The organism is Malacoplasma muris (assembly GCF_046774425.1).
Taxonomy (GTDB): Bacteria; Bacillota_I; Bacilli_A; order Mycoplasmatales; family Mycoplasmoidaceae; genus Malacoplasma; species Malacoplasma muris.
Genome location: NZ_CP177248.1, coordinates 807,400 through 865,070 on the forward strand (window position 1 = coordinate 807,400; position 57,671 = coordinate 865,070).

General features: G+C 23.1%; 49 protein-coding genes and 1 other RNA gene (2 of these 50 only partly in view). 14 read left to right on the forward strand and 36 right to left on the reverse strand.

The features are described from left to right. The 3 genes from ACLFO7_RS03295 to ACLFO7_RS03305 all read right to left on the reverse strand — a co-directional run. A protein-coding gene (locus ACLFO7_RS03295; protein ID WP_412032085.1) for a DUF3713 domain-containing protein crosses the window boundary here: on the reverse strand, window positions 1-1,359 show its 5' end (the start). The gene continues 2,217 nt to the left of window position 1, outside the view; the window shows 1,359 of its 3,576 coding nt (coding positions 1-1,359); the start codon lies at window positions 1,357-1,359; its stop codon lies beyond the left edge, outside the window. A 15-nt stretch (window positions 1,360-1,374) separates the two neighbouring features. Beyond that, a complete protein-coding gene (locus ACLFO7_RS03300; protein ID WP_412032086.1) occupies window positions 1,375-4,860 on the reverse strand; it encodes a DUF3713 domain-containing protein in 3,486 nt (1,161 codons plus the stop codon). Between the two features lie 83 nt (window positions 4,861-4,943). Then, a complete protein-coding gene (locus ACLFO7_RS03305; protein ID WP_412032087.1) occupies window positions 4,944-5,390 on the reverse strand; it encodes an HIT domain-containing protein in 447 nt (148 codons plus the stop codon). Between the two features lie 79 nt (window positions 5,391-5,469). On the opposite strand from ACLFO7_RS03305, the gene ffs reads away from it, so the two are divergent. Next, window positions 5,470-5,556, forward strand: an RNA gene (gene ffs / locus ACLFO7_RS03310) — signal recognition particle sRNA small type. A gap of 128 nt (window positions 5,557-5,684) precedes the next feature. Here the strand turns inward: ffs and ACLFO7_RS03315 are convergent. The 3 genes from ACLFO7_RS03315 to ACLFO7_RS03325 all read right to left on the reverse strand — a co-directional run bounded on the left by ACLFO7_RS03315 (window position 5,685) and on the right by ACLFO7_RS03325 (window position 10,755). Then, a complete protein-coding gene (locus ACLFO7_RS03315; RefSeq protein ID WP_412032088.1) occupies window positions 5,685-6,440 on the reverse strand; it encodes a hypothetical protein in 756 nt (251 codons plus the stop codon). 17 nt (window positions 6,441-6,457) lie between these two features. Next, the gene (locus ACLFO7_RS03320; RefSeq protein WP_412032089.1) at window positions 6,458-7,984 is read right to left on the reverse strand and encodes a hypothetical protein; all 1,527 of its coding nucleotides are present in this window, start codon (window positions 7,982-7,984) and stop codon (window positions 6,458-6,460) included. Between the two features lie 383 nt (window positions 7,985-8,367). Further along, window positions 8,368-10,755: a hypothetical protein gene (locus tag ACLFO7_RS03325; protein WP_412032090.1), complete on the reverse strand. Its 2,388-nt coding sequence runs from the start codon at window positions 10,753-10,755 to the stop codon at window positions 8,368-8,370. A gap of 230 nt (window positions 10,756-10,985) precedes the next feature. Between ACLFO7_RS03325 and plsY the strand changes: the two genes are divergently transcribed. Beyond that, window positions 10,986-11,840 (forward strand): glycerol-3-phosphate 1-O-acyltransferase PlsY, encoded by an 855-nt coding sequence (gene plsY, locus ACLFO7_RS03330; protein WP_412032091.1) that lies wholly within the window; start codon window positions 10,986-10,988, stop codon window positions 11,838-11,840. 10 nt (window positions 11,841-11,850) lie between these two features. Here plsY and ACLFO7_RS03335 read toward each other — a convergent pair whose 3' ends face one another. From ACLFO7_RS03335 to ACLFO7_RS03380, 10 genes are all read right to left on the reverse strand, one after another. Next, window positions 11,851-14,073, reverse strand: a complete 2,223-nt coding sequence (locus ACLFO7_RS03335) for a hypothetical protein (protein WP_412032092.1) — start codon at window positions 14,071-14,073, stop codon at window positions 11,851-11,853. Beyond that, entirely contained in the window at window positions 14,060-16,231 is a 2,172-nt protein-coding gene (locus ACLFO7_RS03340; protein WP_412032093.1) for a hypothetical protein, read from the reverse strand. The genes ACLFO7_RS03335 and ACLFO7_RS03340 overlap by 14 nt, the downstream gene beginning before the upstream one ends. 316 nt (window positions 16,232-16,547) lie before the next feature. Continuing rightward, window positions 16,548-17,099, reverse strand: coding sequence for a hypothetical protein (locus ACLFO7_RS03345; protein ID WP_412032094.1), 552 nt, complete (start codon window positions 17,097-17,099; stop codon window positions 16,548-16,550). Between the two features lie 92 nt (window positions 17,100-17,191). Then, window positions 17,192-17,509 (reverse strand): hypothetical protein, encoded by a 318-nt coding sequence (locus ACLFO7_RS03350; RefSeq protein WP_412032095.1) that lies wholly within the window; start codon window positions 17,507-17,509, stop codon window positions 17,192-17,194. After that, window positions 17,479-17,679: a hypothetical protein gene (locus ACLFO7_RS03355; RefSeq protein ID WP_412032096.1), complete on the reverse strand. Its 201-nt coding sequence runs from the start codon at window positions 17,677-17,679 to the stop codon at window positions 17,479-17,481. Before ACLFO7_RS03355 ends, ACLFO7_RS03350 begins: the two co-directional genes overlap by 31 nt. A gap of 92 nt (window positions 17,680-17,771) precedes the next feature. Then, window positions 17,772-18,248 carry a hypothetical protein gene (locus ACLFO7_RS03360; RefSeq protein ID WP_412032097.1) on the reverse strand — a complete coding sequence of 159 codons (477 nt, stop codon included), beginning with the start codon at window positions 18,246-18,248 and terminating at the stop codon, window positions 17,772-17,774. 93 nt (window positions 18,249-18,341) lie between these two features. After that, window positions 18,342-18,851, reverse strand: coding sequence for a hypothetical protein (locus ACLFO7_RS03365; protein WP_412032098.1), 510 nt, complete (start codon window positions 18,849-18,851; stop codon window positions 18,342-18,344). Between the two features lie 151 nt (window positions 18,852-19,002). Beyond that, window positions 19,003-20,280 (reverse strand): MAG4270 family putative restriction endonuclease, encoded by a 1,278-nt coding sequence (locus ACLFO7_RS03370; protein ID WP_412032099.1) that lies wholly within the window; start codon window positions 20,278-20,280, stop codon window positions 19,003-19,005. A gap of 8 nt (window positions 20,281-20,288) precedes the next feature. Continuing rightward, a complete protein-coding gene (gene dcm / locus ACLFO7_RS03375; RefSeq protein WP_412032100.1) occupies window positions 20,289-21,374 on the reverse strand; it encodes a DNA (cytosine-5-)-methyltransferase in 1,086 nt (361 codons plus the stop codon). 245 nt (window positions 21,375-21,619) lie between these two features. After that, window positions 21,620-22,903, reverse strand: coding sequence for a hypothetical protein (locus tag ACLFO7_RS03380; protein WP_412032101.1), 1,284 nt, complete (start codon window positions 22,901-22,903; stop codon window positions 21,620-21,622). Window positions 22,904-23,154: 251 nt separating this feature from the next. Here ACLFO7_RS03380 and ACLFO7_RS03385 point away from each other — a divergent pair, with 251 nt between their 5' ends. Then, window positions 23,155-24,303, forward strand: coding sequence for a restriction endonuclease subunit S (locus ACLFO7_RS03385; protein ID WP_412032102.1), 1,149 nt, complete (start codon window positions 23,155-23,157; stop codon window positions 24,301-24,303). A gap of 41 nt (window positions 24,304-24,344) precedes the next feature. Here ACLFO7_RS03385 and ACLFO7_RS03390 read toward each other — a convergent pair whose 3' ends face one another. The 6 genes from ACLFO7_RS03390 to ACLFO7_RS03415 form a co-directional block, all read right to left on the reverse strand. After that, window positions 24,345-25,562 carry a restriction endonuclease subunit S gene (locus ACLFO7_RS03390; protein WP_412032103.1) on the reverse strand — a complete coding sequence of 406 codons (1,218 nt, stop codon included), beginning with the start codon at window positions 25,560-25,562 and terminating at the stop codon, window positions 24,345-24,347. Next, window positions 25,546-27,141 carry a DNA/RNA helicase domain-containing protein gene (locus ACLFO7_RS03395; RefSeq protein ID WP_412032104.1) on the reverse strand — a complete coding sequence of 532 codons (1,596 nt, stop codon included), beginning with the start codon at window positions 27,139-27,141 and terminating at the stop codon, window positions 25,546-25,548. The genes ACLFO7_RS03390 and ACLFO7_RS03395 overlap by 17 nt, the downstream gene beginning before the upstream one ends. Continuing rightward, window positions 27,141-28,685, reverse strand: coding sequence for a type I restriction-modification system subunit M (locus ACLFO7_RS03400; protein ID WP_412032105.1), 1,545 nt, complete (start codon window positions 28,683-28,685; stop codon window positions 27,141-27,143). The genes ACLFO7_RS03395 and ACLFO7_RS03400 overlap by 1 nt, the downstream gene beginning before the upstream one ends. A 14-nt stretch (window positions 28,686-28,699) precedes the next feature. Then, window positions 28,700-31,684: a type I restriction endonuclease subunit R gene (locus ACLFO7_RS03405; protein ID WP_412032106.1), complete on the reverse strand. Its 2,985-nt coding sequence runs from the start codon at window positions 31,682-31,684 to the stop codon at window positions 28,700-28,702. A 3-nt stretch (window positions 31,685-31,687) separates the two neighbouring features. Next, entirely contained in the window at window positions 31,688-32,278 is a 591-nt protein-coding gene (locus ACLFO7_RS03410; protein ID WP_412032107.1) for a hypothetical protein, read from the reverse strand. A 138-nt stretch (window positions 32,279-32,416) separates the two neighbouring features. Next, window positions 32,417-33,031 (reverse strand): hypothetical protein, encoded by a 615-nt coding sequence (locus tag ACLFO7_RS03415; protein WP_412032108.1) that lies wholly within the window; start codon window positions 33,029-33,031, stop codon window positions 32,417-32,419. A gap of 223 nt (window positions 33,032-33,254) precedes the next feature. On the opposite strand from ACLFO7_RS03415, the gene ACLFO7_RS03420 reads away from it, so the two are divergent. The 3 genes from ACLFO7_RS03420 (at window position 33,255) to ACLFO7_RS03430 (ending at window position 37,708) form a co-directional block, all read left to right on the forward strand. After that, window positions 33,255-35,648: a DUF31 family putative serine protease gene (locus ACLFO7_RS03420; RefSeq protein WP_412032109.1), complete on the forward strand. Its 2,394-nt coding sequence runs from the start codon at window positions 33,255-33,257 to the stop codon at window positions 35,646-35,648. A 132-nt stretch (window positions 35,649-35,780) separates the two neighbouring features. After that, window positions 35,781-35,906: a hypothetical protein gene (locus tag ACLFO7_RS03425; protein ID WP_412032110.1), complete on the forward strand. Its 126-nt coding sequence runs from the start codon at window positions 35,781-35,783 to the stop codon at window positions 35,904-35,906. Window positions 35,907-36,826: 920 nt separating this feature from the next. Continuing rightward, window positions 36,827-37,708, forward strand: coding sequence for an IS30 family transposase (locus tag ACLFO7_RS03430; RefSeq protein WP_412032033.1), 882 nt, complete (start codon window positions 36,827-36,829; stop codon window positions 37,706-37,708). Window positions 37,709-37,830: 122 nt separating this feature from the next. Here the strand turns inward: ACLFO7_RS03430 and ACLFO7_RS03435 are convergent, their stop codons facing one another. The 7 genes from ACLFO7_RS03435 to tpx all read right to left on the reverse strand — a co-directional run bounded on the left by ACLFO7_RS03435 (window position 37,831) and on the right by tpx (window position 45,005). Further along, window positions 37,831-38,541 carry a hypothetical protein gene (locus tag ACLFO7_RS03435; protein WP_412032111.1) on the reverse strand — a complete coding sequence of 237 codons (711 nt, stop codon included), beginning with the start codon at window positions 38,539-38,541 and terminating at the stop codon, window positions 37,831-37,833. A 116-nt stretch (window positions 38,542-38,657) separates the two neighbouring features. Continuing rightward, the gene (locus ACLFO7_RS03440) at window positions 38,658-39,020 is read right to left on the reverse strand and encodes a hypothetical protein (protein WP_412032112.1); all 363 of its coding nucleotides are present in this window, start codon (window positions 39,018-39,020) and stop codon (window positions 38,658-38,660) included. A 14-nt stretch (window positions 39,021-39,034) separates the two neighbouring features. Continuing rightward, entirely contained in the window at window positions 39,035-39,928 is an 894-nt protein-coding gene (locus ACLFO7_RS03445; protein ID WP_412032113.1) for a GNAT family N-acetyltransferase, read from the reverse strand. Window positions 39,929-40,011: 83 nt separating this feature from the next. Continuing rightward, window positions 40,012-40,677, reverse strand: coding sequence for a hypothetical protein (locus tag ACLFO7_RS03450; protein WP_412032114.1), 666 nt, complete (start codon window positions 40,675-40,677; stop codon window positions 40,012-40,014). An 8-nt stretch (window positions 40,678-40,685) separates the two neighbouring features. Then, the gene (locus ACLFO7_RS03455) at window positions 40,686-43,244 is read right to left on the reverse strand and encodes a glucose PTS transporter subunit IIA (protein ID WP_412032115.1); all 2,559 of its coding nucleotides are present in this window, start codon (window positions 43,242-43,244) and stop codon (window positions 40,686-40,688) included. A 222-nt stretch (window positions 43,245-43,466) separates the two neighbouring features. Continuing rightward, a complete protein-coding gene (locus ACLFO7_RS03460; protein ID WP_412032116.1) occupies window positions 43,467-44,339 on the reverse strand; it encodes a hypothetical protein in 873 nt (290 codons plus the stop codon). A 168-nt stretch (window positions 44,340-44,507) separates the two neighbouring features. Continuing rightward, complete coding sequence (gene tpx / locus ACLFO7_RS03465) at window positions 44,508-45,005, reverse strand: thiol peroxidase (protein WP_412032117.1); 498 nt, start codon at window positions 45,003-45,005, stop codon at window positions 44,508-44,510. Window positions 45,006-45,084: 79 nt separating this feature from the next. On the opposite strand from tpx, the gene ispH reads away from it, so the two are divergent. Genes ispH through ACLFO7_RS03490 form a run of 5 tightly spaced genes read left to right on the forward strand, consistent with a single transcriptional unit; the run spans window position 45,085 to window position 48,621 of the window. Next, window positions 45,085-45,987 (forward strand): 4-hydroxy-3-methylbut-2-enyl diphosphate reductase, encoded by a 903-nt coding sequence (gene ispH, locus ACLFO7_RS03470; protein WP_412032118.1) that lies wholly within the window; start codon window positions 45,085-45,087, stop codon window positions 45,985-45,987. After that, window positions 45,968-46,735: a signal peptidase II gene (gene lspA / locus ACLFO7_RS03475; protein ID WP_412032119.1), complete on the forward strand. Its 768-nt coding sequence runs from the start codon at window positions 45,968-45,970 to the stop codon at window positions 46,733-46,735. The genes ispH and lspA overlap by 20 nt, the downstream gene beginning before the upstream one ends. Next, window positions 46,716-47,627, forward strand: a complete 912-nt coding sequence (locus ACLFO7_RS03480) for an RluA family pseudouridine synthase (RefSeq protein ID WP_412032120.1) — start codon at window positions 46,716-46,718, stop codon at window positions 47,625-47,627. The genes lspA and ACLFO7_RS03480 overlap by 20 nt, the downstream gene beginning before the upstream one ends. Before the next feature lie 6 nt (window positions 47,628-47,633). Next, a complete protein-coding gene (locus ACLFO7_RS03485; RefSeq protein ID WP_412032121.1) occupies window positions 47,634-48,197 on the forward strand; it encodes a hypothetical protein in 564 nt (187 codons plus the stop codon). 1 nt (window position 48,198) lies between these two features. Continuing rightward, window positions 48,199-48,621, forward strand: coding sequence for a GNAT family N-acetyltransferase (locus ACLFO7_RS03490; RefSeq protein WP_412032122.1), 423 nt, complete (start codon window positions 48,199-48,201; stop codon window positions 48,619-48,621). Here the strand turns inward: ACLFO7_RS03490 and ACLFO7_RS03495 are convergent. Continuing rightward, entirely contained in the window at window positions 48,614-49,093 is a 480-nt protein-coding gene (locus ACLFO7_RS03495; RefSeq protein WP_412032123.1) for a YfcE family phosphodiesterase, read from the reverse strand. The genes ACLFO7_RS03490 and ACLFO7_RS03495 overlap by 8 nt on opposite strands. 278 nt (window positions 49,094-49,371) lie before the next feature. On the opposite strand from ACLFO7_RS03495, the gene ACLFO7_RS03500 reads away from it, so the two are divergent. Continuing rightward, window positions 49,372-49,635, forward strand: a complete 264-nt coding sequence (locus ACLFO7_RS03500) for a hypothetical protein (RefSeq protein ID WP_412032124.1) — start codon at window positions 49,372-49,374, stop codon at window positions 49,633-49,635. On the opposite strand, the gene ACLFO7_RS03505 is transcribed toward ACLFO7_RS03500, so the two are convergent. From ACLFO7_RS03505 to ACLFO7_RS03520, 4 genes are all read right to left on the reverse strand, one after another. Further along, the gene (locus ACLFO7_RS03505; RefSeq protein ID WP_412032125.1) at window positions 49,625-50,965 is read right to left on the reverse strand and encodes a phosphoadenosine phosphosulfate reductase family protein; all 1,341 of its coding nucleotides are present in this window, start codon (window positions 50,963-50,965) and stop codon (window positions 49,625-49,627) included. The genes ACLFO7_RS03500 and ACLFO7_RS03505 overlap by 11 nt on opposite strands. A 113-nt stretch (window positions 50,966-51,078) precedes the next feature. Then, window positions 51,079-51,978 carry a PD-(D/E)XK motif protein gene (locus ACLFO7_RS03510; protein ID WP_412032126.1) on the reverse strand — a complete coding sequence of 300 codons (900 nt, stop codon included), beginning with the start codon at window positions 51,976-51,978 and terminating at the stop codon, window positions 51,079-51,081. Beyond that, complete coding sequence (locus ACLFO7_RS03515; protein ID WP_412032127.1) at window positions 51,959-53,419, reverse strand: Z1 domain-containing protein; 1,461 nt, start codon at window positions 53,417-53,419, stop codon at window positions 51,959-51,961. The genes ACLFO7_RS03510 and ACLFO7_RS03515 overlap by 20 nt, the downstream gene beginning before the upstream one ends. Further along, window positions 53,409-55,214 (reverse strand): ATP-binding protein, encoded by a 1,806-nt coding sequence (locus ACLFO7_RS03520; RefSeq protein WP_412032128.1) that lies wholly within the window; start codon window positions 55,212-55,214, stop codon window positions 53,409-53,411. The genes ACLFO7_RS03515 and ACLFO7_RS03520 overlap by 11 nt, the downstream gene beginning before the upstream one ends. A gap of 246 nt (window positions 55,215-55,460) precedes the next feature. Between ACLFO7_RS03520 and ACLFO7_RS03525 the strand changes: the two genes are divergently transcribed. Both ACLFO7_RS03525 and rpsU read left to right on the forward strand, forming a co-directional pair. Next, window positions 55,461-55,994 carry a ribonuclease H-like domain-containing protein gene (locus ACLFO7_RS03525; protein WP_412032129.1) on the forward strand — a complete coding sequence of 178 codons (534 nt, stop codon included), beginning with the start codon at window positions 55,461-55,463 and terminating at the stop codon, window positions 55,992-55,994. A 152-nt stretch (window positions 55,995-56,146) separates the two neighbouring features. Beyond that, entirely contained in the window at window positions 56,147-56,338 is a 192-nt protein-coding gene (gene rpsU / locus ACLFO7_RS03530; RefSeq protein WP_412032130.1) for a 30S ribosomal protein S21, read from the forward strand. Window positions 56,339-56,375: 37 nt separating this feature from the next. Here rpsU and ACLFO7_RS03535 read toward each other — a convergent pair whose 3' ends face one another. Next, complete coding sequence (locus ACLFO7_RS03535) at window positions 56,376-57,149, reverse strand: Nif3-like dinuclear metal center hexameric protein (RefSeq protein WP_412032131.1); 774 nt, start codon at window positions 57,147-57,149, stop codon at window positions 56,376-56,378. Then, window positions 57,136-57,671, reverse strand: the 3' portion of a protein-coding gene (locus tag ACLFO7_RS03540) for a class I SAM-dependent methyltransferase (RefSeq protein ID WP_412032132.1). 112 nt of this gene lie beyond the right edge of the window; the window shows 536 of its 648 coding nt (coding positions 113-648); its start codon lies off the right edge, out of view; the stop codon is at window positions 57,136-57,138. The genes ACLFO7_RS03535 and ACLFO7_RS03540 overlap by 14 nt, the downstream gene beginning before the upstream one ends.

A 57,671-nucleotide genomic window follows, 5' to 3' on the forward strand; every position in this document is an offset into this window, starting at 1 on the left:
TGTTTCATTTAAATCAGTAGCAGTAGTTTTAAAACTTGTATCACTTACAAATTCCTTTGTAATAATATCAAATCCTAAAGTAGAAGCAGTATCTGGTGTAATAGACTTTAATATATTCTTTTTTGCTACAGGGCTTTGTGCTGTAGTTGAGCCATTTTGTGTTACACTACTTAATCCAGATCCATACAAATAACTACTAGCTGCTGCAAATTCTATATAAAGATCATTGTAAATACTTCCATTTTTTGCAAGAATAAATGTTGAATTATCTTCTGTAAAATCTTTGCTAATCTTTTTCAAACCATAAGTTGTATTTATTTCAAAATTATTTTTTGTTTTTGCTTCATTTACAAAATTTTTATATTTAATAGTTGTAGATGTATTGTCATTTGTTGTAGGTTCTTGAAAATATGGAAAACTATAACTTCCAGCAACTGTGCTTGTTGTTTCAGACTCTCCACTATCACCATTGCCTTCTCCTTCAGTAGATGTAGAATTCAATGTTGAAGAAGCAGTAGTAGTTCCTGTATTAGTGCTATCATCTTCTTTTTTAGCTTCTACATTATAGTAATCACCTACTCCATTTGCAGATGATGGTGTACCATACTTTCATAAAACCATATTCACAATAAAAGGATTTTCATTTTGTACTCATTTATCAAAAATAAATCTTTGAAATTTTGCATATTGTACATCTGCATGAGTTATTTGATAACGATTGGAACTAATAGCATACTCATTAAATCCAAATTTATATGTTGGGTTATCACTTAATGCATTAAGAATTGTTTCAGGACTTGGATTATTTTCAACTTTTGTTCCATCTGTACTAACTAATGTAAAATAATCGTCAGCAAATAACTTATTTTGCAATTCAGTTTTTGCTCAATCAATCATTTTCTTTTCTTTTCAACTAGCTTCAGTTCCTCCATTTGGATCTAATTCTTTTTGTTGAAAAACAATTTCTCAATTTTTTTTATTTTCCTTTTTATACTTATCAACTAAATCATTATACTCTTCATTAATAGTTCTTCTTTTTTCATTCAATGAATTTCTATATTGGACTTGATTATCTTGATTAGCGCTATATTCCATTCATTGAAGTGCTAAAGAATCTGCAACTTTGCTCATAAATGATTCATATCCAGAAGAATTCTGCAATGCATTTGTAACAACTTCAGTAAGAGAAAGGTTTGATGTAAAAGCTTTCCCATCTCCTTTTGAAATAGTATTATTAATAATTTTTTGCATTTCTGATGTTGAACATGATGAAAGAAATAATGGTGTAGCAACTAAAGTTGTACCCACTAAACCAAATAATATTTTTTTCTTATTTAAAATTGATTTAATTTTTCCCATAGTATTACCATTATCCTATCATTTTCAATTCTTTACATATGTTGAACCAAGTTCATTGTAAAGTCTTATATCATATACATTTATTTTATTTGATGTTGTTATTTTATCAATTGCACGTTTTTGAATATTAGAATCCATTGCTGCTTTTACAATTAAATTACCAATAACATCATATGTATTTTTATCATCAGTTAACTGAGTTTTAATATAACTATAAAATGTATTAAAGTCAGTTATATTAGAATAATTTAATTGAATTACATATCCACCATGTTTAATTCTGTTATTTTCTGAATCAATTATTGGAAGATAAGATTTAGTATTATTAGTTACTGTTTCTAATCCAACATTTGAATTTCTTGGTTTAAAATAATTATCCTTTATTTGATTTACATCATTTATATTTTTAATGAAATTTTCTTTTTTTAGATCTAAACCTTTTTGGTTTACAACATTTTCTTTTTTAAATGTACCTGTATATTTAAATAAATTATTTGCCAATGTATCTACAGCTGATATAGTAGATAAATTATTTACATAATTAATTAAATTTTCTTTATTATTGTATGAATATAAAACGCCTGTGCCATCAACATTTTGAGATAAAGGATCATTAAAAATTAAATTACCTATTGTAGTTGGAACAGCAGCTGCATTTGCAACTTGTAATCCATAGAATCCAAGTTTACCACCTGAAACTATATAATAATTTTCATTGGTAGTATATGTTGCATTTGCATATGAATTATTAATTAATTCATTTTTTTGAATACTTGTAGATATACCAAAATAATCACTTGAATAACTATTATTTAAATTTTGTTTTATATTTGAAACATTTAATAAATTATCAATTGTTTTAGCAGCTGGTGGATTAGCAGTATTATTTGCATCTTCAATTTCAAAATTATATGAATTTGCTCAAACTAAAAAAGCATTATTAGAAATGGTAATTGTGTCTTTTAAATAGTTTATAAACTCACTATAATCATCTTGTAGTAAATAATCAATTGTCACTAACAAACTATATAACTCATTCATAGATGACATAACATTATTATTAACATATTCAGCATTATAACTTCACAATCTATTTCTATATGTATTTAGTGCACTTACATCAAAATTAGTTGATGTTGAATCTTTTAACATATTATAACTGCTTCATCTACCTGCTTCGCCATCAGTAAAAGATTTGTTATAAAAATAATTACTTAAACCTTGATCTATTCCACTATTTAAATCAGTATTTGTTGAAAAATTTGATTTATACTCACTTGAATATTCATATTTTTTTGGACTACCAGTTGATGAAAGAGTTCTTGAAAAATTATAGTTATATTTTGAACCTAAAGCTTTCTTTAAAATTTGATTTTTAACACTATTTGAAATATCTGAACTATTACCATATGTTAATAGAACTCTATTAACAATTGTGTTATTTGTGTAAAGATATTGACTATATTGAAATCCTTCAAAATCAGATCTTAAAGGCGAAATACTATCTTTAATTTCATTATAATATTTTTCAATAGAAGAATTCATTGTAGTCAATGAACTATCAAGTGATTCAATAAATGATTTATTAGTATCAATTTTTGGTAAAGCAATTGATGTGAAATCAAAATTATATGGATCATCTGTTTTAGGAGAGAACACATAAGGTGTACCTAAGCCGTTTAAATCTGCTGTTTGCCCATAATTTGTAGTACTATAATTTTTTTTATTTGCATATAATTTTTTTTGATATTCTATTTCTTTATTAGAACTTTTTTCTAAAGTATAATATGCAACTAAACTTTTTAAATAATCAGTTACAGTTGAGTTATTAGAACTAAAACTAGAAAAATCAGCAGTTATGTTTAATGTATTATTAGAAATAAAATCAATTAAAACTTGTGAAATGTTGTTATTAAAATATGTAGACATTTCATTTTGTAAATCTATAGAAAAATTAGTATTGAATCCATATATATTATTAAAATAATGATACATCACTATATCAGCAGATTTCTTTTTTAAATTCACAGTATCTGTAGAAGTTTTTAAATATGTTGACCCATCAATTGAAAGAGCATGAACACCAAAAGAATTTCTAATAAACATGAATTCATTTAATTGAGTATCAGTTGGTTTAAAAGCATCAATTACATATAATTTTTTGTCCCTATTTCCACTCAATGGACCACTACTTGTCAAAGTGTTGTTAACATAACTTGTTGATAATTGTAATTGTTTTTCAAAATTACTTATTTCTGCTGTACTTAAAAATTCTGATGTAATATCATCAAAACCTGATGGAACATTAGAAGGAGTAGCTGGAGTAGTTACTAATGCATTTAAATTTTTTTGAAACTTTGTATCATTATTAGTTATTCCACCTTTAGTTGAATCCAATAAAGTTCCATATAAATAAGAAGAAGCAGAAGCAAACTCTGGAACTAAATCAGAATAACTACTTCCATTTTTAACTAATATTAATGTTGATTGGTCTTCAGTAAACTCTAATGGAATTTCTTTTAAACCATATGTAGTATCTGTTATGAAATTAGCAGTTGTTTTAGCTTCTGCTACAAAATAATCAAATTTTTGAACTGTACTTGGTGTATTATTTGTTCCATTATCATTTGCAAAATATGGATAACTATAACTTGCTGAATTAGTTGTTGTAGTTTCATTCCCTTCATCATCAGTTGATGTATTAGTGTCAGAAGCATTAATATATAAACTTGAAACACCTTGTTTTGGAGTCCCATATTTTCATAATGACATATTTACAATATAAGGATTTTCATATTTAACTCAATTATCAAAAATATATTGTTGTATTTCAGAAAAAATTTTTCCTTCAATTGTATCTGTTTTTGCATTTATTGCTTTATCACTAAATTTATATAAATTAGTATTATTAGTAGCCAAAATAGATTTAACAGCATCTTTTGTAGGTGTTTTTATAATTTGATTTGCGCCATCAAAAAGCGCAACATAAAAATTCTCAAATATTTTAGAATTTAAATAACTATTTGCTCAAGAGATCAATTTATCAAATTTGTAACTTTCTACAGTTCCACCACTTTGATCTAAAACATCTTGTTGCATCTTTAAAGCTCAAGCATCTTTATAATCTTTTTTATATTGTTTTACTAAATCATTATAATCTTTATCTATTTTTTCTTTTTGGTTGTTTAAATCATTTTTATAAACATTACCTTTTTTTTGATCTTCTTGTAATTTTTCAATAATACTAATAGAAATTAATCCATTTACATATGCTAATATTTCATTTCTTCCAGTTCTTGATTTAAGAGCGTCAAGAACTATTTGTTGTAAACTTCCAGTTCCAAGTGTGTCATAAAAATTAGACCCATTTCCTTTGGCTAAAGTTTTTTCAACATAAGAACTCAATACATTTGAACATGATGTTAATGTTAAAGAAAAAGCTAAAGAAGTAACAACTAAACCACTACCTAAAAAAAATGATTTTCTCTTTTTAATAATCATATAATCCTCACAACAAATATATTAATTTTCTAAACAAAATATATTCAAATATTACATAAAATTAATTAGATAGAATACTATTGTTATTCAATAATATACTTGCTCTTTTTTAATATGTCAAATGTTTCATTAATATTTCTAATATTTTTAGGTTTCACAATATTTTGCACTTTACCAATATTGAAACCAATACCTTTTTCATATTTTGGTATAACATGCAAATGAAAATGTTTTACTTCTTGTCCAGCTATTGATTGCTCATTACTTAAAAAGTTAAATCCTCATGGCTTCAATGGTGAAAGAATTAATTTTTTAGCAATTTCTTTTGCTAATAAACTAACACCTACCATATATTTATCATTACAAGTTGAAAAATTTTCACAATGTAATTTCGGAATTATCAAAGTATGACCATCAGTTACAGGATCTGCATCTAAGAAAGCTACAGCATAATCGTTTTCAGCTATCATTTTAGCTGGTATTTCTTTGTTTGCAATTTTACAAAAAATACATTCACTGTTTTTAACCATAGAATTTACCTCAAATAAACAATACTACTATTATAAACTTAAATAAGTTATTAATTTATCAAAATTTATATATAATTAATTTGACATTACAACAGTTGTGGCGAACCGTGTCAGGATAGAAATATAGCAGCACTAAGCATAAACAATTGTGTGTGGTGTCTTTTTTTATTCAGCATTTTTAATATAACAAAAAATATGGACACTTGAAGTCCATATTTTATCTTACTAATTTACCAATTGTTTAATATTAAGTGTTTCTATTCAACTTTATAAAGTTTTATTAGTATATTTATACTAGAAATTAACTTCCAATTTTTTCATATTTAAATTAATATCTGATGTTAGTCATCAAAGTCCTAATGTTGTAATTATTGATTTTCTATCGCTTTTAATTGATAATAAATTTAAACCATTACCACCACCTCATTTTTCTCCTTTTGCTAAGTATTGTGAAAATATATTTGAAAATTCTAAAGATTGCTCAAATCAACGATAAGGATAATCAAAGAAATAATAATATGATGTTGGTTTTGGAGTTATAACAAAATCTAAATAATCAACTCCATTATATTTTTTTGTAATTTCTCTATTCAATGTTTTTCTATAAGAATCAACTCCCATTGGCATTTCATCTGGATCAATTACCCCAATAAGATCAAAATTAAATTTTTGATTTGAATCTATAATATTATTTCATGAACCAATATTAATATAAATAAATGGTTCCATTGTACTTCCTATTGATTTAAAAGAATAAGAATTATCTAATTCATAATTTTCATTATAAATAGGTTTACGTGTATCTCTAATTCCAGAAGTATATGTAAATTTAAAAACTAAATATGTTTTATTTAAACTACTTGTTGCCATATATAAATCATCACATGTAATATTAACTTTTCCTAGTGAGTTATTAGCTGCAACTTGTATTGTTTCTCCTTGTATGATATGTTCATGGTTATTAACATATTTTTCACAACAACTAGATAAAACAAGAGGGCCCAAAAAACAAAAAGGTGTTAGTGTTAATAAAAATTTTTTACATTTCATATTTGTCCCTTTTTATATTATTTATTAATTGTTAAAGACACTCCTAAATTAAGATCTATATTCACCAATCCTCAAAGAGCATCAAGTTTTATATGACTAATATCAAATCATGTTTCAAAGTCATTGTGATTATCATTTACCATTAAAAGATTTACAAAAGAATTCGTATAAAATAATAAAACCTTTTGTTTTATCACATATCTTTTGTATCCAGTAACAACAATAGAATGCGGTACACCAAATTGCTCATGAAAAAAATTTCACATTACAGGAGTATTGTTTTTAATTGGTTTAACAAAAAAACTATTAAAATCAATTGAAAAACCAATATTAGTTTGTCTTTGAAAAAAATTTTTTTTGCTTTTAGAATATCTATTCACAACTGTTTTGGTTATAGTTTCCACAAATATAGGTGTTATTATTGAACTTTCATGTGTATAGCCAAATTGTTTTGCAACTTCTCTTATTTTTGAATATAGAAAAGGAATTTCAACTCTATCATATTCTTTTTGTTCATTATTGTTTACTTCAACAAGAGTATTTTTACCTTTATCAACTAGAAATCAGTCTTTATTTATTAAATCATTATATAAAGAATTTTCTTCTTTTTCTGGTATAAAATAATAATTATCAAAAACACTTTGTCATTGTCCAACACCAGTTATACTATGATCACTATCTACTCATACATTTTCAAATTTAATTTGATTAGTTTCATGCATATATTTTAAAGTTAAATATAAAGAAGTAAGCAAACAATTTCCTTCACCACTACCAGTTAAATTATTTCTATAAACAGAAAAATCATCTTGCACAGTATACTCTCAATATCTTAAATAATGATCGTCATAAAAAAAATAGTTTTTTCCATGATGTTTTTCTAAATATTTATATTCATTAATAATATATCCAGGACCAAATGGTTTACCAATTATATGACCTGTTTCTGTTGATGGTTTTTCAGGAGGACCATCACCATTAATTAAAAAAGTTGTATAATTTTGATTTACAGAAACAATATCATTAGGATCAAATTGTTCATTATCATTTGAACCATCTAGTTTTTGTAATCTTTGACTTTTTTCTAATGAATAATTTTCATTAAATTGATTTCATTTATCATTCTCATAATATAAAAATCCAAAATCTCTAGAATATGATATTTCTTTATTTGTGTTTTTTAAATAAGATAATTCTAAATCTAAAGATATATCTAATAATTCTAAATTATCTCCTAGAATTAAATATCCATTAGTACTATTAAAATCTAAATATGAAACTGATTTATTTTCCTCTCCATATAAATTAAAAACATTTTTATATTCAATATAACTTGGGTTGAACTTAGTTGAATAATTATTATTTATTTCTTTTTTAAAAAAATCTAAATTTTCTTCAATATATTTAGCTGACTCAAGATGAGTTGCATTTGATGATAAATTATTATTAGGTGTTAAAAACATGAATGAAGGAACTGCAATAAATGCAGAACTAATTAAAGTTGTAACTCATGCTTTAAACTTTTTTTTACTTCTAAATTTCATTTTCTCCTCGAATTTAAATTATTTTTTATAAGTATTTTTATAGATTAAATTGACAGTAAACAAAACTAAAACAAATAATGTTTAGTTCTGTTGAATGTAAATTTACAATGTTAAAAATGGTTAATAAATTACTATTAACTATATAAAGTAATAATTTTATATAAAAATTTATATTAAGCTAATCAATTAGGATCAGCAAAAAATAAACAATGACATCGTAAACTACTAATTTCACTTTCGATATACACCATATCGCCTCCTAATTAATCTATACTTTTATTATATACAATAAAGAGAAAATAGAAAAATAACTTATATTTTTATACAAATGTATTAATAGTACAAAAAAAAATATGACCTTTAATAGGTCATATTTTAACATTTTAGAAAATAGATGTATTTGAAGTTGTATTTCCATTTATTGCTTGTCCAATTAATAATAGCATTAGTGAAAGTCCTATAAGCACTAATAAGAATCATCATGAAGCTTTATAGAATTTACCTAAAGGTATATTTGAAACAGATAATGCTGACATGAAGATTCCACCAGATGGCATTGAAATATTAACAATACCACTTGCTAATGAGAACGAAGCAATACTACCACTAATTGTTAAACCATTTAGAGCTACAGGATGTCCAAACCCACCAATAGCTGGTCCAATAATTGGGAATACAGCTGAAGCAAATCCTGAAGTACTTGGAATTAAGAATGATAATGCAAAGAATACTAAGAAGAAGATAATTGTTACACCATAAACATTACCAATACCTTGCATCATTCCCGTTAATCCATTAATAATAATTGTATCTAAACCTGTTTTTGATACAGCAAGAGAAATACCTCTTGAAATAGAAATTACAATACCTACACCAATAAAGTCAGCTGCTCCTGCCATGAATTTATTGATGAAATGTAAAGAACCTTTTCATGATAATAAACCAATTACTATTGATGATAAGAAGAATAAGAAACTCATTTCTACTAAGTATCATGTACCTCAAGCACCAATCATTCCTGATCCATCTTTATTAACACCACCAATAAAAGGGAAATAAGTGTTAACTCAATTAGCTGCATTTGAGAAAGCTTCAGTTTTTGCAACATCTGGTCAAGTAATAACTGAAATTATCATTGATACAAAAGTTATAGCAAATAAAGCTAAGATAATTTTTCTTTTAACTGTAAATTCTGGTAAAGAATTTAAATTAAATGAAAATTGTTTTTCATGTTCTTTTCTTAAATCATAAACAGCTGATTTTTCAGGGTGTTTTTTTACTCTTCAACCATATCATGTAACATAAGAACATCCAGCAATCACTAATACAACATAAATTACTGATCTTCATACAATACCAATTGATGGAGATAAAGCATCTCCAGATCAAGAACCTGCATTATTAACAGCTGAAGTTGCTGTATTAACAACAAATGGGTTAAGAATTGAAGCAGCAGTACCAAGACCTGCACCAAGTAATATTACTAAGAATGCTGTATATGTATCAAAACCAGCAGCTAAGAATACTGGAATTAATAATAAGTAGAATGGTATTGTTTCCTCAGCCATACCATAAGTTGCACCACCAACTGAGAATAGTAAGAATAGAATAGGAATTAAAATAATTTCTTTTCCTTGTAATCTTTTAACCATTCTACCTAATCCTGCTTCAAGAGCTCCAGATTCAGTAACAATAGCTAAGAAACCACCCATTATTAATAAGAAGATAATAAGGTCAGCAGCATTAACAAACCCTTCAATTGGAGCAACTAACAAATATAAGAAACCAGCAGAAGATTGTGCATATGTTATTGCAGCTTCACCTACATTTCATTGTTGATTTCCAGTACCTTTAATATTATCTTGTATTAATTTAATAACTTGATTAATATCTGCATTTGCTGACAAATTACTAAGAGCAGTATTTGTAGTTCCTATATTTGTCATAAGTTCAGAATATTTTTCAGGAGTTAAACTTCCCATATCACTTACACTAACACTTCATTTACCATCAGGACCAAGTGTAGCTGTAATGGCAGCAGAAATATCATTTCCACTTGAAACATTAAAACCAAGTTTGTTAGCAGGTGATCCTGTTCATGTAACAAGTCATGACACAACAATAATTACAAATATTATTGCTAATAATATTATGTAAACATGAGGCATTACAAATTTTGGTTTTTTATAACCTAAACTTGTAACTTTTTCATTATTAAAGAAAATCTTTTTTTCAAAGCTTGTAGATACAAAACCAATAATAAACCCTAAAGGTATAAAGGCTGATATCATGGTGATGTATTCTCATTTTTTATCAAATGACTTAATCCTTTTTACAAAAAAGTAAAAAATCACAATTAATGAAATAGCAATAAAACTGATTGCTGAAACAATAGAGGCAAAGATAACATTTGCTGTATACTTATTTGCATCTGCTGCTTTTCAAGTAAATGCAAGAATAAGTAAAACAATACCAAAAGTTCAAGCAATATTTACTCAACTAAGTTTGTTATATCAGCTATATGCTGCAATATTACCAAATACTTTTGATGCCTTTTCTGTTGGTTCAGAAATACTAGCTTCTTTTGCATCAATTGGTTGTTCAATATCCACAGAAGAAGCTCGCACTGAATCTTCAGTTGCCATTTCAACTTCTACAACTTTATCATCTTTAATTGAATCAACTACTTTATTTTTTGTCTTAGCTTTTGATGTAGTTGATTTTTTAGATGAACTAGTCTTAGTAGAAGTTTTTTTTGACTTCTCAGACATATGAATCCTTTCATAAATATTTATGGATATATTATACCCATGGATATTATAAAATATTTTTACACTTTTATATAACATATAGATAACTTTTAATTAATATTTGCTTTTCAAAAAGAAACACAAAAATAAAAAAATTATTCAGTTCCTTTAAATTAATCTACTCCATATAAGAAAATTTATATTTTATAATTTATAATTTTATTTAAGAGTGGTTTTAAAGAGAACAATATATGGGTGGAAAATTATTTGGATTATCATTGCTTATAATTTGTATAGGATATGTTTTGGGTAACATACTTTTTGGTTTACTTGTTTCAAAAATAAAACATGTAGATTTAAGAACTATTGGTTCTGGTAATGTTGGTGCCACAAACACTTCAAGAGCATTAGGAAAAAAAATTGGAATATTGGTTTTATTATGTGACATGTTAAAAGCATGAGTAGCTGTAATGCTAGCAAGTGTAGTTTATCAAACTTTAGGTCATTCAATAATATTCAATAGTAATTACACAATAATTGAAAAAGAACAAACATACATTAAATTTGGTACATTAATATATCTATCAGGATTTTTTGCTATTATTGGGCATTGTTTTCCTATTTTTTATATAATTGCTCTTTTTAAATTTAAATTTAATTTTGAAAAAGCAAAACAGTTTTCTGGGGGTAAAGGAGCAGCAGCAACAGCTGGTGTATTTGCTGCAATCTCTCCATGAATATTTCTATGTGCATTTTTAGTATTTATTACTTTATTTTTAATATTTAGATATGTATCTTTATCATCAATGGTTGCTATTTCAACAGTCTGTTTATATCCATTAATTCCAAGATTAGATTTTTTATATATGTTAAACATTTTTAATATAAAAACAATACTACCTATACCAAGTGTAGTATATGCTTATCAAGTTGATACACTAATTAACTACAATATCAATTGAGAATATATATTAACTATTTTTATAATTGGTTTTAGTATAGGAATGCTAATTTTATATAAACATAAAGACAATATTGTAAGACTAAATGCAAAGACAGAAAAACCTTTATTTAATTATCATAAGAAACAACAAAAAAATCTATAATTATTTTTGATTATAGATTTTTTTGTTTATGTTTTCTTTTCAAAATAACAAATAGCAAACTTGATAAAATTATTAATATAACAACTGGAACTGAAATATAAATTCCAATTAGATAATTATCAGCTTTAGAATTAACATTTTTAAAGGAGCTATTATCATAATTTATCAAATCATTTTTAATAAAAAAAACATGATCTTTATTCAAGTTGTTATCATCAATAATTAACTTAACAATATAATTATCTTTTTCTAGATTAATATGAATATCTTTTAAAATTTTTATAAATTCATCCTTACTTAAATCAATTGAAAATAAATATAAAGAATCATCATTGTAATCATTTTTATATTTTATTAAATTGTTCAAAATATATTCTTTTGTTAAAGCAAAATCATGTTTTAAGTTAATATTAGAATAACTAAGTGATTCATGTATTACTTTAATATTAATATTTTTTAATTCATCAAATCCATTAATTTGATATTCAAGAATACTATCATCTACAAATGTAATTCTTATATTAATTATTCCTAAATTATCATTAGGTATCATTTCATAATTTTTTATAATTTTTTTTAGCACACTATTTAAAAAATTAAAACTATCATTACTTATATTAGACAATATCAATTTGTCAATTGGAATTATATACTCATCAAACTTTGAAAATATTCCAAAATTAAATTCATTAATATTTTCACTAGCTAAACCAAATATTTTATTTTTTATTAAAATTTCTTTTCCTTTATTTTTGTCATAATTTACTGGAGTAAATAGACTTGCAAGATTTTTTTGCTTTTTAAAAAATTCATTATTACTCAAATTAGGTATTGGTTTTTTGTATTCCAATAAACCATTTTTTTCAAAATAAAATCCACAATGATAATTTTGAACATAAATAACTTCTTGACTAATACTTTTTACAACAATTGAATCAATTCCTATATCTTGAAAATCATCTCTAATACTATTTATGTTTTCATTATAGTTATAAACTAATTTATTATTTTTATTATTTATTAAATCAAGTAATGATATTGTGTGTGATTTATATTTATTGTTTTCGCCTAGTTCAAATTTAATATCAAAAACTATATTTTTTAAAATATTCTCATCTTTAAAAATCTTATATAAATTTCTACCTAAAAAGTAGTTATTAATTTCAATATTATTTTCATTGATAAATTTTCCAAAATCTAATACTTGTAATTTACTAATTGTGTCTTTTATGTATTCTTCAGTAAATTTACTAGAATTTTCAATTCAATATCTAATATTGTGTATCTCATTATAATTCAATTCATTATATCCAAAATACTTTGGAATTATTCCATCAAAAATAGTAATTTTATTTTGTAATATAGCAGAAGCTATAAATTCTTTTAAAGAATCTGAAAATGGTCATGAATAATTCAAATAAAAATCTGTAGCATATGCTAAATTAAAAGAACCCATCATAATAGCTTTAAGATAATCTCTATTATAATCAATGGTCAAAAAAGTTTTATCAAAAGATTTTATATAATTTTCCTCATTAATTTTTAATAATTTTCCAAATTGAAATTCAGGGTTTAAAATCATGCTTGATTTTAATAAATTACTATATTCTACATTTGAAAAATTTTTTGTAAATGAAACATCTTTTGTTCCATGTATACAACCTGGACATTCATATCAATACGATGTTGTACAACCTCTATTATGCAAATGTTTTGGATCACTACATACTTTTCTTCCTACATGTTTTTTTCCACACTTTAATAATGCACTATATCTAGATAAATTATTTGATGTTATTAATCCATAATCATTATTATTAGAAGTAATTTTAGTAGGATTAATGAAATCATTTATAACAGGAGAAAAGTTTATAACTTTATTTGATTTACTATCTAAAGGAATGTTAGCATTGCTAAATATGTACTTGTTAGCATCAAGTTTTGTATTATGAAAAGATATTCTATTATTAGAAATACTAAAACTATTTTTTCCTTCAAACTCATTTTGATAATCAACATGTAATGTAGCTACAAAACTATCTTGATATGGATTAACAAAATTATTAATAGGAGTGAAGGCATAATTATTTATCTTATTGCTAGAACTCATTTTTGTTTTAATGTCATAATTGTTAATATTAATATTTTGTGATACTGGCATAGAACATAATACACTTGAACTAACCAAAATTGGTATTATATTTAATAATTTGTTTCACTTATTTATTGTCATTACTTAAATGTCCTTTCTTATTTTTCTTTCTTATAATCAAACATACTAAAATAGCAATAATTGGTAAAATTAAAAATAATAAAAAGTATAAGTTATTTTTATTATCATGAGTTTTCTTACTATTATCTTGCTCTTTATCTGGAAAACTATTATTACTATTTTTTATCAATGTAAATTTTTTATGCTCTGAAATAGATAATTTATTTTTATATTTAATATCTATTATGTATTTATTGTTATTGTATTCTATATTTAATTCTTCTAAAATATTGTCTATAAAATCCTCTTTTGTTGTTCCAACTCAAAATAATTTTTTATTATCAAAATCATTAAGATAACATACTAAATTATTCAAAATGAACTCCATATCAATCTGACCATCATAATCTGTATTAATCTCATTGTTTATTACATTAAATTGGAATGTCTTTTTTTCAAATCCTGTGACATCATAAGAAATTATTTTTTGATTTATTAATTTTATAATTACTTTAATTTTTCCCATTGAATCATAATACTTAAGAGAAATATCACTGATATATTTTTTAAAATGATCTGAGTTTAAAAAGCAGTTACTTTCATTTAAATTATTTAATCAATCTTTATCATTTAAACTAATATATGGTGAAGATTTTAAATCAGTCAATATTTTAACTAAATTTAAATTATTTCTATTGTCTGAAGCAAATGAAGATAAATTTTTACTTAATATATATTTTTTTGACATTTCTTTATCAAATGAATTTATTGTTAAAATATTATTTATATCTAATGGTAGATTATATTTAAACCAACTTTCTCCATTTTGTTTTTTTGGTATTTCTTTATAGTCTGAACCATCAATATTTTTTTGAGTCACTAATCCTAAATTATCATAATTAATATATGCATTATTTGAATTTGACTCTATTGAAACATCAGTAATGTATATTGCTTGATCTTCAAAATTATGATCAATATTTAAATTAGAAAAATAATAAGTAATATTATTATTTTGATTATTCATTAATTCAAATAAACTAATTATTTTAGGTGGATTTGAATTATTTAACTTTGTATTATATGAAATTTTAAAATATATATTTTTTAATTTATCATTATCACTAAATATTTTATATATTTGATGTCAAAGATAATCATTTGTTAACCAATCATTATTAACATTTAAATAATTTATTAAATGAATTTTTTCTAACTGATTCAATTCATAAATAATTGTATTAACATCTTTATATTCCATACTCTGCAATCAATATGTAATATTGTGCTTTACACCAAAATTACTTACATTGATTCCTAATCATGTGGGCAAATAATGAAAATAATCTGTTATATAACCTGATTTTATCTTTTCATATATTATTTCAAATAAATTATTATTAATTTTATTATGATAATTTAAATAAAATTTATGAGCTAAATATTGGTTATAAGATAATAATATTTTTGCTTTATAATAATCAAAATTAAATTTGAAAGACAAAATATTTCTATTATAGAATTTATATGAATTACTATAATCTACTTCAATTAATTTAGCAAAGTCAAAAATATCTTTATTAATATTATTTGCCTTAAAAAATCTATCAAACTCAAATTCATTAAAGTTTAATTTATTAACTAATATTTTTTTAGTCGGTATACATCCTTTACATTCTCTTCATTCTGTTTTTATGCATTTTTTTGAATGTAAATGATCCAAATTACATTGAATTAAAAAAGGATGTCTTCCCTCTTTGCACTTTTCTTTATAATCATATTCTCTTTCAATTTCTTTTGGATTAATTGAATATAAACCATTGTGATATGTGATTGTACCATTTATTAATTCATCATATGATGTTTTAAAATAAATATCGCTTTCACTCAAGTTTATTAATGAACCTTTCAACATTTCATTTTTGCTTTTGTTAATGTCATTACTATATGTAATTACATTTGAGTTGTATTTAAAAGAAGCAGAAAGAGCAATATTAGAATAATTTACATTAAAATTGATTAATTCTAAAGAATCCACAAAATCTATTGTATCACTTTTATAATTAGTGCTTTTTAATTGATTTTTATGTACATCTATATTTTTTTCAGTAAATAAAACATTGGTAAATACAAATGGTAAAATGCAAAAACAACCAAATTTTTTTATATTAATATTCATCTTTTTTCCTTGTAAATAAAAATTATTTTATATTTTTTAAAAATTTAAAATGGGACTAATTTAACATGTGTTTGTAAATAGCTCCCATTAATATAAACGTTAAAAAAATGTCAATTTTATAAAAAAAATGAAAAATAATAAAAATTTTTATAAACTATTGGTTAAATTTAAAGTAATATATTTTCAAAATACAAATTATTAAACCAATTATTTTAATAATAATTTATTTTTTATTTGTTAAATAGTATTGCTTATTTTTTATGTTCTTATGCATCATTATTTTTATTAAAGTACTTATAATAATTAATTAAAAATTTTATTTAGAAATATTTAATTCAGATTTAATTGTTGGACAATTTTTTATATCTTTAATATCATTTTCAACATTATCCAATCTCAAGTTAATTTGTTTAACTTCTCCTTCAACATTGTCTAATCTTGAATTCACTTTTTTGATTTCATTATTTACTTTTTTAAATTCTTCTCTTACTTCAACCTTGAATTCATTAAAATCATTATTAATTGTTTTCAATTCATCTTTCACTTCAACTTTAAATTCATTGAAATCATTTTTCATATTACTAATTTCAAAATTAATGTTTCTAATTTCTTGAAGAATTAAATCTGTTTTATCTATTTTCATTTCTTGTTTTCCTTGAGTTATTTCTATTGTCCCACATATTGATTTACTATTCAATTCTTTTTGAATATTATTGTTGGCATCAATAATTTCAACATATTCGTGTTGAACTAAAATATCTTTACCTATGCAAGTGTTGCTTGCTTTAATAAAATCTATTAGCTGCTTCTTATTAAAAGATCCAGATTGAGTTTCGTTTTTATTTAAATCAATTTTTTTATTTTTCACATTCACTCCTTGAAAATAAAAATATATGAAGTGCAACAACCCTTCATATATAAAAACGTTAAAAAATCTTGAAATTATAAAAATTTGTTAATTTATTTAGAAATATTTAATTCAGATTTAATTGTTGGACAATTTTTTATATCCTTAATGTCATTCTTTATTATTTTCAACTCTTCTTTGATTTCAATCTTGAATTCACTAAAATCTTTTTCAACACTGTCTAATCTTGAATTCACTTTTTTGATTTCATTATTAACTTTTTTAAATTCATCTTTTACTTCAACTTTAAATTCATTGAAATCATTTTTTATGTTTCTAATTTCTTGAAGAATCAAATCTGTTTTATCTATTTTCATTTCTTGTTTTCCTTGAGTTATTTCTATTGTCCCACAGATTGATTTACTATTCAATTCTTTTTGAATATTATTGTTGGCATCAATAATTTCAACATATTTGTATTGAACAAAATATCTTTGCCAATACAAGTGTTGCTTGCTCTGATAAAATCTATTAGCTGCTTCTTATTAAAAGATTCAGATTGAGTTTCACTTTTATTTAAATCAATTTTTTTATTTTTCACATTTACTCCTTAAATAAAAATATATGAAGTGTTTGATAATCCTTCATATATATAAACGTAAAAAAATTTTTAAGATTATAAAAATTTATAATTTATCTAGAAATATTTAATTCAGATTTAATTGTTGGACAATTTTTAATTTCATTAATATCATTTTCAACATTATCTAATCTTGAATTTACTTTTTTGATTTCATTATTTACTTTTTTAAATTCATCTCTTACTTCAGCTTTAAATTCATTGAAATCATTTTTCATATTTTTAATTTCATCATTTATATTGTTAACTCTATCATTCATATTTTTAATTTCTTGAAGAATTAAATTTGTTTTATCTATTTTCATTTCTTGTTTTCCTTGAGTTATTTCTATTGTCCCACAGATTGATTTACTATTCAATTCTTTTTGAATATTATTGTTGGCATCAATAATTTCAATATATTCATGTTGAACTAAAATATCTTTGCCAATGCAAATATTGCTTGCTTTGATAAAATCTATTAGCTGCTTTTTATTAAAAGATCCAGATTGAGTTTTGTTTTTATTTAAATCAATTCTTTTATTTTTCACATTTGCTCCTTGAAAATAAAAAATATATGAAGTGCAACAACCCTTCATATATAAAAACGTTAAGAAATTTTGAAATTATAAAAATTTGTTAATTTATTTAGAAATATTTAATTCAGATTTAATTGTTGGACAATTTTTTATATGTTTAATGTCATTCTTTATTATTTTCAACTTTTCTTTGATTTCAATCTTGAATTCACTAAAATCTTTTTCAACATTGTCTAATCTTGAATTTACTTTTTTGAATTCTTCTCTTACTTCAACTTTGAATTCATTAAAATCATTTTTCATATTACTAATTTCATCATTTATATTGCTAACTCTATCATTCATGTTTCTAATTTCTTGAAGAATTAAATCTGTTTTATCTATTTTCATTTCTTGTTTTCCTTGAGTTATTTCTATTGTCCCACAGATTGATTTACTATTCAATTCTTTTTGAATATTATTGTTGTCATCAATAATTTCAACATATTCATGTTGAACCAAAATATCTTTACCTATGCAAGTGTTGCTCGCTTTAATAAAATTTATTAGCTGCTTTTTATTAAAAGATCCAGATTGAGTTTCGTTTTTATTTAAATCAATTTTTTTATTTTTCACATTTACTCCTTAAATAAAAAATATATGAAGTGTATCAGTTCCTCATATATAAAAACGTAAAGAATTTTTAAGATTATAAAATTTTGTAATTTTCTTTAATTAAAATTAGTATATTAAAATAATTTGTAGTTTTTTTATTAAGTAAAATAAATTAATAAAAATTATTTTCATTATGATTGTTAACAAATATTTTTAAATACTTATTTAAATATTTTTTTCTAGCTTCATTTAAAAATTCTTTTTTTAATTGAACTTTATTTATTGGTATATTATTTCTCAATTGATAACAATAACCATTTATGTCAAAATAAATATTTTGTTTATCAAAAAGAGCATGAAGTGTTGGTGATAACAATAAACAATTATTAGGATCAGAAATTTCTTTTAAAGTATTTATATTTTTTCTAGATATTTTAACTGGAATTATGTGACAGTGTTCACTAGGAGGGTTATTAATATTTTTTATAAAATTAGCGAAATAAGATGAATCTAAATGCTTATTTTTATCATATAGATTTTGTAATTCAATTTGAACTCCAATTTTTTGATATCCTCTTAATTTTTTAACAAATTTTTCAAACTCTATTTTATCATTTATTAATTTATCATTCATATAACAATATGCATCAATTTTTTCATTAATCTTTTCAATAAAAAAATCTATTGGATCATTATTTAATATTTTATTCTCATTCATATCATCATTTATAGTTTTTAATATATTTCTAATATTAAATTTATTATCATTATTTGCCACATTAATATCAATATCAGTATCATCTATAGAACTATTAAGAAGATACATTTTTGTTAAATTATATTTTATTATTAATTCTTTAGCCACTTTGCTTTTACTTAAAAATTCTTGAAAAGAAATTAAATTTATTTGATTTATGTTTTTTAAATTAATTTTCTTTTTTATAAAAATTTTTTTATTATTTAATGGATTAGTAAAATTTAATGAAGTATAGTCATAATCACTATAATATGTAATTACATTAGTTGCTTTATGGTTTGATTCTGCACCACTTGAATTACTACCAGAAAAAATATCTATTGAAGATTTCACTTTATATTGTTGTAATAATTGTTGATTTATTGAATCTATATATGTATTATCAATATCTATTTTTATTTTTTCATTTTTAGAAATTTTAGATTTATCAAACCCTTTTTCTTCTTGTATTTTTTCCAATATTTCTCTTCTAATCATCGTACTTTTTCTATTATAATATTTTGTCTTTGACATCTCTGAATCAGTAGGTCGAAAGTTTGCACTTTCAATTTGTATAAATTGTTTATAGATAATAAGATTTTCATCATATAAATAAAATGCTTTGCCTTTTATTTTTAAATTATTGTTATTTCTTTTATCAAGATATCCCTTTGTTACAAAATCTACAAAAAAACCATTATAAATTTTTTGCATAAAATCTCCTAAAAATCTAAAGTATCAAATATTTTTTCTAATAATTGTACTGGTATAGAATTTCCAGCTAAAAAGATAATCTTGTTATTTGACAATAATCCTGTATTTTTTACTTTAATATAATCATCTAATTCAAAACCCATATACAAAAATGATTCTTTAGCATCCATATATCTAACAAAGTTATCAATTTCTATTTTTATTCTAGAATTGGCCCCTGATGCAGTTAATGTTGGCCCTTTACCATTAATACTGTAAATATAGTTTTCACTATTAAATTTTGTATAATTTTCTATTTTCTTATGTATCACACCATTTTTTGTTTTAGTATAATTAGTAATTTTGTAGTTTTTTAAATCTATTAAATTACTTTTATTGTCTAAATCAATAACATCTTTTAAAATTGAATCATTCTCTATTGGGATAATATCTTTAAATGTATAATTAATTTTTTTCATAAAATCTTTTCTTATTGATAAGCAAAATACTCTAGATCTATTTTGTGGTGATCCAAAATCCTTTGAATTTAATACATATGTTTTTGATGCATATCCAATTTTATCTAATTGATTAAGTCACTCATTGTAGTAATTGATATTTTTCTTTCCTAATAAATTAGTAACATTTTCCATAAGCAAATATTTAGGTAGTTCATCTACTTTAAAGTTTTCTTTTATTTCTAAAAACAATCTTTCAATCTCTCATAATAGTCCACTCCTAGTATTCAATTCTTTTTTAATTCCTTTTTGTAAGCCCTGAATACTTAAATCTTGGCATGGAAAAGAGTATGTAAAAATATCAATATTTTTAGGAAAATTTTTAAATGATAAATCGTTGATATTAAAAATATTATTGAAATGACTATGTGAATAGTTTACATAACTATACTTAATTGATTCTTTCAACATTTTTTTATTATTACTATTCATTAATTTTTTTGAATCTAAGCTAATATTAAAATGATTTAATTTTTCATTCATTGGTTTAAAGGATGAATTATGGATTGCAATATAACCTATTATTGCATCCATATATCATTCAGACATACCTACATGTTCAATTATTCAATTCTTTTTTTTAGAAATATTTTTCAATGCTTTGTATTGAGAACCAATACCAGCAAAAGATTCAAATAATCTAACACTTCTGGGGATAAAATTATTGTTTTCTCTACTTTTTTATTAGAAAAATATATTTCTATACAAAAAATGTTCTTCCATTTATTAAAAAATAATCATTTAAAATATAATTCTAGAAAATAAAGGAAAATATTAAATGATTATTAACAAAAAAAGTAGAGAAAACAATAATTTTCTCTACTTTTTTATTAGAATGTAATTTAAGAACTTTTTCTTTTTAAAACAAAATTATAAAAATTTCATTGTGCTATACCTTGAGGATAACTAAAAATATCTTGATTATTTATAGCTAATTTTATCTGAACATTTTTAACTCGACTTCAAGAATCCCTAAACAATTTATCATTAACAAAAAGAGGATTATTAGAATCTCTTAAGTTTTCACAATTATCACTAAAATCCCAATGTCAACTATGAGTAAAATCACCTAATCCAACATCATTTGAGATTAATGTTGGTTTACTAAAATTATTGTAAGATTCGATTTGATATATAACTCTATCTCCAGTTTTTACACTTGTTGTTCCATAGAAACCATCTGTTCCATTATGAGGTTGTATTGCTCACTTAAAATTATTTTTATCATTTTTAATAATTCCTTCTGCAACAGCTATAAAACCACTAGATGTTTCATTTTTAATATAATAATTTATTTCACTAAAATTATCACTAAACATTTGATAAATTCCAAAACGAACTTGATACATAAAATTTAATTTTATATCTTCATTTGTTGTCTTTCTTAATAAATCTACATAATTATTTTCACTAGTTACTTGTATATCAGTAAATTTAAATTTTTCTAATTTTCCCTTGTAACTGGTACAACCAGATGGTGTAGTTAATACTTTGATAGGTTCTCTATCTAGAGCGCCTCATCAATCAGGATTAATTTTAAAATCATTTACTATTACTGTCTTTTTAGTTTTAGTTCCTTTTTTATTAAATGAAACTTGAAATTTAAGTGAAGATGGATTATTAAAATCAAAACGCTTATTCTCATATTCAGAAAATGTAACTAAAAAATTATCATAATCCTTCATTACATCACCAAATTTTTTATTTAATTCTTCTTGATTAACAATTAAATAATTATTATAGTTTTTATCTTTACCCTTATAGTCAAGGTTAATAAATTTTGCAAAATCTTTAGTATAAATTTCTTTATGGTTATAAGTTCCACCTGCTGGTATCAAATTTATAGCATTATATATTTGTTCATCTATAGATAATTCTCCAGTGTCTGGTGGATTAGGTTCTGGTTCAATTGGAGGATTTGGATCAACAGGTGGTTGTGGATCTGGTTTAACAGGAGGATTAGGATTAACAGATGGTTTTGAATCTTGATTTCCAGATGAATCACCACCATCTGTTGGAGGAGTTATATTTTCCTGCTTAGAATTTGTTATAGAACAAGAAGAAGCAAAAATAGGAATTGTTGAAATAATTAAAGTAGATAATAAAATAGAAAAACACTTTTTCATAAGTTTACCGCCATCTATTTACATTTATTTTACTCCATAAAACAAATAAAGTAAATTTATATAAATACATGACAATTTACAGAAAAAATTTTTTTAATAAATTACTATTTTTTTCTATTAGATAACAAATTTAGAAAGTGAAAATTCAATATGTAAGTTTATAAATGTAGAACAAATCACAATTATCTCTACCTTTATTAAGATTTAAAGGATTTGAAGGGGAGTGAGAGAAGAGAAAAATTAAGGATATATTGATAGTAAAAAGAGGTGCTTCTCCTCGTCCTATAAATGATGACAAATGATTTGAAAATGAATCAAATATTGGTTGATTACGTATTTCTGATATAAAAAACACTTTTTTGGAAAGAACATCTCAATATTTATCTAAACTAGGTTCATCAAAAACTATTGTTGTTCCATCAGGCGAACTTATTATGAGCATATGTGGAACACTAGGTAAAATATTTATTAACAAAATAAATGTTGGACTTCCTGACTCTTTTGTTTGATTAAAAAGTATTAATGATAATTATGATAAAAAATTTCTAATGATTATTTTAGGAAACTACAACTATGAAAAAAAATTGGGACAACCAGGATCACAGTTGAATTTAAATTCAAATTTAATATCAGAAATAAGTATAAATATACCTTCTCTTTCCGAACAACAAAAAATAGCTAAATTCTTTTATCTTTTAGACAAACAAATATCACTTTGGGAGAGAAAATTAGAATTATATGAACTTTTTTATAAATATTATTTAAATTATATATTCAATATTACTAAATTTATTATTAATAAATTTTCAAGAATTATTAATATATTTGATTTAATTAATGGTAAAGCAAGTGAACAAATGTTCACAAATAACATTACAAATTATAAAGTAATTTCAATAGGAAATTTTAGTCCATGTTCTGAATATATTAATGATGGAAATTATATAAACAATAATTCAATATTATTTGATAAAAAATTTATTCCTAAAAAAGATGACTTAGTTATGGTATTAAATGATAAAACACATAAATTAGATATTCTTGGGAAAGTTATACTAATAGATGCAAATGATAGCTATTATATTAATCAAAGAACATTGATAATGAGAAATAAGATATGTGATTTAAATCACATATACTATCACTATTTTAAGTCAAACGAATTTAGAAGAATTATTCATAAAATAGCTCAAATAGGGAACCAATCTTATGTTAATTTTTCTGATATTTCGAATATTAAAATTCAAGAATTTAACAGTAGAAATGTAAAAGAATTAAAAATTAATAATATTATAAAAAAATGTTTATCAAATATAATGAAAATTCAAAAATTATTAGAAGAAAAATTAAAATTTATGAGAGTAACAAAAAAATATTATCAACGTAAAATGTTTATTTAATATTTAATTGTTTTTAAAATAATATTATGTAAAAAACATATTTAAATAAATAACTTATTTAAGTATGTTTTTTTTAACTCTTTTGTCAATAATATATTTTCAGAAAAATAATTAATTAATTTATCAATCAAAGATAAAAAAAATGCTATTTTTTGTTGTTCAGGTAGAGAAGGTATAAAAATATATAAATTTTCAAAATCACTTTTTGACAGTGTGTATCTGCTAACACCTTGTGAAACATTATAGAAATACTTTTTTACTCTTTCTGTTCTTAATTGATATGAAATATATAGTGGATGTAATCTATCATTAACTCTTAATAAATTTAAATGATAACTATATAATAAATATTGAGTATCATTTATGTTAATTAGAGAAGATAGACCTATATTTATTTTATCTTCTGAACTTGGAGTTAACAATATATCGCCTTTTTCTACTTTATATTTTTTATACTCTTCTTGAGTGAAAGTACAACTTTTAAATATATAATCCTCATCCAATTTTACATTATGAAAAACATCAGTAAAATTTACCATTTTCCCTTCATTTTCATTATCATTGAATACTTTGTCTATTCCAGCTCCAAAAATATTTGATCAATTAATTAATCTATCAAAAATTATTTCATTTTTTTCAAATCCTTTAAATCTTAATAATGGGAATTTATTATTGTCATGATTAAATAATAATTTATTTAAATAATATTTATAAAAAAGTTCATATAATTCTAATTTTCTCTCCCAAAGTGAAATTTGCTTGTCTAGAAGAGAAAAGAATCTAGCTATTTTTTGTTGTTCAAAAAATTCAGGAATAAATATTTTATATTTTTGAAGCATTGGCAATCTGATAGAGTCAACTGTTGCTTTAGCAGAAAAAGATAATAGATATTTTTTGATGTTCTTTTGGAATTCATAATATAAATATTTTAAATTAATTTTGCTATTAATTTTGTTAGATAGTTTATACACTCTTTGGTGGTAATCAAATTTACCATTAATGTAATGAAAAATATCTCCTATTTTTCCATCACCAGGAATTAAAATTGCTTCACCATTAAATGAATATGTATTAATTTTTTCTATATTTTCAGATCTAACATAGAAAGGATAGATTCCATTATCATTTTTATCTTTTAAATCTTTTTTGCCAGTATTTATATCAATACTTTCATCTAGAAATATTTGGTCTCACTCCCCTTCAAATCCTTTAAATCTTAGTAAAGGTAGAGATAATTGTGATTTATTCGTCTTTCTCATGTAATTTTACCTCATTTATTCTTTCTAAAATTTTTTTTCTAGTTTCAAAATCATGAAAATACAAATATACTTTATTTTTTGCCCTTGTCATTAAAGTATAAAAATCATTAAAAATAATTTTATTATTAATAATTTCATCATATTTCAGAGTAGAAATAATATATATGTCTTTAATTTCGAAAGAAATTAAATTATAAGATGTTCCACACAACTCTTTATTATCTGCATATGCAAACAAAGGAAAATCTTTACTCATAAAATTTTTTAAATTATAATTTTTTATTAAATTCAAATTTTCATTTTTATCATAAATTGTATAAGCAATTTTTCTTGAACTATTTCATTCAAAATTATAACTTTTTATGAATTCATTCAAATCATTAAAAACTTTTATTTCTATATCATTTTTTATAATATAATCAGGCAATTTAAATTTAATATCATTTAAAATATATTTAACTGTGATAGGATAATGTTGAGAAAATCTTCTTTTTACATCACATTTATATTGTATTTTTTTAACTTTATATCCTTTTGTAGTTAATAACTCATGTATTTTATCATAATCATTGCCTTTCCTTTTATTACAAAAATTTTGATATTTATCTCCAAATAATATAATTTTTTTAAATTTATTTTTATACTCAATTATTTTTTCAAAATCTAATTTTTGGGCTTCATCCACAATCAAAATTCTTTTTAACAACAAATAATTAAGTTTTAATGATAAATCATCAGGTATATAACTTGTATTTTTAAAAAAAATATCATTTCTTGCTTCTTTAATTTTATACATAACTCTATAATTATGAATTAACAGTTGACATGGTATATTTTTTTTGAGAAATTCAACTAAAAAATAGAAGCAAAATAAAGTTTTTCCAACTCCGGCCTCTGCATCAATAATAATAAAATCAAAATATTCAATTGAATTATTTATATTATTTATTAATGTTATTTCAGCATTAGAAAAATCTACATCATTTGTTGAAATATCTTTTATTTTATTAAAAGTGTCTACTAACTTAATACATGAACTTGAAGGAATATGATGTGAATTATAATTATTAGTTTCAAGAAGTAAAAGTAAATTATTAAAACTTTTATTGATATATATTTTTTTGATTTCTTCATTAAATACAAACACAATTTCTTTTTTTGTATTCTGATTATATGAAACACCATAATAAAGACATTTTTTGTATCCTAATATATATTTTTTTAACTGTAACATATGCCTTTTTAGTTGCGCTTCATTTGATTCATCTTTTGATTTTATTTCAACATTTATGAAGATATTTAATTCATCCTTAAAAAAATGAAAAAATAAATCATTTTCACAGATAAATACTTTTTCAAGGCAAGAAAAATTTATTTTTTTTCTGTATTCTGAATTACCAAAATCATTCAAAGATAAAAATTCATATATACTCTTTATTTCTGCAAATTTATCAATATCTATTAAGCAATTAATTTTTAGAATTTCTTTGTAATTTTTTTTAAATAATTCAAAGTCATATTTGTCATTTAACTTTGATTTATTTAATAAGTAATTCAATATTTCAAAATTGAGATTCATTATTTTGACTCCACTAATTCCTTAATCATCTCCTCAATTTCTTTTTCTGTTTCTGCTATTTTTAAATTTAATTCTTTTAATTCTCTATTAACTGCTTCAATATCTATTTCTTCTTCTTCCTCAAATGTATCTACATAACGAGTAATGTTTAAGTTGTATTCATTTTCTTTGATTTCATCTAAATTAACTAATCTAGAGTATTTTTCAATTTCTTTTTTATTAGCATAAGCATCTACAATTTTATTTATATTTTCTTGACTTAATTTATTTTGATTTTTACCTTTTTCAAATTCACGACTAGCTTCTATAAATAAAATTGGGTCATCTTTTTTTCTGTTTTTCTTGAATACTAAAATACAACTTGGAATACTTGTTCCATAGAATATATTTGCTGGTAAACCAATTACTGCATCTAAGTAATTTTGTTTTTCTATTATATATTGTCTAATAGTGCCTTCAGCTGCTCCTCTAAATAAAACACCATGAGGCATAATTGTAGCCATTGTTCCATCATCTGCTAAATGATAAATCATATGTTGAATAAATGCATAATCCATTTTTGATTTAGGTGCAAGTTTGCCATAATCACTAAATCTTGGGTCGCTTAAAAAACTTTCTGGAGCATCTCATGGCAATGAGAAAGGGGGATTGGCTACTATTACATCAAATTTCTGATCTAAATGCTGTGGATGTAAAATAGTGTCTTCAAGTCTTATATCAAAGTCATGATAATCTTTTCCTCTTAAAAACATATTCATTCTACAAAGGTTAAATGTTGTATCTTTTACCTCTTGGCCACATAATTTACCAACCTTTATTAATTTAGAAATTTGTAATAGTAATGAACCTGATCCACATGTTGGGTCATATGCATTTTTTAATATTTTTCTATCTGCCATATTAGATGTTACAATTTTTGCTAAAATTTGTGAAACTTCTTGAGGGGTATAAAATTCACCAGCTTTTTTGCCAGCTTCACTTGCAAAGTTTGCAATAAGATGTTCATATGCGTCACCTAAAATATCTATCTTTGCATCATCAAAGCCATATTTAATTTCATTCAAATTTAAAATAATATGTTTTATAGTATTGTTTTTTGCAGTTGGAGAATTACCAAGTTTTGATGATGCAAAATTAATATCTCCAAAAAGATTTTTAAAATCATTTTCAGAATCTAATCCCATTGTTGATTGTTCCACATTTTTTAAACCATCTTCGATATTAGAAAGAATATTTTCCCCATTATTTAGTTTTTCAACTCATGTTGAAAACAAGTCTTCTTTTTTAATGAAATATCCAAGGGTTTCTTTTAAAGATTTATCAGTTGCTTCTTTTATTTCTTGATTTTTTACATCTAAATACTTTACATTATCACCTTCAAGTAATTCATTTGCTAAATTAATAAATTTTTCAGAAATATATTTATAAAAAATAAATCCTAAAATATAATTTCTATATTCTGATGCATCCATTGTTTTTCGCAAAACATCACATATTGCATTCAGCTTACTGTATAATTCATTTTTTTGTTCAAAACTTGACATAATTTCTCCTTAAATTAATTACTGTTTATACTGTCATTTAATAAGATATTAACAACAAAATCATCATTATAAATATTGTCTATAAAATCAATAATTTTATTTATTAATTCTCTTTGTTTTATTATTCCTAATTTGTTATCATTTAAAACATTTCTTCTTATTTCTTCTGAATATAATATTGAATCTTTTTGTTCAATATTTTTTTTGCTAATAATTTCAATTAAATTAGTAGTGTCCAAATTATTTTCTTGAGCAAATTCTAGAATTTTATTTCTCATTTTTTCAATTCTAAATTCACCATACATTTTTGCTGTATGTTCGCTTAATTGAGATTCACTTATTTCATTATTAATCATTTGCATTTTTCATTTCTGAATAAATTCTTCAATTAATTTTGCTTTGGACTTTAAACCTTTTTTTTCAATTTCATCAATAATATTTTGTACATTCATTTCAAAAACATTTGTATCAGTGATTGTTTTTAATTTATCTAATTCATTAAGAATATAATCAACATCAATCTCATCAACTTTGATTACTTCTAATTCAAAATCGATTTCATTTAAAACAGATTCTTTATCATTATATCTTTTTGTTAATCTATGAATTTCTTTTTGAATATTTCTATATTCTTCAATAGTTTCAATTGATCAATCTATCATTTTTTGTTGAAATTCAATAAATGTTTTTGCAACTAAATACAATTTGTTAAATTTTTTCATTCCAATTACAAAATCTTTTTTAGCTGTTTCGCTCATTTCATTTTTAATATCCAAAACTGTTGGTCATCTAGAAACAATTTTTTCAATTTCAAAATTTGCTTGTTTTATTAAATTATCTAAAGTATCTTTTTCAAAAACTTGAGATAATGATTGATTATCACAATATAAAGATATCGCTTGATCAACATTCTTTTTAAATGTTCTAAAACTAACAATATTAGCTTTATCTTTTGATAAATCAAATACTCTATTGGCACGACTTATTGTTTGAATTAATTCATAAGATTTTAAACTTCTATCTAAATAAACTGTGTTAATTGGTTTTGCATCAAAACCAGTTGTTAACATTTTTACAACAATTACTAAATCAATTAGACCATTATTTTTGTTTTTTAAATTATTTTGAATATCTCTACTATATTGCTTGAAATCAAATTCATTATAGCTTTTATCATAATCCTTGTTATATGCTTCAAGAACTCTATTCAAGTTTTCTTTAGCATATACTACTTGACCATCATCTGATTCACTAATTTTTTCATCATTACTATTTTTGCTAAATAATACTGCTACTTTTAAATCAGAATGTGCTTCTCTAAATCTAAAATAATATTTGCATGCACTTTCAATATCTTGACAAACTAACATTGATTTATAAGATCTGTTGAATGTTTTTTTCTCATTTATTTGGTAAATATAATCAACTACTTTATTTATATATTGATCACTTTTGAAAAAACCTTCTGTATCAATTTCAAAAACTTCTTTATCTTTTTCAATGCCTTCTGACTCAATATCATCTCCAGGTTCTAATTTCTTTTTAGGACCTTTAATGTATTCAATTGTAAATGGTAATACATTTCTATCATTAATAGCATCAACCATTTTATAATTATGCAAACATTTACCAAATATTTCTTCAGTAGTATTTCCATCTTTTTGATTAGATGGGAAAATTGGGGTGCCTGTAAATCCAATTAATCTTGATTTTTGAAATGCTTTTCTTAGTTCTTTATGCATGTCACCAAATTGAGTTCTATGACATTCATCAACAATAAAAACAAAATTTCTATTTATAAATTCTTTATTTTTATTAACAAATTCACGATTATTTCTTGTTAATAAATTATTCATTTTTTGCATAGTTGTAATAATAATTTTTCTTGTAGGTTCAAGCAATTGTCTTTTTAATTCATCTGTACTATCTACACTTTTTACATCATCAGTTTTGTTTTCATTACCTAAAAATAAATTAAAAGAATCTATTGTTTGAGCATTTAAATCTAATCTATCAACTAAAAATATTGATTTTTCTATATTAGTAAATTTATTATTACTTAATAACTGTGCAACTTTAAAAGATGTTAAAGTTTTACCAGAACCTGTTGCATGTCATATATAACCATTTAATTTTGATCTTTCATCTAAATTAATAATAGTTTTATTTTGTTCTTCTGTATCTTTTATATGTTTAATAATTCTTTCAACTGCATAATATTGATATGATCTTAATATCATAATAGTTTCATTATTATCTTCAACAGTAAAAATCATATAGTTAATGATTAAATTAAACAATGTTTCTTTATTTAACATGGATGCAGCTACATCATAAACATTACCAAAACATTTATTTTCTTCGTCTTTTCATTCAAAATAAAATTTTTTTTGAATGTTATTAGCATTTGCAAAATATTTAGTTCTAGTTTTATTAGATATAATAAATATTTGAACTAATTTAAATGGACTATCGATATCAAAAGACTCTTTTTTATATCTACCAATTTGGTTAAAAGCTTCTTCAATGTCAATTTTATCTCTTTTTAACTCTATTTGAACAATTGGAATGCCATTGATAAATATAGTAAGATCACTTCTATTTCCTTCTCTTGAAGTTGAGCATTTATGTTTAACTTGTCTGCTAAATTCAAATATATTATTATCTAAATTATCTTTATCAAAAAGATTAAATCAATAGTGTTGATTACCACTATCTTTTGAAATCATTATTTTATCTCTTATTAATTTTCCATTTTTAAAAATACTATTTCTATAAAATGGTTTTAAAATAAGATTATAAAATTTATCATCATCTAATGATTTTCCATCTAATCCACCTGATGTATTTGCATTTAATCTTTCAATATGATATTTAATATTTTTCTGAATTGCTTCAATTGTATTAATATCATTAGATCTATCTTTATAACCTAGCTCAAGAAGCTTATTGCATAATTTTGTTTCTATTTCATATTCGCTAGTTAATCTATCTGACATATGTTATTCCTTTCTATTACATAAATTACTAATAATTTTTTCAAGCAATAATTTTCTATTACTATGCAGCTCATCTAAAAATTTAGATTTATAAAATAAATTAGCTTTTTTATCATTTACTTTATCTAAATTTATAAACTTATTTTTAAAGTCTGAAGTTTTAATAGATGCTATCCCTAAAGTTTTATTTATATACTGCTTAAACTCTTCTTCAAAATACATATTTAAGTACAGTCATAATTGTTTTGGAGTAATTAGATTTTTATTTTTAATTCTAAAAATACAGTATTGTGATGATGCCAAAAACATATCTATTGTTCCATCTATTAATATAAATTTAAAAGGCATTACTAATTTCATTAATATATCTCCTTTTAAAAGAAAATTTTTTTCATCTATTGATTTATCAAAATAACATTTTTCAAAATTGTAATTTTCCTTTGAAATTAGTATTGAGTTGTTAGTTGAGGGTCTATACAAATTATATGAATAAACATATTCACTTTTATCAATATCATTTAATTGATTTTGAGTTTTAAATCTATTAACACCTATAAAAATTTCACATAATTCTGATAATCTTATAATATTCATACTTTCTCCATAATGATATCCTATCATGATTTTTTGTTTTATGGACATAAAATATTTTTTTTTACTATAAATTTATATATTTGTTAATAAAAAAGCAAACTAATTATTTAGTTTGCTAAAATATAACTCAATTCATTTTTATTTATTATTAATATCCGATAATTCTTTTTTAATAGTTGGACAACTTTCAATTTTAGTTAATCTATCTTTAATTTCAATAATTTCATCATTTATAGAATCAATTTTTGTTTCTATAACTGTAATTCTATTATCCATTTCATCAATTTTATTTTCTATAACTGTAATTCTTTTATCCATGTAATCAATTTTATTTTCTATAACTGTAATTCTTTTATCCATTTCATCAATTTTATTTTCAATAACTGTAATTCTATTATCCATTTCATTAATTTTGACTTCTATATTACTGATTCTATTATCCATCTCATTAATTTTGGTTTCTATATTACCAATTGTATTATTAATTTTTTCAAGTTGTTGTAATATTAATTGATTTGTATTTGGTCTCATATTTTTATTGCCTTTTATTATTTTAATTTTCCCACAAATTGAAATTAACTGCAATTCATTTTGATCTTCTTGTATAGAAACAATAATTTCTTCTCCACTACAAATATGAGCTTCTTTAATAAAATTAATCAATTGATTTTTAATAAAATCACCAGATTGTATCCCATTCTTTTCTAAATTGATTTTAGAAATCATATTATTCTTTTTTATATTTATCTCCATTGATAGAAAAATATAAATTTTATATTGCTATATATAAAAACGAAGTATATTGGTTTTTTTTAGAAAAATTTTATAAAAATAAAATATTTTCAAAACTACTCTATTAAATTATTAATTTTCATATTTAATAATTTTATAAATAATTTTTATTACTAATATTGTTTACTTGACAATACCAATATTAAGCATTATAAAATAGTATAATTTTTATATGGGGTAAGCTATGAAAATAAAAAATAAAATCTGACATGTGGCTTCAATATTAGCAGTGTCACCAATACTAGTTTTTGCAACTTCATGTAAAACTAATTCTAATGTTAATTCAAACAATGTTGAAAATAATAACTCTAGTGTTAATACAAATGATAAAACTGATGTAACAAATTATGTTAATTCACTAAAACCTGCATTTAAAGGTAATACTTCAGACTATAAAGTTTCATATTTTACAAATGAGCAAAAAATAATTGAAAACTTTGATGGTTTACCAAAATCTCATGGCTCAATTGAAGTTCAATTTGTTGATGCAAAAGAAGGTACTAATAGTCAAACACTTGAAGTAAGATATATAATTTCTAAAAATGATTATTCATATTTATATAGTTTTTCAACTACTGGATTTAAAGCTGTTGATAAAATAAATGATATTAAAATAGTTGAAGATTTCATAAACAAATTAAATCCAACTATTAAATCAGACAAAGTATCTAGTTTAAATACAATCATTGCTTCTAGTATTAAAACACAAAACCAAGTGAATGCATTATTTGATGGATTGCCAACAAACAATGGAACAATTGTTGTTGAATTTGTAGTGAGTACAGAAGTAAAAAGTGGAACACTAGAAGTAAAATATATTATCTCATCTAATAGTTATTCAAAACCATATACTTTCTCAAAAGATGGCTTTAAAGTTGGTGAAGCTAACATCAGTGATAAGAATTCAGTATTGAATTATCAAAATAGTTTAAACCCATCTGTAAGAAGTGGAAAAGATAAATCTAATACTTTAGTAGAAACTTTAAATAATGAATCTAGTGTTAAAGAGTTTTATGATAATTTACCAATGAATAACAATTCATATGGAGTAGTTACAGAATTTGTTTCATCAATTGATAAAGGTAATGGAAACATTGAAATTAAATTTTTATTAACTAAAAATGATTATTCATCATTGTATGTTTTTAATGATAGTAATTTTAAAATTAATCCATTAACAGATGCTAAAAATTATATTGATAATTATGTTAAACAAATTAACATAACTTTAAAAGATGATAAAGTAGATCAAATTAAAAATACTTATGCATCAAGTATAAATACAGAAGGTAAATTAAATAGTTGATTTACTGGATTGCCAACAACTATTCCACTTGGTAATGATAGAAGAATTTGTCAATTAATTTCAGCAGTTCCATCAACTTATGATAGTTCAATTCTTGTTTTAACTTATATTATGGAAAGACTAAGTTATAAAACAACAATTTCATTTGAAATATCTGGTTTTAAACCATTAGATACTAATCATGATTCAAGTCTTTCTAACTTTAAAGATTTTTCACAAAATAATACATTTAGATTAAGATTTGGTGTACAAGATGGGAAATACTTCACAGAAGGTACAGCATGAAGCTGACATGTAGTTGATAAAAATGCCAATAATTTTGATTGATATTTAATGACAAACCTTCATGTTGTAGATAATGTAGTTGCTGATATTAGTGGCAATTGAAATAATGGAAATATAAATGTTGGAGCATTAAGAACTTATTATCAAAATAATTATGTTTCAACATTTCCAATCTCAGACAGTAAAGAACCATTTCAATTAGTTTCATATAGTAACAACAACACTGCACAAGCAATAATAAATGTTAATCCTAAAATTGGGTTAAATGAAAGCAGTCCTAATTACATTCCAAATGCTCCAAATGTTGTTGATAAAACACATGTAAAATCTATCAAAATAATTCATGATTTTAACAATGATAATATTGAATTATTTTCTAAAACAACAAATGGGACAAGCAAAAATTACAATTTAGATATGGCTATTGTAAAAATAAGTTTAAGTTTTGGAGCAAATACTGACTATCTAAATCCAAATTATGTAAAGAAACCAATTTATCAAAAATTCCTAAATTTAAATAAACAAGCTAAAAATGTTGACTCAAATAATGGAATTAATATATCAGGTATTCCATATAATAGTTCAAAGCCAAAAGAAACTAAAATAGTAAATTTTAATTCAATTTCTAATGTTAATCCAAGATATGAATATTCTAATTTATTATATAATAGTTCTGTTTTAAGCGATTTACGTGGTCCTTATTATTACCTAACATTACCAGAAAATAAATTTCAACTAACTGGTGGAGCATCAGGTTCTGCTGTTTATCAACTTGAAGACCCTTATAACTATGTAGATTATGACAAAATAATTCCTGTTGGAATATATTGAGGTCATGATTCAAATAGAAATGGCCTTTATCAAAGCCCTGATAATACAATGCCTTCATTTCTACCATTCGTATTTAATGGATCTAATAATGATGATGCACATTACAATATTTGAGAAAATTTTTATAATAGCTTTTCAGTAATTCAAAATCTGTAAAATAAATTTTTAACATGATAAAAGTAAATCAAAAATAAAATGTAATAATGGAAAAATTAATTTATAATTTCAACATCTATTTAAATTTATTTTAAAAACATTTATAATACATAGTGCATAGGAGGTATTATTATGTTTGATTTCAAAAATGTAAGAAATTTATCTGAAAAAGAACTTAAAGAGCTTTTTGATGAAACTGTAAATGCTCCTTTAGATGAAGAGCTTATAGAAATAGTAAAAGCTCTTGCAGATAAATAAATCACTGTATAACAGTGATTTTTTTAATATAACTAATGATAATTATATGATTAGAAAAAATATTTATATTAAATGAAAACTTAAGTAATAACACTTTTTTCAACAGTTGATAATATTCCAAACAAATGCAAATTATTTAGAAAAGAAAATAAAATTTTATTTTTGAAATGTTAAATTAAATGAAATAAATAGATTATATAAAATAATTTTAATCTAATTTCAGATGTATTCATTAAAACACTTGGAAAAATAGACAGTATAGTTTATTCTTTGCTTGATAAATATTTTGAACATAGAAATCAATTAAGATTTGTTTCTAAGTTACTAATAAGATTACTCATGCACATGCATATTCAAATGGTAATAAAAGAACTGCTATAGTATCTGCATGCCTTATTTTAAATTTTTTTTGGTTTTACTTAAAATTTCCTAACAATAAAGAAAAATATATTTCACACCAAGAAAATTTGATGATTGATATTTTGTCATGAAAAAAAAGAAAAGAAAATCCAAATTTTCACATTTATCAGAGGAAGCATTAATTGATGAAGTGCATATTATTCATTAATAAATACAATATAACTATTTTTTTAAAATTATGTTTTTTATCTATGTGAAAAGGAATTTATAAAAATATTTATCTTAAATTAACAAAATACTAATATAACTAATAAAAATCTACAACTAAATAGTTGTAGATTTGCTCGATTGAAATATGAAGTGCAACACATATTGTAAAATATATGTGCACTTCATTTTTTTTGTTTACATAAAATAGGACAAAAGAAAAAGGTGCCCTTAGTTTTCCACAACAGCGAGACACCCACTATGTTATACAACCATTTATCAGAAAAAGAAAGAGCAATAATTGAATTTATGTTCTATCAAGAAAAAGATCTTTAAACTCAATTGCAAAAGAATTGAATAGACATAGATCTACAATATCAAGAGAATTAAAAAGAAATGAATCTTGTGGAATATATAATTCTAATAACGCTCATAAAAAATATTTAAATAGAAAATGAAATTCTCATGCTTTTTATCTTGATAGATACAAAAGCTTTACAGATCTATTTTTAGATAAATTTAGAAAAATAGATCATGGAGTTGAAGCAACTTGTCATTATATTAAAAAAAATTATCCTTGTGTCAAAACACCAAGTTCTAGACAGGTTTTTAATTGAATAAAATCCAATAGATGAAAATTAAAAAGGTCAGATAGACTTAGAAAAGGATATGTAAAAGGAAGAAAAAGACATAAAGGTATGTTTTCTAAATTTGATGAAAAATATGTATTTCCTTTTTGAGCTAGACCTTCCAAAATAGAAAAAAGAGTAGAATATGGACATTTTGAAGCAGATTTAATTATTGGAAAAAGAAAAGCTGGATATAGTAATTTGCTAACTCTAGTAGAAAGAGTTACAAGAATGACATATATTATTAAAGTCAAAAATAAAAATTCTTTTACAATAAATTCAACAATTAAAAAACTAGTTGAACAAAATAATTTAAAAGTAAAAACAATCACAATAGATAATGGAATTGAGTTTAATAAAATAGGAATCCTTGCCTATTGATTAAATTGCAAAATTTATTATTGCGAACCATATGCTTCATTTCAAAGAGGAAGCAATGAAAATGCTAATGGTATTATTAGAAGATTTTATAAAAAAGGAACAGACTTTGATTTATTAACAGATGATGATGTAGTTAGACTACAAAATAGGATAAACCTCATGCCAAGAAAAATGTTTGGTTTTAAATCAAGTTATGAAATAAATAAACATTATATAGAAAGGTAATAATAACTCATAACCATTTTATTGGCTATGAGTTATAAGTTGTGCTATTATGATGTTGCACTTCATATTTCATTCAGGGAAATCTACAACTAAATAGTTGTAGATTTTTCTGTATTAATATTTTATATTTTTGATAATTCAACCTTTATTAAATAACCATAATAATTATCACCATGATTTTTATATTGAATTCCATTTTTATCAAGTTCTAATTCAAATAGATAATCACCTTTATTTTCTATAGGAACTGTAGTGTTCAAAAATAAGTAAATAATATTATCAGTATTTGCTGGTTTAAAATTTGATACAACTTGTCCATAATAGTTCATAGACACTGTTAGTCCAAAATATTCAAATGCTTCTTTAATATTTGAATATGGATAATATCCATTAGTTAAAGTTGTTAAATAGTCCAAACTTAAATTAAAATTAAAGAATTTTTGTCTAAATTCAAAATTATATAATTTTTTATAAGTTTGTAATTCTAAATAATAACTTCTGTCTGATAATTCACCAATACTTACATTGGGATCATTATAATCATATGCATTATATTTAGATTCTACTTTTAAAGCATTTTCTTTTGAATGTGCTTTTGAATCTAATGAATCAGGTTTTATATTTCATTCAAATTTTGATTCATTTGTAGATTCAGCTGGTTTAGTAGCTGGTTCTTGTGGCATTTGACTATCAACATCAATTTCTGTATCTCATGTTGGTTTTTTGTTTGTTTGTTCTCAATGTAAATTACTTTGTATTCCCAAAACTATTGATATTGGAAATACAGAAAAGCAAGTCATCTTTGAAACTAGTCTTTTATGTTTTCTTTTCATATTTAATATATTTCCTAAAATTAAAAATATTATATACTTGCCATTTTCAATAAGCAAGTAAAAAGCAGTAAAATAAAAATCACTATCTATTAAGATAGTGATATACATTAGTTTTGTTATAATATTGATACTAAAATTGTTTGTGTTTGATTACTTGTAGGAACATTTTTTAAAAAAACACTATTCATTAAAAAGAATATTATTGCACACAAAAACAAGACTACTGTCAAACAAATCATAAATGCAAATTTATTTAATTGTCAAAATCTAACAAATTCATTATAGTTATAATTGTAATTTTGAGCTTCTTCTCTAGAGTGTCTCCATCTATATGCAACATAAGCACACAATATAGCCAAAATTAAAAATATAGTTCCTATTAGATAATATACTCAGTGCTGAGCACCACCATAGACACCACTATTATCTGTAGCACTATTTAACACAAATAAATAATTTAAAATATTATAAACTTTCATAACAATATTTTATATTAAATAATCGCATTGTTGAAATGTATTCATTCAGTTTTTTTGTTTGGTAATAAAAACATAATTGAGAATGAATTAAATGCACTATGATAGACTATATAAAATGTTTTGCAACTATTATATAAATTTACATACTCTTCAACATTACTTATTTTTTTAATTATTTTTTTGTAAATAGATTTTGCTTTTGCTGCATTTACAAAATATACTTCCTTTAAATCTTCGCTTACATCTAATCCACTTCAGTAATAATATCCATAATCAGTATTAATAAAGAAGTCATTTCTTTTAAATGTATAATCAGCAAGATCAATACAAAATGTTTCTAAATCTCTTAATAAATTATCCTTAATTTCTAATGTATCCAATAATTGTTCAATAGACGTGTTATATAATTTATAAAAATAAACTGCAGGGGTAACTTTCTTTTGATCAAATTCAATTATCTTACTATTGTATCTAAATCCTGTTTTAAATCCTAATTTCTTTGCTAATTTTTTACTAACAATGGCTTTATTTCTTGCAGCTCATATTATAATGTCAGCATTATTAGTGTAAACATATGATTTTATAAATAATGATAATAATTCAGTAAATATTTTATTTTCTCTATGGTCTTTATCTAATCAAAATGATAATTCATCATGAATTCCTCATTTCTTTATATATACACATCCTATTAATTGATCATTTTTAGAGATGATAAAAAATTCTTTTGATCTTTTTATTAATTCATAAAATTCATTTTTTGATTCTATTAAACTCATATCTAATTGAAAATTAAATAAATCTTCTCTATTATTTTCAAGTAAAACAAATAATTGCTTAGATGTTTCAGTAGTTACTTTTTCTAATTTAAATGTATCATTAAACACTTTAACTGATATATTATTCATTATTGCCTCCATCTAGAACTAAATAAATTATAAAAGTTATTCAAATAAAAAAAACATAAGATTTACTCTTATGTTTTTATTAATTATTGTAAGTTTAATTGATCAATATTAATTTCAAATAAATTTTCAACATTCTTGTTTGCTTTTACATATCTTGCAATTAAATTTGCAATAGAAACTATTATTCCACAAACAAATACAATATCTACTAATAATATAGAAATTGCTCCACCACCTAAACTAAATTCTCTTTCTTGTGTTGAGTTATTTATATTAACAGTAATCATATTTGCAATAATAGGTTTTTTACCAGTAGTAAAATCTGCCATAGCTTTAGCTTCATCTATATTTCATGGACTACCTAAGAATGCAATTATAGTTGTAAATATTAATACAAACAATGTTATGCCAATTGTTCAATAGAAATATGTTTTACTAATAAAATTTGGTTGAAATTTACTATATAAAACAATTAAAACTATTGAAGAAATTAATGCAATTACTAAAAAGAATACTGCAGCAATTCCTATTCCACTTAAACTTGCACTAGAAGTACCATAACTAGTACTTAAACCCAAGTTTTTAAGCATATCTGTTGTTCCATCATTCCTAATAATATTCAATAAATCTTTTGTTACTAAAGATGCACCTAAAAATAGAAGTGTTGATAATAAAGCTACTCCAACTCAAACCATTGATAAAATTAAAAACAATTTATTTAAAGAATTACTAGATCTTTTGTTATTCATATATCCTCCTAATTCTTACCATCTTGCTTTTTTGGAGCAACTTCAATTAATGGTTGACCTTTTTCTATTTGGCCACTTGTTTTTAATATCTTAACATTTCTACCTTTTAGTGATTCATCTAAAACAATAATAGGTGTAATTAAAGATTTTGCATGTTCTTTAATTTGTGCAACTTTAAATGTAGCAATTGCATCTCCCATTTTTACTGAATCATTTGTTTTCACTTTTGGTGTAAATGGTTTTAATTCTTTACCATCTTTATCTTTTAAATTAATAGAATCAATTCCAATATGAACTAAAATTTGTGTTCCTTTTTTAGATTCAAAAGTATATGCATGACCAGTATCAAATACTAATGATATTTTTCCACTAATTGGAGAAGATAAATTTCCATTTTTTGGAAGTATAGCAATACCTTGTCCCATTATTGATTTAGAAAATGTTTCATCTGGAACTTCTTCAATAGGAACTATAGTTCCATCAAGCGGTGATTTAATAATTATTTTTTCATCACTTACTTCTAGATTATTACTAGTAGTATCCTTTGAGTGTGAAATTGGTTTAGATTTTTTATTATCACCAAAATAAACATCATTTAGTTTTGGATTTTCATTAACATCAGAGATGATATCATTAATTTCGTTTTTAATTCTATCAGCTTGAGCACCATAAATAGCATATACTGATTGCTTACTTGGTTTAATAACACCACGTGCTCCCAATTCTTGAGTTAATTTATCTCCATCAACTATGTCTTGATTATCAACTTGAATTCTTAATTTAGTAATACATGCATCAACATTTTTAATATTGCTTAACCCACCATAAGCATTTATTACTTCAATTGCTAAAGCACGATCTGAAGAAATATTCATATTTAATTGTTGATTATTTGAATTAATATCTTTATTTTTATTTAAGAAATCTTGTTTATTAAATAATCTTGTATTTTCACCACGTCCTGGTGTATGTATATCAAACTTCTTAATTAAGAAGTAGAACAAGAAGTAGTAAATTGGTGCATATGCTAAACCAATTAATAATGCTCATCAAGCATTTGATCCAAATTGAATTTGAATAGCACCATAAATTACTCAATCTAATAATCCACCACTGAATGTCATACCAATATGAGGCGCTAATCCTGGGTTACCAGCTGCAGCAGCTGCTAAACCAATTCAATTCATTAAACCAAATGATAATGCACAGAAAATTGCATGAACTCCTCAGAATAATCATGGAGCTAAGAATAAGAATGTAAATTCAATTGGTTCAGTAATTCCGGTTAGTAATGATGTAAATCCAGCTGAAATTATAATTGAACCTGCCATTTTTCTATTTTCTTTTGGAGCAGCCATAACCATTGCTACTGCAGCTGCTGGAAGTCCAAACATCATGAATGGATATTTTCCTTGTAAATATTGACCAATATTTACACCTGTTGCCCCATTAGCTGGTTGTAAACCACTTATACCTTGTAAAGCTGTTAAATCAGAGAAAGTTAAAGTATGTATTGCTCCATTACCATTTAAAATTTCTACTTGTTTACCAACTAAATAAGAATTTGCAAATGCTCATAGTGTTTGATCACCAGCAATTGATCCTGCTTGAGAACCACCAGTATATCCACCAAGCTGTTGAGCAATTTGTAATCAAGTTGCTTGTGCTCCATTAATTGCTAATGCAACTCCACCTGAAGTGATTGCATATGCATTTAAGTTTAATTCCCCACCAACATTTGAATATCATAATGGCGAATAGAATGCATGGTGCAATCCAAATGGAACCAATGCTCTTTCAATATATCCAAAAATGAAAGAGTTAAATCCATACATGTTACCACCTAGTGCTCCACCAATAATACCAAATAATGTTCCAATTAATGGTCAAATAATTAAAACTATTAATGTAATTGGAAATAACGTAAGAAATGTAACTATTGGAATAAATCTTACTCCATTAAAGAAACCAATTACTTGTGGTAATTGTATATTTTTAAATTTATTATATAAAAATGCTACTGTAAAACCAACTATAAATCCACCAAATACTGATGTTTGCAATTGGTTAATACCCAATACTGAACCAAATAGTGATTTAGGTAAACCAAAATTTGCATTTCCTAAAGCACCTGGTCCATAGAAAAGTAAATTATATCCTAAAAGATTACCTGAATTATCATTCACTGGTTGAACTAATGCAGATTGAAGACCAGCAAAGACTAGAAATCCAATAAGAGCTGACAAAGCAGCAGGACCTGCATCCTTGGTGAATGCAATGGCAATAGCAATTGCAAATAATACTGGTAGTGCACCAAAAATAACATCACCTGGAACTTTTAAGAAGTTTCCAAATAACATTAATCCAGCATCATTACCTGCATTATTAACAATTGCAGAACCAACACCAAGAAAAATTCCAGCGATTGGAAGCATTGCAATAGGAAGCATCAGTCCACGAGATAATTTAGCAATAAATTCTCTGGCAGAACCAGAATTCTTTTTTTCTTTTTTTGAACCAAAGAAGTTTTTAAATTTAATACCAAATTTTTGTAAACTTGTGTTCATATTTTCCCCTTTCTTTTATTTTGTAAAGCTGAACATATTCTCTTGATTAAAACTATAAATTATCATTGATTTATTTTTATAAAAAGAGTACTTTACTCTTGAATTATATTCCAATAAATTAAATATGTTGATTTTTTAATATTTGTATTGTTTTATTCAATGCATTTATGCTTAAAAATGTAAATAAAAAAACCATAATTAAACAATTATGGTTAATTAATATTAATTAGTATTATTAGATTCTTTCCCACCTGTGTAACCACTGCCAGTGTCACCACCAGTATTTCCTGAGTCTCCACTACCACTACTAATATTTGCTCCCTTTGTATAATAACTTACAAGTGAGTCATATGAAGCATCACTTGCATCTAATTTTTGAGGAGTTGTCTTTTTTCTAAATGCTATCATTCCAGAAGTATCTGCAAAAGATCCATTTGGTCTAATTGATTTAATATATGTAATAAATTCTCTATACACTTTTGCCTGCTCATCAGTTCTTTTATATGTATTAACTTTATAACGATATGATTCAGGTAATGTTTTAGCATCATATTTATTTGCAATGTCTCCATTTGCTTCAGCTATTACTTCATCCAATGTGTATTTATCAAAAGGAGAATTTATTCCATCTAACCCGTTATTATTCAATCCAGCATTTCCATTATATGGAGCAACATCAACATACAATATTAAACTAACACTATAATTTAGCAATTGACCATTACCCAATGAATTATAATCAAAGAAGTTTTGAATAAAAACACTTGATGAAAAATTCAGTTCATCCTTTTTATCATTTCCAGTACCATCATTACCATTTGGCCCATATAAGAAATTTCTAAATGATGCATCAGCTGTTGTTCCATAAACAAAAACATAATTACCATCATTATAATTTGATCCATATGCTAATGATTCAATTGATGTGCCAGAACCATTTAATTTTGTGTACATTTCTGAAGCAAAATTTTTAGTAACAAGTTTACCTTGAGTACTGTTTATTGTTTGACTACAACTTGTTGCTACTAATGATACAGAAAATCCTATTACTGGAACACAACTTAATAAAAATAATGTTTTTTTCTTTATATTCATAACAATTACCTATCTAAAACATAGTAAGACATAACTATAATATTATATATTATTATTCAAATTTATATTTAATGCAATATATAAAAATTAATATCTAATATAATACTATTAAATATTAATTTTAAAAAATAATTATTATAAGAATGATTTCTATAATAAATGTTTATATTAAATTAAAGTATTAACAAAATCTTTAATTTCATCAAAATTTAAAGGTTCAGTAATAGATTTTGCAAATTGTACATATGCAATTTTATTATTTTCATCTAATACAAATACTGATCTATAAATCAAACAAAAATTTGCTATATGAACCCCATAATCTTTAGCAAATGAATGATTTTTATAATCTGATAATGTGATTACATTATCTAAACCACTATTTCCACATCATCTACCTTGTGCAAATGGTAAATCTGCACTAACATTTAAAACAACAACATCGCTATTTCCTGAAAACAATTCATTAAATTTTTTTGTTTGAGCTTCACATACACCTGTATCAATTGATGGAAAACAAGAAATAATTTTAATTTTTTTATTCGCAAAATCACTTAATGAAACATCATCTAAATCTTTGTTAGTTAATCTAAAATCAGGAGCTTTTTCTCCAACCAATAATTTTTTATTTTCTAATTTTAATTTTTCACTTATTAAATTTGCCATAATATAATTCTCCTAAATAATTATGTTTAAAATTATATATTATAATTTTTACATTCTATTATTAAGGTGTTGGAAAAATATGAAATTAACAAAAATAACACCTAGAGGGTTTTGCAAAGGTGTTGTGGATGCTTGAGCTCTTTGTAGAAAAGTTGCTAAAGAAAATCCTAATAGAGAAATATATTTAATTGGATGATTAGTTCATAATAAAAATATGATTGAAGACATTGAAAAATTATCAATCAAAACAATAGATGACGTACATATTTCAAGAGAAGAAATTATAAATAGTATAGATAAGAACAAAAATCCTATTGTTATTTTTAGTGCACATGGAACAAATCCAAAAGTTATTGAATATGCAAGAAATATCGGATTAGAAGTATATGATGCTACATGCGTTTATGTAACAAATGTTCAAAAATTAATAAAGGAAAAAATAAATAATGGTTATCAAATCATTTATATTGGAGTAAGAAATCATCCAGAAAGCAATAGTATACTTTCTTTACATTCATCAATACAATTTGTTTCTGATATTAATGATATTGATAAAATAGTAATTGATCCAAATAATAAAATATTTGTAACAAATCAAACAACAATATCAATTTATGAATTTTATGACATAGTGAAAATACTTAAAATAAAATATAAAAATATTGAGTTTAAAAATGATATTTGCAATGCTGCAAAAGAAAGACAAGAAGCTGTTATAAATATGGATGATACAATAGATTTACTATTAGTAGTTGGTGACAAAAAATCAAACAATACAAATAAATTGTGTCAGATGGGAATTAAAAAAAATGTTGAAACATATTTGGTAAGTAATTTAAGTGACATTGATTATAATTGATTTATCAACAAAAAGCATGTTGGTATAACATCTGGATGTTCAACTCCCACTTGAGTTACAAATTCAATTATTACAAAATTAGAAGAATACATAAGAGGACAAAATGGAAAAAATAATTGTTAATAAAGATAATGATTTGACAAAAACAGAAATGAAAAATGTTTTTGTAGATTTTGCAAATCATGTCAAAAAACTATATAGATCAAAATATATCATTTGAAAGGCAATAATTTTTTTAGTAGTAAGTTTAATTGTTTTTACTATATCCTTTGTATTAAGAAATATAATGTTAAATAGTACAACACAATCTTATCAACTAATGCCTGGTTTTTTAGATATATATATTATTGGTAATACTGGTATAGCATTTAGTGGTTTAAGTGATGTAAGCAGTAGTGTGGTCTATTTTGTTCAATCATTACCAATTATTATTTCAATTGCTTTTCTACTATTTACTAAATCTATTTCAATTGATATAGGTTTATCACTGGTATTAACTGGTGGATTATCTAACATAATTGATAGAAGTTTATTTGATAACTATACGCATTTACAAATTAATGGCGAAAATGCTGTGGTAGATTATTTACAATTTTCTTTTATTAAAGGTTCAGCAATATTTAATTTTCCTGATGTCACTGTGATTGTAGGTGTAATTGTTATTGGAATAACACTTCTTATTCAATTTTTTAAAGAATGAATTAATGATAGTGAAGATAAAAAAAATAAATCAAAGTTAAATCAAAATACAGACAAAACGTTAAGTGAAGCTGAAAAAGATAATATCAAAAAAGAAAATAATGCAAAAATACAAGAATTTCTTTCAAAACAAAAAAAGAATGGTTCTAAAGATGGAAATACAAAAAATTAGAATTGATATGCATTTAGCAAAAATATCAAATATACCAAGAACAGAAGCACAAAAATTAATTTCTAATGGTTGTGTAAAAGTTAATAACAAAGTTATTAATAAAAACAATCAATTAATTAATCCATTAGTAGATAAAATTGAGATTAATAAAATTCATTCAAAAAATGAAAATACTAAAAAAGAAATAAATTTTTCCATAGAGCCATTTAATAGTAATCTAGAAATAGTATATGAAGATGAATATTTATTTGTAGTAAATAAAGACAGTGGAATAATGGTACATCCAACAACTTTTAATGAAACAAATACTTTAGCCAACATAATTAAATATCATATTTCTAAAAATAATATTAATAGCAAAATAGATGATATTAGAATGGGGATTTGTCATAGACTAGATAAAGATACATCAGGTCTTATTGTAGTTGCCAAGGATGATTTAACTTATCAAAAAATGGTTAATCTATTCAAAGACAATAAAGTAGAAAAAACTTATACTGCCTTGCTATTTGGAAATTTAGAAAGTAAGCAATTAGATGTTGATGCTCCAATTAAAAGAATTGATGGCACAAACAAAAGAGAAGTTAGTACTGATTCTGATGCAAAAGATTCCTTTTCAAGTTTTACACTATTAAAACAATATGAAAAATTTTGTTTAGTAGAAGTAAAAATTAAAACAGGAAGAACTCATCAAATAAGAGTTCATGCTAAATATATTAAGCATAATGTTATTAATGATCCAATATATGGTATAAGTAAAAACACAACAAAATATGGACAGTACTTAGTTGCTAATAAAATAAAATTTATTAATCCAATAAACAATAAATTGATTAGTGTGAGTATTGATTTGCCAAAAGAATTTAATGATTATATAAAAAAGAATGGGTAAATAATTATGGATTTAATAATTGATTGTTCATTAAACTATTTAGAAATAGGATTAATTAATAATAAAAATATTGTAGATACATTTTTTGTTATTCAAAATAAAAATTTAACAAAAATATTAATCCCTTCAATAAATGATTTTTTAAACAAAAATAATATAGATAAATTTTCAATTAAAAATCTTTATATCATTAATGGCCCAGGCTCATTTACATCAATTAAATTAATAGCAATTTTAGCAAATGTTTGAAAAATATCATCTAATATCAATCTATATGAAGTAAATACATGTTTATGAAATGTTAATAACATTAATTGTTTTTCATATCTTGATGCTAAAAGTTCAAAATGATACGTTCAAAAAGTTGAAAATGGTGTAATAAAACCTATTTGTATTTTAGAAAATAATGATTTTGAATTTGAAAGAAATAATTTTATAAAAAAACACAAGTTTTATTCAATTGTAGATTGTAATCAAAAACAAACTATGTTTGATAAATGAAATTATACAAAACATAGCTTTAATAAGGTAAACAAAATTACACCTTTGTATATAAAGGATTCAGTCTAATATGTTAAAAACCAAGATTAATCATAATGATATTGAAAAAATAAAAGAAATAGAATTAATAAATTTTCCAAACAATAACTATTCATATGATGAATTAAATCATTTTAATAACAATGATAATTTTAAAATAATTGTGACAAAAGAACACGATATTCTTGTAGCATATTCAATAATATTTATTGCAAAAGAATGTATAGAAATTTATAAAATATTTGTTGATAAAAATTATAGAAAAAAACAAATTGCAACTAAAATTATTGAAGATATAAAAATAGAGTACAATAGAAAAATAATAATTGAAGTTAGTGATAGAGATAATACTATTGAATTCTATAAAAAAAATGGATTTAAATTAATCCATTTAAGAAAAAACTATTACAATGATAAAAGTAATGCATACATTATGGAATGAAGTCCTAAATAGGATTTCATTCTTTTATTTCATAATCAACAATTTCTCCACCACTTATATTTAAAATTGCATAAGTTGGAATTCCTCTAGAATTTCTTGGTCTAATTAATGATCCTGGATTAATTCTTAAAATTTCATCTTCCTTTTCAATTTCTTCTTTATGTGTATGACCTGTAATTGCAACATTAGCTCTATACATTTTTGCAGTTTTAATTATTTGTTTTGAAATTAATCCTTTAAAAATTGAAAATTGATTTCCATGTGTTAAAAAGAAATTAATTCCATCAATATTAAATAATTTAACTGGATCACCTTCATAATCACAATTTCCTTTAACAAAAAAATCAACATTCCTTGAAATAAAGGCAACATCTACCTCATAATCACCTGCATGAATAACATAATTAGGATTTTCATAATTAATTACATCTAAAAATACTTTTTTATCACCATGTGTATCAGAAATAATCAATATCTTTGTCATAAAATTACCATAACCTTTGTATAATATGTAAATTTTAAACTCCAATTTTAAACTATGATAAAAATATTTAATTAATTCTATATAAATTAATATTTACATTTACAATAAGATAGTTATATTAATTTCATTAATAATTTTGAAAAATCAATTTTTATAAATGTTAAAAGTAGAGGCAAAAAATATGATAATTAATAATTCGCAATCAAAAAACGCATCGAGAGAGAGAGAGAGAGAGAGAGAGTAATAAGAATTATTTAAACTTCTCTATAGATACATCCATGTTTATTTTAGAACTTAGAAAAATTTTAGGAGACATTACCATAAATCAATTAATATTGGAGATGGGATGAACAAATGATAAGTATTATTCTAAAATTGTAAATGGTTATATATGTAAAAAAACACTAAAAAGAAAATATAGTAATCCAACAGTTAACTATATTTTTGGTGGTATAAGACATGCTATGAATTATTATGATCATTGAAAAGAACAAAAAATTAAAATAAAAAATTTAATAAATGAGCATTTTACTAATTGGTAATTTTTTTTGAATTCTTTATTTCTTTTCTATACTGTTTTATAAATTTTTTATCTTCTGTATTTAATAATTCTTCACCATAGTGGGCAAGAGCTTTATTTATTTCATCATTTGTGTAATGTCAATTTTCCTTTTTATTTTTATAATTTTCAATTCTAATAAGAACTTTCAAAAAATTTTTTTTAAAATTTTTATTTCACTCATCAATTTCTTTTCTTCTTTTATTGTATTTTTCCATATAATCTGGATCATTTCTTATCTTTACATCCATGTCCATTAAAATATACATGATTCCAGTTTTAACAACTTGTGAAATATATAATGGTTTATTATAAACATATAGTTTTTCAAAACGATTTCAGTATTTAGTATTCTTACTTATTTTTTCATTATCTTTTAACATTTTTTTATGAACTAAATCTTCAAGACTACTTCCAAATGGACATGCAGTACATCCAAGTCTTGAAAATCTTAATTTATCTATATTATGTGTTTCTCTATTGTAATCATATGCTGGGTTAACTTCTATATTATTTTTTTTAATATATTCTCAAACATCATTATTAGTTCATAATGATAATGGTCTACTCATAGGATGGTTTTTTGTAAAAACATTACAACCATTTTTAATTCATGATTTTTTTCTAAGCAATGATTCACTAGCCATTGTTCCTACAAAAGAAGGTCTTTTATCATGCTTCAATCCTCCTTTTACAAAATCACAACACTTTTCTGAAAAGTCATATTGTACTTTTACATTATTTTCATCAAAATAAAAAGTCATATCATCATCCAATAAAAAAACTCTTTTTTTTGATAATTTAAATCTTGCAGAATCTGCTATACCAAAAGCTCATTTTGATAAGCCAGTTTTTTTATTCAATCTTTTTAAACGATTTATCATCACAGATATTTGTTTTGAATATATGGGAAATCCTTTAGTATGTAAAATTTGACTTCATGGTTTAATTGGTCTAACTAAAAGAGCATTTGTTAAGCAATCATATTTTTCTTTATAATTTTCAACTGTTTGATTAATGAATCTAATAGTTTCAGGAAATGTTATTTCCATAGCATATGCTGGAACTAATACAATTTTTGATTTCATTTTCTTATGAACTTTTAAAACTAAATCTAACAATACTGTTGAGTCTTTGCCACCACTAAAAGAAACCAAAACTTCTTTTCTTCCATCAGAGTTATTATAAAAATCCTTTTCACATCAAGTTAAAAACTCTTTAATTTTTTCTTGTGCATGATAAATTTTATCTTTTAATGGCATATGTGATGAAAGTTCATCAACATGGATTCTACGTGATTCAATAGAGTTCATTAGATCAAAAAAATATTATTGATTAAAAAAATCAATAATATTCTCCTTTCATTATTTACTTCCAAAAAATAATAACAAAAATAAAAATAATGCAGAACCACATATAGTTGGGTTTAGATATATTTTTTTAATTCTTCTATTGAATTTGTTTTACAATTTGTCACATCAATATGACACTTTAATTTCTTAAGTCCACCTTTATGTTCAAAATGTATTTTAGGCAAAATGCTATTATCTAAAATAAAGCATTCTACTTTATCTAATAACAAACAACATTCATCAATAAGTTTTCTTAAAGTTTCATCATAACATCAAGATTCATATTTATTTTTTTTATATAAAATTAATTCATTTGATGAATTTAATAAATCGTATAATTCACAAATATTGTAGACTTTATCAATAGAATTCTTTTCTAACAATTGATATTTAGAAACTACAAATATTTTTTCATTACATTCTTCAAGTTGTCTTTCATCAACTATTATTTCTGACATATTTTTAGTTGTAGATTTAACTTCAACATATACTCTATTAAAATTAAAATCATATACACTTGTATCTAAGCTTCTTATTTTTTCATCAGCCTTAATGCCTAGATCTTTACATTTAAGCATAAAAACTAATTCTCCAATATCTCCAAGCAATTCTTCTTTAACTTCCTTTTTAAATTTTATTTTACTAAATAACTTGATAACAAAATCAATGGCATCATATTCACCTATATTTTCATTTTCTATTTTTTGTTCAATAGTTTCATGGATTGATTTTAATAATTGTTCAGGCATATTTTCAAAGTTTATTATATGGGCTTCTATTTTTTCTGATTGATTTAAACTATCTGCAATATTTCAAACACCATTATATTTTATGAATGAGTAATTTATTGCTTGAAGTTTTTTAATTGATTTCAAATCATTTGTAATAAAACCTAGTCCAGTAATCATGGGCTTACTTGGATTAGTAGTGTTTCACAAAAACACTACAGTACTATTATTTTCTTTTGATTGCACTTGTCGACTCCACATTAATATTTATTTTGTCTAATATATTTATTTTTTCTACATAATAGCTAATATTTTTCGTAGAAACTCCACCTTGAAATAAGTCAAGATATGACTCAGATTCTTTCAATGAATCTAAAACTTTTTTATTCATAAATATTTTTAAAAATTTAATTCTATTATTCTTTTTTCTATTCCCAAATCATCTACATCTTTGTAATAAAGTATCTACAGCCACTTTACTTTCATTAGGAACATTCAAAAATAATTCTATGGTTAAATATTCAAATGTAAATCCTCTAGAAATCATATAACCACCAACAATGATACAAAATTTCTTCTTCCCACTTTTAAATTTTTCACTATCATTGTCTGCATTCAATAAAATAAAACAATTTTCAATATCATTATGTAAATAAACAATTATTTCTTTAATTTTTTTATAGATTAAATCAACTGTATATTCTTCAATGATTGATTTGTCTTCACACCACTTAATAATAATTTTTTTTATTCAATCTTCGTTTTGAATGTTTTTATAAAATAAATCAAATATTTCTATAATGTTTTTAAAAATTATTTCTTGCTTGGAATTATTTATTTCAACATTAATTAATAATTCTGACTTAAAATATTCATCATCAATTAAACCCCCAGATGTAGAAATCAATCATTGTATGAATACTTTACGGTAAATTATAGAAATGTTTTCATTTTTTTTAAAATCAGTCAAAATATAATTATTTGAATTATTAAAGTAATGTAACCCACAATAATTATCATAATGTTTTAAAACAACTAATCTATTTGGATATAATTCCTCACTATTGCTAGACAATATATTTGCAAAAGGCGTTCCTGTAAATGAAGCTAATTTTCCAATGTGAATCCTATTATACAATTTGGATATTAAACTATATATTTTTGATTCATTTTCAGGTGATATATTAACACTTGCAAAATCGCACTCATCATCTATAATTAAAACTTTTTTATTAACAAGATTTATATTATCAATATAATCAAATAAATCATTCAATTGTTTATATGTTTTTAATACATTAACTATTACATTATTTCCAGATTCAATATTTATCTTTATCTTATCAAATCAATGTTTATCAATGAATCTAGTTTTATCCATATTGATATTATTTTGAAGTCTATTATTTGTTTGACCAAAAAGAATTTTATTTATTCCAGCTAAAACAATTATTAAACAATAACCATTTTTAACACCATTTATAATAATATTCTCCATATTTTTTGTTTTACCAGATTGCACTTGTCCTATACATAGGACATGTTCTTTATTAACTCCATTATCATTTAATAAACTATTATTTCAATTGTAAAACTCAAAATTATTATTATTATTGTTGTTGTTTTCAGTAATTGGTAAATTATGAGTAATTTTATCAAGTAAGACAAACATTTGTCTATTCTTCATCTTTATTTTCCAATGCACGAACTACACTATTTATAACATCATAAAAACTTTTTGGTTCTTCTTGATCATCATCTATATTTAAAAAATCACTTAGTAATTTATTTCCATCTAAATATAAATATGAAATCACTAGTAACAAAACAATTGGATATGTAACATTTGATCTAAGATCAATTTTAGAATCTTCATCATCCATAAATGGTTTTCAAAATATATGATTAACATCAATATAAACATATATATTTTTATACTCACCATCATAATCATCATGCACTGTTATAAAGTCAATATTTTTTTCATTAGATTCATCTATTCAAATTTTTATATTTTCTTTCTTTAATGTAAAACATGGCTTTGAACGTCTATCCTCTGGAGAAATTTGGATACTAGCATCTATTTTGTATTGATTACATATTCTTTTAAAATTATTAACTATTTTATTTTTATTTCTATCTGTCTCTTTATCTAATGTTGAAGAAATTCTAAAATATTCTCAACCTACTATTTTTATTAATAATTCATGTAATGCATCTCATATGTCTTTTAATTCTTTTGTTAAATTTTCATATCCATTAAGACTTCAGTTGAATTGGCTTTTATTCACATCTGGTACTTCTATTCCTGTTAAATCTATTTCACCGTATAGACGTCTTCATGTTGGGTTCCCACCACTTGCTTTTTTGTTTCTCTGTGTATTTTCATCAAATTGAATACATGAAGACCCAGATGACCCATCTATTTTATAATTTGGCCCGTGGTTTATTGCTCTTTTTAAATGGAAAGTAGTCACTCCAGAATATGCTGCAAATCCACCTGTTTTAGCATCTTCTTTCACACTATAATCTATTATGCCATATGTTAAAGTTGTAGTTTTTTTAGTATTTTCAACTTCAAATTCTATATCTATTTTGTCAATTAATGGTTCACCATTAAGTAACTTCAAACAAAATTTATTTAATATATTTCTTTTTTTTGGAAAATCATTCATTTCTGGAAACTCATCCATTAATTCTTTAATATCTTTTTCATAATTTTCTAAAAATTTATTTTTATCATAGTCCTTTTTATTAAAAAAAATCTCTTTAAAATTATTTAACAAAAAAGGTGTGATGAATTTGGGTTTAACAATTTCATTTGCATCATTTTTAGTTTTTTTATCATCTGAGCTTAGCCAATTAATTTTAATTTCCATTCCACTAAAACTATTTTTATCATTTTTTAATAATTCTCTATATCTTCATCCAAATGCATCTGTAATTAGTTTCAAATCTTTTATTCATTTATTAGGATATATTTTTTCAATAATTATAGTTGTACCAGATTCATATTGGACTTTATTGTAAGGGGATAATTTAGATTCAACACTTACTGCTTCATTACTTTCATGTTGACTTGTCCTTAATTCAACATAATATTCATCATTATTTTTTGTTTTAGAAAAAACTATTCCATCTTTTCCTTGTCAAAAAATGGCCAATTTCATACCAACACCAAATTGGTTGTAATGTGTATCTTTTTTCCCTGTGGTATCACTTGGTTGCATTGAATTTACTAATTCATCACTATTCATACCATTTGCATTATCAGTAATTATAACTTTTCTATTTGTTTCATCTCTTTCATCAAATGTAATTGATATTTTTAAACCATCAACACTTTTTTCTAAATTATCTTTTCCTTGTCATGAAGAAATAGAATTATCAATAAATTCTGCTAATGCCAATCATAAATTAGTTTTTTCATTTTTATAATTGCTTATCATTCCATATGTAGCAACTAATTGTTTGAAGCTCATTTCTTTCTCCTAAATAAAATATAAGAAATCATTTTAAATTTTATTTAGTTGGCATCTATATACAACCATCTATATGATCTAAAAATTAATAACAACAAATTTATCATTTATTTTTTAAAAGCAATAGAAATAAAAAAGGATTAAAAAATCATTTATTATACCATTATGCAATTTATAAGTGCAATAATTTATAAAAAATAATGTAAAATATAATAAGATATTATTTTTATACCCAAAGGGGGAGTAATGTTAAGGGATTTATTCAAAGATCGTAAAATCGTTATTTTTGATATCAAGACAACTGAAGAAGGAATGAATTCAGAAATTCTTTACTTTGCAGCTAGAGTTTACATCAATAATGAAATGGTTTCTAAACACAATTTTTTTATTGCTACTGATAACAAGATCAATGGAAAAATTATTAGAAAATATAGAATAACTAATAAAAAAATTGAAAGTGAAGGAATTGACAAAATGTCAGCTCTTGAAAACATAGCTTTCATTTTTCAAGATGCTATTTTATTTACATATAATGGTGACAATTTCGCATATCCTTTATTGGAAAAAATTTATCACCAATATGGATATAATTTAGAGTTATCAGAAATCGATGCATTAAAACTTGCAAAACAAATAATAGGTTTTGATGATGACATTTCATTAGAAGAACTAGCTACAAAACTTGGTATTAAATATGATGAAGAAAGATTATTAGGTTCACCATACACAACTATGGTGCTTGAAAAAATTTGATTCAGACTAAAATCGTTCATCATCTAAAAAACGATCTAATAAAAGACATAAAACATTCGCCACATTCGCTATTATCTAGAGTGTGGTTTTTATATTTCACTAAATACACAATCATATTATTTATTAATATAGCTATGTTATAATTATTTTTAGTTAAATAGATGAAGGGTGGTGATTATATGCCAAAAGTTGAAGTAAAAAATGGTGATCTTGAAGCAGCATTAAAAAGTTTTAAGAGAATTACATCAGAAACTGAAAAGTGTAGAAAACGTCACGAATTCTATTTAAGACCAGGATTAAGAGCAAAAGAAAAAGAAAAAGCTGCTGCTAAAAAAAGAAATAAATATAATAAAAGAAATAATAATCGTTAAAAACTCTATCCATGTTACCTATGGATAGAGTTTTTATTTAAATTATTTTTAAATATGTTGTATTTTCACATTTTACAACATTAATATCTGAACAAAATTTATTTATAACATTTTCAATAACTTTTATAAAAATTTTTTCAGCAATATGACCAATATCTATTAATGACATTCTTTTATTAAAAGCTAAATTATATAAATGCCATTTAATTTCACCAGTTAAAAACAAATCAATCTTATATTTATTTTTAATTGAATATAATTCACTACTTCCAGATCCACCAACAACAGCAATTCTTTTAATGTTTTTGCTATTAATTAAATGGTATGAATATTCATCATAAATTACATGATTTAAATCTAAATAATTTTTTATATATTTTAAAATAGATTTGAAATCTAATTTATTCTTTAATTCTCCAAAAAATATATAAGGAGATTCTTTTAATTGTTTAATTTCTTTCAATTTAAGTTCTTTTAATAAAGAATAATTCATTCCTTTTTTGGCTTTATCAAAATTTGTATGAAGACTTAAAATTGTAATATTATTATTTTCAATTATTTTAATTAGTTTTTTAATATGGTTAAACTTTAAATCAGATTCATTAATGTAAATTGGATGATGAGATATTATTAATTTTATATTATTATTAATTGCTTTATTTATAACATCAATATTAATATCTAAACTGACTAATACATCTGTTACATTAAAATTTTCATATTTATTAAAAAAACCTGAATTATCTCATTCTTCTTGTGTATTTAATGGATATAATTTGTTAAATAAATCAAATAATTTAATAAGTTCCATATTTTTCTATATATCTTTCTATTCTTTTACATTTCTTATATAAATTTTTATTTTTTTCTTTTAATGATTCATAATCCTTTTTTAATAACTCTGCTTTTAATTTATCAATATAATATTTATCTAATTTTTTTATTTTTCTAATTCCAAATTCAATATCTTTTTTGAAAATAAGTTTTTTACCTTTTAATTTTGAAAAACATATTATTTCATAATAAATATTGTTTTCTAAAATAGTAGTTTCATTATAAATTTTAAATTTATTATTCTTAATTCATTCTCTTAATTTATCATAACCATTATTTGCACAAATAATATAATATTTAACATTGTTAAGACATTTTGAGAGTATCTCTATTATTGTAGTTGCACCCATTCCTGCAATAACACAATAATCTATATCAATAGAATTATCAAAAGATTTAAAACCATCACTTAAAATATTAAAAATTTTATTAGAATATTGTTTTGTATTATTAATTGAATTTTGTAATGGTTGCGGATTTTTTTCTATATTATAAACAA